Raw genomic sequence first — 41,019 nt, forward strand, 5'->3', positions numbered from 1 at the left:
CGACGACGCCGAAGCCCGCATGCGGGTCTTCCAGATCATCGGCTCCGACATCGACGCCCCCGCCGCCTACACCGGTGACTGGCACCAGGCCCTCAAGACCACCGCCGCCCGCTGGGCCGGAGACACTCCTGAGGCAGACAGCATCCGCATCTGCTGGTTCTGCGACGTCGAGACCGCCGCCAGCACCACCCGCTGCGAGTTCTGCGGCCACCACGCGGACGACGGCCCCGCCCCCGACGCCAGCGCGCAGTACTACCTCGCCGCCGGTGTCACCCGATCCGGGAAGGGTGCCGCCCTCCCGATCCTCACGGACGCCGCCTGATGCGCAGCCACCTCGGCGGATACAGCTTCGCCGCCCTCACCCTCCTCGCCCTCTACGCCGACATGGCCTGGCCCGCACTCGGATGCCTCGCCGCCACCGCCCTCACCTGGAAAGGACACCGAGCCCGATGACCACCACCCCGGACCCGGACACGGTCGCCTACGCACCCAGCCTCACCCAGGAGCAAGTTCTGCTCCTCCAGGCCCACCACGAAGCCGGCCACGCAGTCATCGCCATACACCACGGACTCGAAGTCACCTCCCTTGAGCTCCTGCCGCGCACAGAGGACCACGGCGGCTGGTCGATCGGCGGCATCACGTACGTGACGTACTTCCCGCACGAGGCCCACCAGTTCGCACTCCAAGGCGCAGCTGGCGAACTCGCCGCCCTGAAATGGCTGGACGAGCAGGGCCTCCACTCCGAGGAGACCATTGCCGCCGCTACCGCAGACCACGACCGGGACGACGTCATCCAGCTCCTCACCCGGGACGGCATCCAGATCTCCTGGCCCCAAGTTCGCGATCGTGCGCAGACCCAGGTCGATGCCCTGTGGTCGCAGATCAGCGCAGTTGCCCACGCTGCCGCAGAGAACGGCCGCCTGACCGGGGCCCAGATCAATCGGCTCCTTGCCCCCACCGCCTGACCACCAACGCACCACGACCCGAAAGGACACCGCCCATGCTCTCCACAGTGCAGACCGCGGCCGAGCAAGTGCCCGTGCAGGCATGGGCCGCCCTCCTCGCCCTCATCACCCTCGGCTTCGGCTACCGCATCGCCCAGAAGCGAGTCCGCACCAGCAGCCGGAAGCCTGACCCGAAGAAGCGCCGCAGCCTCATCGGCTTCCTTGGTATGGGCCTCGTCGTCATCGCCGGTCTCGCCCTCTCCACCAACACCTCCGCCCGATTCGCCGAGAAGCGCCTCCACATGGAAGCGCCCTGGCACATGACGATCGGCCTCGTTCTCGAAGCCATCGTCCTGGGCCTGTCCGTGTACGCCTGGGCATTCAACGACAAGGGCGCCACCCGGGCCGCGTACGTCCTCGTCCTCGCCCAGGCCGTCGGCGCCATCGAAGTCGTCCGCCAGGAGAACGAGGACATCGGCACCGCCCTCGTCCGCATCGTCGGCCCCGTCATGCTCGCCTACGGCCTCCACAAGCTCCTCGGGTTGGAAGCGAAGCTCGGCAAGGTCGAGATCAAGTCCGACGGCATCCTCGCCCGAGCCTGGCGCGACCGCCTCAAGCGTCTCGAATCCAAGCTCGGTATCGGGTCCCGCGGCGCCGACGCCGAAGCGATCTCCCGAAGCAACGCCGCCGACCGGTTCGTCGACCTGAACTCCGTCGGCAAGCCCCGGCGCATGACCGACCGCCAGTACCGGCGGGCCCTCGTCCGGGCCGGCCGAGCCGCATTGCACGGCCTGGAAGGCTTTGAGCGGCAGATGACCGAAGCGCACCTCGTCGACCGGATCGCCTTCGAGAAGGGCATGCAGCTCGGAGGAGAGCACTTCGAAACTGCGGTCATGCAGGGGGTGCGTTCGAACATCGGACCGCACAATCTGGACGCGGCCTCTCCGCTTAGCTCCGCCCCTCTGACCAGCGCGGCTTCCGGAGCCGCACCCTCCAGCCAAGCCGAAGACACGGACGAGCCGCACGACGACAAGCCGCAGCCGCGTTCGAACCCCGCAGCGACCGACGCCGAGCGCAAAGCCCGCGCCTTCCGCGTCTACGCCGACCTCGGACAGCCCTCCCAGCGAGCCTTCATCAAGCAGTGGCGCGAGCTCGGATACGGCGAGACCGACCAGACCCTCCGCGAGCTCTACAACGAGATGCACGCCGCCTTCGAGAAATCCCGCAACGGAAGTGACGACTGATGAACACAACCCTCACCCCGCCCGCGTTCACCAGCCCCGACATCCGGCCCAGCGGGGTCCCCGGGCTGCGTACCCCGCCCGTTGAGCTCGGGCCGCCGGATACGCCGACCTGGTCCCACCGGCTCCTCCCGCCCCTGGTCCGGCGGTTACTGGCCGACCTCGGCTGGTGGCAGGACCCGGCACCGCAGCCCCCGTCCACCCACCTCGACCAGACCCTCGCCGTGCTCCGCCAGTACGGGTGGTGCCAGTCCCTGGACACCACCCCGACCGGCCGGCTCTGCATCCGCGGCGCCCAGAACGTCCTCGTGAAGACCGGACACGTCACTCCGGAGGCCCGGGAGAAGGCCGTCGGCTACATGCAGCAGGCCCTCACCCAGGCCGGGATCAGCATGCAGTTCTTCGCCTGGAACGACCTCCCCGACCAGCAGTTTCCCGCCGTAGAAGCCCTGCTCCAGCAGGCCGCCAACCTCGCACGACAGAACGGAGAATGACCGTGCCCACCCCCAACGACGACAGGTTCGAGTCCATCGTCAGCCACCTGCAGCAGTCGGCCGAGACCATCGACCCGAACCCGTACGGACCGCCTGCCGCATCCGTTGCGGCAGCCAAGCCCGGCCTCACAAAGCGGGGCAAAGCCGCGATCGGAATCGGGGCCGCAGTCCTCGCCGGAACCACCCTCATCGGCTATCAGATCCACGCCTCCAACGCCGCCGAGCAGGAGGCGAAAGCGCAGGAAATCGCGCTGAAGGCCCAGGCCCTCAAGCTTGAGGAACTCCGGGAACTGAACAAGGCCAGTGACAAGGACCGCACCGCTGCCGCCGCCCAGGCAAAGACTCGCCAGGCATCCGTCGACACGTGCGTGAAGAACCACGACCACCTCGTCGGCAAGGGCTACGGATCCCCCTCGTACAGGGACATTGTCGAGGACTGCCAAACCCAGTACGACACCACCAGCACCACCGACATGCAGGCCGCCGCGTCCAAGAGCGACACCAGCACCAGCGGCGGCGGCGGTGAGGGAGGGGTCAATGACGGCGTCCTCATCGGCGTACTTGCCCTCGGCGCAGTCACCGTATTCGGAGTCAAGAAGGGCACTCGGAACGCCCCCGCGCAGTAGCTCCTCCTCACTTCCTCATCACCCCCGGAAAAGCCCCCACAGACGCCCCTCAGGCCGCCGCAGGGCCCCGAACAGGGCTTTTCCTGGGCGGGATGAAGTGATGAAGAGCCCATCGACCAAGGAGAATCGTGTCCGCCAGCACCGTCCCCGCAGCCGTTCCGGAGCCGAACAACAACGCCAGTACCACCAGCGGAACGCCCCCTCAGAACGCCCCCGGCCCGGGTCTGTTCGCGTCGATGGTCGCCCCTGTCGAACCCGCCCGCCCCACCTTCGACCTCGCCCCCGCAACCATCGGGCAGGCCGACACGGAGGGCGGCACGGGGCTGCCTGCAGAGGGCATCTCCAGCGCCTCTTTCAACGACGAAAAGGGCACCCTCAACGGCGCCGGCAGCGACACCAAAGACTCCAGCACCGGCAAGCAGCAGACCGGAATCTGGAGGGCCTGGCTCATCGCCGGGGCCACTCGCTGGGGAAGGGGCGGCGGGACCGCGAACAAGCGCCTCGACATGCACAAGGCGCGCGCCCAGGCGCAGCAGGTCAAGGAGACCCGAACAGTCACCCTCAACCGCACCCCCACCGGCCAATCCGGTGGCGGCCGCAGCGCGGGCGCGCCCGGCGGAAAGGGGCTGAACGGGAAGTCGAGTACCAGCGGCGGGCCACAGGGGTCGAAGAACGCTGGCCCGGCAGCGAAGAACGACAACCGGGGCCCCTCCAACCGGTCAGGGAACACGAACGCGGGAACGTCCGGACGCGGAACCAAGGGTGGCACCGGAGGCGCCGGGGCCGGCGCCGATCGAGGACCGTCCCGCGGTACAGCTACGAAGAACGGACCCACACCTAAGCAGCAGAAGCCAGCGAAGCCCGACAACACCCCCACTCCGAAGCCGACGAAGACCCGCACCGACACCGACCAGAGGGCTACCAAGCCCAGCCCCGGCAGCCCGGCAGGGGCGAAGGGTACAGCCGGTGCCGCCGGTGCCGCCGGTGCCGCTGGGAAGGACGGGGCAGCGCCGAAGATCCCCGCACCCGCTAAGGACACCCCTGCCTCGAAGCCCAAGGTCACCGGCACCGGCACGGCGAAAGGCGCCAAGGACGAGACGGACTCTCCGGGCCGTAAGACCACGGGCGGTGAAACGGCGAAGGACACCGACGGTGCACCGACCCCGACCGGCCGCAAGTGGTCCCTGGTCAAGGGTGACAAGACAGCCAAGACCATTCCTGACAAGCCAGCCGCCCCCAGAGATAAGAAGCCGGACACCGCCAACCACAAGCCCGACCCGAAGGCCGCTGACCCCAAGCCCGCACCTGCCGCCGGAACAAAGACCGACAAGCCGGCCGACCAGACACAAGACACCACTCCTGGCAAACGACTCCTGACCAAAGGGTCCCGCGAGACCGGATACCGCGACGGCACCCGCGCCGCGCAGGCCACCGCCCACGTCAAGGCCTACCGGGACGGAGTCAAAGACGGCTGGACCGACACCATGGCCACCGCCGACCGAGAGAAGACCTCCCTCGACCACGCCCACGCCGCCCGCCAGCAGGCCCGACAGGAGACGCCGGTGACCACCGCCACCAGCACCGACCGCCAGACCACCGACCCCATCCCGGTCCATAGCGTTTCCAAGACACACGTATTCCTCGGCGACGGCGACAACCGGGCATCCATGACCCGCGGCGAAGTCCGGTCCCTCAAGAGCTTTGAGCGGCGCCTCGAAGAGCGCGCCACCACCCTCACCAGCAGGGCCGAGCAAACCCGCAGCCTGAAAGCACACGCCGAGGAACAGGCCACGCAGGCAAACCGGCTCCTGGAAGCAGCCCGCAGCGCCAAAGCAGGCGCCAAGTACATCGGGACACTCACGCGGCTACAGGAAGCCGCCAAGGGCCAGGCCGCCAAAGCCGACGAGATCCACAAGCAGTCCCTCCGCGGCGCCGAGCTCTGCCGAACCACTCTCGCCAACGTTCAAGCCCGCTACGGCGGCATCTACCAAGCCGTCATCGACTCACCCGAAACCAGCCCTGCCGAACTCGACTTCTACGAGGGATGACCACCATGGCCGAGATCAAGAACAAGCAGCTTCAACAGGCCGTGACCGCCCTCGGGAAGGCCGTCACCCGAGACGCCGAAGCAATCCGCAGTGTCGCCCTCGCAATCCGCGAGGACGCCCAGGACACCATCCGCGTCGCCGAACAGATCGCCAGCCTCGGCGTCGACCCGCAATCAGTCGGAGAAACCCGCGACCTCGCCAACGCCATGAACGCCATCGGCCAGGCATCCGACGCCTACTCCTCCGCGTCCGACACCACCGCCCGCATGGCTCAGGCCGCCGTTGCCCAAGCCCGCGCCTCCCACGACGGCATCCACGAAGCCGTCAACCGGTCCCCGGTCGACGTGTCCAGCCTCAACCGCAGCTGGGTCACCCCCGAATAGTCCACCCCGACCCCAACAGCACAACCACCCGCCCAACACCCGTCCCAAAGGAGACCGCCATGCACACCCCCACCCCCGCCACGGCCAGCCCCCGCTCAGCGTCCACCGAACGCGGCATCGCCATCGCCACCACAGCCGCCCCCCTCGTCACCGGAATCCTCGCCCCCCTCCTCGACGGAGGCGCAGCGTTCGCGGTCACCCTCGCCTTCGGCGGCACCGCAAGCCTCGTGACGGCGAACTACATGAACCGCCTGCCACCCGGCCTCACCCAGCACCTGCCAGCCGCCGACGTACTCGAAGCCCACCGCACACCGCTGTTCATCAGCACCGTCACCGCCGGCACCGCCCTCGCTATGGGAACCCTCCTAGGCCCCGACGGATCCGACGCCCTCATGGCCGGCATCCTCAACCCCCTCTCCATCCCCGGCATCGTGTCCCTCGGCTGGTGGGCCGCCGTCTCCCTCGTCCCTCTCAAGCTCCGCAACGTCCTGCGCCGCCCCACCAAGACCACCACCCCGACCGCGGTCACGGCCTCCCTGCAGGTCCCCGCCGGGTCCGTCGGGGAAGCCATCGCGCGGCACTGGAAAAGGCACATCTCCCACCTCAAGACCGGCACCCACCGCGGCCAGGAACTCACCCTCACCACACTCACCCCCACCCGCTTCGCCGGCATCATCACCGCCCCCACCGGCGCATCCGTCACCGTCACCCCCAGCACCGTCTCCTCCGTCTACCGAATCGACGCCGCTCAGATCACCCTCAAACCCGGCGCCCACGACGGAGAACGCCTCATCACCGTCAACCTCGTCACCCCCGCCGAACTCGACCCCACCACCCTCGCCGGAGCGTGGACAAAGTACGTCTCCCCGGCCGTCATGAAGGGCTCCCACCTCGAAGAAGTCCAGACAGACCCTGCCACCGGCGGAGAAGTCGCCATCGTCGTCGCCAACGAAGACACCGCCCGCCTCACCACCCCCAGCCAGGAAGACCTCGCCGGCGCCCTACGCACCACCACCCTGCTCTGCTCCTACTCACCCACCCCAGGCAACCCGCGCCGCGGCACGATCCGCCTCATGACCCACAACCCCCTTGAAGAAGGGACCCCGTTCCCCGGCACCCACGTACTGAAAGCCTCCGAGGGCGGCTACGTAGAGATCGGGCGGCACGTCTCCGGCTTCCCCGCCCGCATCCAGTTCACCGACCCCATCCTCGGCGCCCGCCACGTCTTCGTCGCCGGCGTCACCGGCTCCGGCAAAGGCGGCCTCGTCCAGATCATCGCTCTCGCCGACCACGTAAACGGCCACGCCATCATCTACATCGACCCCAAGGGCTCCTCGAACCCCGACATTGAAACGATGGCCGCCTACTCCGGCCTCGGCGAAGAAGGCTCCATCCAAGGCCTTCGCGTCGCCTACGCCCTCATGCAGTGGCGTATCGCCGAGTCAGCACGCCTCAAGATGAAGAACTTCGTCGCCACCCCCGAACGCCCCTGGGTCCGCGTCATCCTCGACGAAGCCCACGTCCCCCTGTCCGAACTCGAAGAGCACAAGAAAGAAGCCCTGGTCATCCTCGAAGCCCTGGCAGCGAAGGCCCGCTCCCTCGGCATCATCCTGTGCATCGTCAACCAGGCCGTGAACGCCGAAAAGCTCGGCGGGTCCACCGCCCTGCGCACCAACGTCATCCAGGGCGGATCCCTCGTCATGCTCCGCACCGACTCCGGTCAGCAGCACCTCGCCACCACCGGTTTCGACGGAGTCGACCCCGGCCAGATTCCCGCCGCATGGGACGTCGATCGACCCCTCATCTACGACGAGACCGTCGCCCTCAAGGACCCCCGCTCCACCTTCGGCCTCGGATACACCCTGGGCCCGGGTGGTGCCGCAGAAATGATGCGCACCTTCACCCTCGAATCCTCCGCCCCTTACATCGACGAGGAGGCCGTGGTGCACCCCGCGGACTGGCCCGGATGGGACAACCGCAACGAGATCGCGAACACCCCCATCCTCGGCGACGACGAAGGCGGCAGCACTGGTAGCCCCACCGCGCTCTTCACCGACATCGCCGCCCCGAAGAAGCCAGCCAGCACCGACGAAAAGGTCCTCCGCGCCTTCGAAGAGTCCGCCGACCCCATTGGTGAAGAGATCCTCTACGTCCACAAGGACCAGATCGCTGCCGCCACCGGAACATCGGACGGCACCCTTGGAAACGCCCTGACCCGACTCTGCAAGGCCGGGAAGGTCCACCGGCAGATGGTCGACGGGAAGGAAGTCCGCGGGTACTACGGGATCGGCCCCGCCCTTCCTGAAGGGGCGAACTGAACCGGTGGCCGCTGGTCCAGGCCAGCGGCTGCGCCGAACGTAATTCCCCTGTGACCGCCGATGCGATGACGGAGAGAGCATGACCATCCCGACGAAGTCCACGTGCGTACTAGAGAAGTGTCACGTCCCTCCCTTCTCAAACGACTCGCCGCTCTGCTGGCAACATGCAGTCCAGGTCTACGCCGAAGTGTCGGACGTCCTCCAGCGGGCAGCCCTGACGGGAGCCATCGACCCCACAAGACCTGCGTCCCCACATGAGGCCGCTGTCGTTGACGACGCGGTATGGAACAAGTCATCCCATCCCGCAGTCGTGTACTTCATGGTCAACGGCGATCGAGTGAAGATCGGCATGTCCACCAACATTGCCGCCCGTACCGCCGCCCTGTCGCTTCGCAGAGGCAACGTAATCCTTCTCCTTGAAGGTGGCTACGAACTCGAAGCCGCGCTACATAGAGCCTTTGAGGCCGACCGTGTCGGCGTAACGGAGTGGTTCGTACTGTCCGTCCGCATCCGGGACTTCATCGCCCGAAAGGAAGGGGAGCGGCCAACGCGTCCGCAACAGCCCCACTCGACCGCAGCGCTGCCCCTGCCATCGCAGGCGGTCCCACCTGACCGACGTCACCCCCGCCGTGAAGAAATCACCCAGCGAGTGAGAGAGGCTGGCGATTCCGGGATGACAGTGAGTGATCTTCGGCGCTGGTTGGTCAGTAGGTACCCGGATGAGACCCCACCCTCCGACACGGCCATGCAGAACTGGTTTGCCACCCACCCCAACATCATGAAGCCCGGCCGCGGGATCTACGTCTGGTCTGATACCTCTGATGCCGCTGGGAAATATCGCGAGGCCACGGTTGGACGCCTTTAACGCAGGTCAGCGAACCAAGTCGGGAACCGGGGGAAGGGCAGCCCGGACAAACCCCGATCCGTACGCCACGCTGTAACTACACAGCCCGGTCGGGGAGCCCCGGTGTCCCCGCGCCCACTCCCCGACCAGGCCGTGCCACAGACCCGCCCGAGCAGGAACCCCCGGTCTGCTCGAGCACACCGCAGCCCCCACCAGAACCCGAGGCCTGGTAGGGGCTGCGGCACGTCTACGCCGCCCCAGGATGCTCCCGGAACCACGCCACCATCCGCTGCAACGGCTGCGACACCGCGAAGCTGTTCCCCTTCGCCCCCAGATTGTCCCGCCCGTAATGGTCGGCCTGCTGCTCCGCCAGGTTCACGAACCCGATCGGCTCCTCGAACCGGGCAGCGTCCTCCGCCTTCATCGCCGCCCGCACCCCGACCGCGGCGTCCAGCTTCGCCGTCACCAAGTCCTGGCACTCCGGAGCTGTCACGCACCCCGGTGCGGCCGCCGCCGTGTACGCATCCAGTGCCTCCCGCACCGACATCGCCGACGGAGAGGCGGAAGCCGACGCAGACGGCCCGCCGGCCTTGCCACCACTCCCGGTCCCGTCATCATCCGAGCCGCACCCGGACACCCCCAGCGCCAGCACCACGACCGCGACCGCTCCCACCCCACGCATAAGCCTCATGAGGCGCAGGATCCCACCCAGACACGGCAGGGGGAAGGAACTCCCACACATCAGGGATCATCGGTACCAGGCGCGGGGCCTGACACAACAACACAGCGGGAGCCCCCACCGCCATGCCAGCATCCAAAGCCGACCAGGCCATCATCGACCAGCGCCGCACCGAACTGGTCCGGCTGCGACGCCAACGCCCCAAGGTGCCGTTCGACTCCCCAGAGGTCCTCGCCCTCGGCTACAGCTCACCCAATGCAGCCAGCAAGGACTTCTACCGTGCCCTGGAGGCGCGCCGGAAGGACCTCGACATCGAGGTCACCGCGTTCCGTGAGGAACAGAACGAGATCATCGACAGCCTCCTCGAAACGCACATGCCCCCAGCCCTGGGCGGCGACATCAAGGCCAGCGAGCTGTGCCTCAAGCTCCTCGAGCGCCAGGCCAAGCTGAACGGCTGGGAGCACGCCCTCAAGGCCGAACTGTCCGGCCCGGGCGGGGGAGCCATGCAAGTTGGCCCCGTCGGTCTTGCCCAGCTCCGCGACCTGATCCGAACCGCCGGCGATCCCGACCCCGAAGAGGACCTGGACGACGCCGAAAGCGAGGACACCGGGGATGACGGCGACGACTCCTGAACTCGACGAGAACATCGGCGTCGCCGATGAAGCCACCGAACTGCTTGAGTTCGTCGCCGCTTACTGGCAACTTAACCGCGCCCAGCGGCGCAGCATCGCCATCCGTGCCACCCCCGAAGTACGGACCGTCCTCGCCGGCGTCGAACGCGACATGGCCCTCAAGCGCAGCCCAGGGTCTATGTCCGCGATCCTCACCGACGGCAAGGAGATGCAGGCCAAGCACCTCGACCTGATCGACCGCGTCTTCCGGGACATCGCCCGCGGTATCCCGCGCAAGGTCCTCATCACCATGCCTCCGCGCCATGGGAAATCGAGACGAGCCGCACGCTGGGCGCCCCTCTGGTACCTGTCCCGGCACCCCGACCACCGGGTGATGATCGCCTCCTACAGTGCCGACCTCGCCGACGACCACGGCCGGTGGATCCGCGACGCCATCAACGGCTACGGCGACCAGGTCGGCCTCTACCTCCACGCCGGTAGTAAGGCCGCGAACCGCTTCGACCTCGCCGACAAGGACGGCAACCGCCTCGACGGCGGCCTCGTCACCGCAGGCGTCGGCGGAGGCCTGACCGGCAAAGGCGCCCACCTGGCAGTCGTCGATGACCCGATCAAGGACGATGCCGACGCCCAGTCACCCACCATGCGCAAACGCCTGTGGGAATGGTGGACGTCCGTCCTCCTCACCCGCATCGAGCCCGGCGGCTCAGTGATCGTCATCCAGACCCGCTGGCACGAGGACGACCTCGCCGGCCGCATCCTCGCCGGGGAAGACGCCGACGACTGGACCATCCTCGACCTGCCCGCACTCGCCGACAGCCAAGACGACCCCCTCGAACGTCCCATCGGCGCCCCCCTCTGGCCCCGCCGCTACGGCCGCAAAGCCCTCGCGAAGATCCGGCGCAGCGTCGGGGAGCGCGTGTGGTGGTCCCTGTTCCAGCAAAAACCCCGCCCCATGTCCGGCGGCGTCTGGAAGCAGGAGTGGATCGACGACTACCGCATCAGTACCGCGGTCCTGCGCAGCATCGACCTGAACCGCATCGTCGTCGCCGTCGACCCCGCCGGCGGAGACTCGTCCGTGAACGACGAGGTCGGCATCACCGCCACAGCAGCCGCAATGGTCGAGACGCCAGGAGCCCACCACTCCTACCCGGAGGAGCGGGAGGAGTACTACCTCCTCGACGACAAGTCGGACTCCCTGGGCGCGGACGAGTGGGGAACCGTGGCGTGCCTCCTTGCGATCGACTGGCGGGCCGACGCGTTCGTCGTCGAGTCGAACTACGGCGGCGACATGTCCGAGCAGATCCTCATCCAGGCATGGCGGGACCTGGAACGCAAGGGCCTCACCAAGGGCATGCTGATGCCGAAAATCATCCCCGTGAACGCGAAGAAGGGGAAACGGCTCCGCGCCGAACCCATCGCCCAGCTCTACGCACAGGGCCGCGTCCACCACGTCGGACAGTTCACAAAGATCGAAGGCCAGATGGTCACGTGGATGCCCGGCATGGACTCCCCGGACCGCATGGACTCCGGTGTTCACGGCCTCACCGAACTCGCCGAACCCGAAGGATTCGAGACCATCATGGACACATACGACCGCGACGATCCGCCCGGCCGACGCTGACCGGGGGCAGCAACCTGGGCCCCGCGCCCTACCCTGATCACAAGGCGCGGGGCCTGATCACGTCCAGAAGGGGCGCCTGGTGGGCCTTGCCCGATTCATCGTCGACCGATGGAGCGCGCTGAACTACAAGCGCGCGTTCGCCGACCCGGCGTACAAGCAGCCCAACCGTGAGGTCTTCCCTCACGCCATGCGCACTTGGGTCCCGAAGGAAGACCACCGGCGCCTCGCCTCGTACACTCTGTTCGCCGCGTACGCGCACAACCAGGCGTGGGAAGTCGCGTCAATCCAGGACCACACCGACGCCTCCGCCCGGCGAGAGTTCGGCGACCCGGCCATGCTCGTTGCCGCGATCACCTCCCACATGCTGGGCCGCGAACAGACCATCACCGTCACCGGGGCCGAGAACGCCGAAACGTCCGACGACACCACCCCACCTCCGGAAGCCGTGCACGCCGCTGCAGTCCAGGAACGACTCCGCGCCTGGGCCAAGGCCGAACAGTTCTCACTGCGCCTCCAGCAAGCCGAACGCAAAGCGGTCCGCGAAGGCGACACCGTGTACCTCCTGGGCCTGGACGCCGCCAAGGGCCGGCCCCGCCTCTCCGTCATCGACGCCGGGTTCTACTTCCCCGACCTCCCCGACAACGCCGGCGACAGTGCGGACTACCCCGACCGGATCCACTTCGCGTGGGAAGTCGACTCCGACCCCACCGTGTCCGGCTCCAAGGCCAAGCTGCGCCGCCTCACGTTCGAGCTCGGCCCGATCGGTACCCGTACCATCCCGGACTCCGACGGCCCCCGCCCCGTGCGCGTCCCCGCATACGACACCGACGGGGCAACCCCATTGATGACGGGCGGCGACGTTTACAACCCGGAGGCCGGCACGATCAGCCGCCTCTACCCGTGGAATGACACCCCGTCGACCATCACCTGCTACCTCACCGACGCCGAGTGGGACCTCGACGACATCAAGGCCGACCAGGACGTCCACACCCTCGACTACCGCTACGCCACATTCCTCACCCGCGACGACGGCGAAGTCCTCGACCACCTCGACCTCCAGCTGGACTTCATCCCTGCCGTCCACGTCCCGAACTCAATCCCCGAGGACGGGCACTGGGGCGAGTCGTCCCTGGCCGTCCTCCTCCAGCTGTTCGACGAGCTGCAGGGAACCGACACGGACTCCTCCCGGGCCTCCGCTACCACCGGGGCGCCGATCCTCGGCATCGTGAACCCCGACGCGAAGGGCGGCCGCCGCGGCGAGACGAAGAAGATCCGGGTCCAGCCCGGCATGTGCGTGGAACTGTCGCAGGGCGGCAACCTCATCACCGTCGACACGTCCCCGCAGCTCGCCGAGCTCCGCAACAAAACCGCCGAACTCCAGGACCGACTGTCCCTCAACGCCCGGATGCCCGCCGTCGCCCTGGGCGCCATCGACCCGACGAAAGCCCCGTCCGGGTTCGCCATCGACCTCTCGTACGGGCCCATGGACCCGATGCTCGACTCCATGCACCTGCCACGCGACGACAAGTACAGCCTGCTGTTCAAGATGGTCCAGCGCCTGTTCAAGGCCGGACAACACCCCGACTGGTCCGGCCCCGTCGTTGACACCCGCCTCGTGTGGGGCACCTACAAGCCCACTGACAAGGCTGCCGTCCTTGAACAGGTCCGCAACGCGGTCAAGGACGGCGTGATGTCCCTGGAGACCGGCATCCGACTCCTGGACGAAGCCGGATTCCCGATCAATGACGTCAGCGAAGAGATCGAACGGATTCAGTCCCGCCAGTTCGAGCAGGCCCGCGCCCTCGCCGACGCCACCGGCTCCACCGATGCTGTCGGCGACTTCCTCGGCATCGACATCAACCCCGACCCACCTCCTCCCGCCCCTGTACTGCCGCCCACGACCAACCCCGCTGAACAGCCCGAACAGCCAGCCCAGGGGAGCAGGGGGAACGAATGACGCAACCCATGCTTTCCTTGGATCAAGGCGCGGGGCCTGGTAAGAGTCTGGGAGGACTTGCGCTTATGCGTCGCCCCACGCAGCACCACAACATCCCCGCCATCCACTCGGCGTGGGCACACCCCTACGCCGGTGTGACCGGTCTCGGGGTCTTCTACAACGACGGCGGAGACCCGCCGACCGGTGGCGCCCCCAGCCCGCAGGACTCCCCGAAGCCAGGCCCGCCCACAGCCCCCCGCACCTTCACCCAGGACGAACTCACCGCCCTGGCCGCGAAGGAGAAGGCCCAGGGCGAGCGCGCCGGCGCCAGGGCCGCGCTCGAGAAGTTCGCTACCGAACTCGGCTTCACGAACGTCGAAGACGCCAAGGCGTTCATCGAGGAAGGCCGCAAGGCCAAGGAAGCCCAGCTGAGCGAGCAGCAGAAGAAGGAACGCGAACTCGCCGACCGTGAGGCGAAGGCCGAAGCTCGCGAGAAGGCAGCCGAAGCCCGCGAGCGCACCGCGAACCGGCGAGCCGTCCTCGTCGGCCTCGGAGCCACCGGAGACGACCTTGACGACGCAGCCGCACTCCTGCGCGTTCCGGACGACGCCGACGACACAGACCTCCAGGAAGCGGCCGACGCGCTGAGGAAGCGCCGCCCGGAACTCTTCGGCGCCACCCGCCAGCCCGACCCCGCAGCCGTCCCCCCGGCCCCCACCGGACTGCCCGCCGCAGGCGTACCCCGCCCCGGCGCCAACCAGCCCAAGCCCGGCGAACGGGGCCTGGCCATGCTCAAGCGCCGCGGGAAGCTCCCCGCCGACGCCGCCTGACCGCACCACCGCAGACTCGGGACCACGCCCCTCTCCTCGTGGACGCGCCAACAACCCGGTGCCGCCTGACACACGCACACCACCCTGAGGAGAGGGCAGTGAACGACTTCCAGCCCATGCGCACGAGCGAGGAAGCCACCGCCGACCGGCCGTGGCTCGCCTCCCTCGTCGGCGTCCACGACGCCAATACCATCGCCCTGGACCTGACGAAGTTCGTCGCAAGCGTCCACTACGAGGCTGGTACCGCCTTCCAGCCCCGCAACGTCGTCAAGTCGGGCCTCCCGCTCGGAAAGGTCACCGCGACGGGCCTTTACGCCCCCTACGCGGGGCCGACGTCCGAGGTCCAGACCGTCACCGTCACCGGCACCCCCACCGGGGGCACCTATACCCTGACGTTCTCCGGCCAGACCACCGCCGCCATCCCGTACAACGCAACCGCAGCCCAGGTGAAGACTGCACTCGAGAACCTGTCGAACATCGAGGCTGGCGAGGTCACCGTCACCGGCGGCCCGCACCCGGGTACGGCCATGGCGGTCACGTTCAGCGGCCAGTTCATGGGCGACGACGTCGCCGCCATGACCGCTACCGCCAGCCTCACCGGCGGATCCACCCCCGGCGTCACCATCGGCACCTCCACCGCCGGCGGTGCAGCCACCGCAACCGACGGCACCCAGATCTTCGCCGGCCTCCTCGCCACCGAGTCGCTGTTCGCACCCGGATCCACCAAGACATCCGGGGCGCTCCTGTGGCACGGCGAGGTCTTCGCCGACAAGCTCCCCATCCCCTTCGACCCGACCGACGTTGCCAGCGTCGCCCCCGGCGTCAACATCCACTACCGGTAAGCAAGGAGACCAGACATGAGCACCCTCGACCGTCTCCTGCGGAACGTCACGCCGGAAGACATCAACGCGTACATCAACGGCCTGCCGATCCCGAACTCCTACGCGCTCACCCAGAGCGTCATCCCCGAGCGCAAGATCTACGGGCCGAAGTTCCGCATCGAGTCGAACAAGCGGCGCATCAACGCCGCGAAGTTCCGGGCCTTCGACACCCCGCACGCCCTCGCGAAGCGCCAGGCGGAGAGGGTCGTCAACGAGGGAATGCTGCCCCCGGTCGGCCAGACCCTGGAAATGGGCGAACTCTCCCTCATCCTGTTCAACGCCCGCCGCGGAGCGGACGACCAGGAGTTCATCGACCAGCTCTACGACGACCTCGAGCGCCACTTCACCTCCATCAAGATCGCCATGGAGATCGCGGCCGGTCAGCTCCTCTCCACCGGCGTCGTCAAGCTCCCCGGAATCGGCGGCAACGGCGACTGGCTCGACGTCGACTGGAACGTCCCCGACGAGAACAAGCCCGTCGCGGCAACCCCGTGGGACCAGGCAGGCGCCAAGCCGCTCACCGACGAGCAGGCGTGGATCCGCTACCTCAAGAGCGTTGGCGCCCCCAAGCCTGCCCGGGTTATCACCTCCGAGCGTGCGGCGTCCGTGCTGGCCTCCAACCTGGAGTACCGCACCGCATTCTGGAACTCCTCCAGCCCGGAGACGACCCCGTCGACAACCCTGTCGCCGCCGGACGTCAACGCGGTCCGCGCCAAGTGGAACCTGCCGCCGATCGAGATCTACGACGAGCAGGTCTGGTCCGACGACGAGTACGTCCGTACGACCCCGGAGTCGCTGTGGGCGATGGTCCCCCCGAACCCGGATCAGTGGGCGCAGACCCAGTACGGCGTTACCGCCGAGCAGGACAACCTCGACCCCGGCGAGAACCCGGGCCTCGAGGCTTCCCGCGAGCCGGGCATGTACGTCTCGTACGAGAAGAAGGAGAACCCCGTCCAGTTCTCCACCACGGCCAACGCGGTAGCCATGCCGGTCCTGTACGTCAACAACTTCCACATCAGCGCCACGGTGCTGTCGGAGGACTGACCCATGGCCAAGCTGGCGCGAAGCGTGTTCGTACGGGACCCGGACAAGCACCAGGACATCCTCCTGCGTGCGGGAGAGACACCGGCACCGCAGTACGCGGTCCTGGTGAAGAACCCCGCCTGCTGGGAGGGCGGCAAACTTCCCGCCGCCGTGAAGAAGCACCTCGCAGGCAACAGCGAGGACGACGGCAAGGGGAACGACGAAGGCGCAACTGGCCAGAACGACGCCTCTGGCGACGACCAGGCAGGCACCGCTGACACCCAGTCCGAAGACGAGACGCCCACGGGCGATGACTCCGACGACACCAAGCCGGCCGCCCGTAAGACGGCGGCCAAGAGGCCGGCCCGGGGCCGGACGGCCGCCGCTGAGGGCACCGGCGGCCAGTAAGCGGTGTGCGGGCCCGACCCCCTGGTGGGGCGCCAGGCCGGGCCCGCACCTGCACACCCTTCCCAGCCATCTCCGGAGACAACATGTCGAGCAACCCGCAGGCCCCCAGTAATCAGTCGCAGGACCTCTGTATCTGCGGCCACGAGAAGAGCAAGCACATCACCACCCCCCTGACCTGCTATGGCTGCCAGGGCGGCGAGGTAGAGATCGTGCACCGCTACACGCAGGCTCTCGCCGTCATTCGGAACTAGCCCGCCCGACACTTACCGGAGGACCTGGTGGACGCAGCCGTACAAGCCTGGCTGATCTCACAGCTCGGCCCCAAGACGGACCTGGTCGACCTCACCGCGCGCTACACGCGTCTCGGGACCGCCCGGGCAACCGCCCTGGAAGTCGTCCGCGAACGACTCGCTGCTCTCCGGGCGCAGCCGTCCACTGTCAACGTCAGCAGCGTCGTCTCCGTCTCATACACGGAGAACATCAAGGCGTACGAACGCCAGATCGCCCTGCTTGTGTCCGGGGAGCCGCCAGCACCCGACGACCCCGCAGACCAGGACGGCGATACCGGAGACGGGTTCGGGCTGGTGTACCTCGTCGAACGGCCCCGCCGATGAGTACCCCCGCACCTGTCCGGCAGGACCGCGAGTCCCAGACCGAACTCCTCGCCCTGATCGCCCTGTCCGCGCAGCGCCTCACCCGCGACTGGTCCCGCCTCGCCACCGCCCAGGACGTGCTGCTGCGCACCCTGGAACGCATCCGCCCTGGCGCTGGTGCCACCACCCGGGCCCGGACCGCGATCAACGAGTTCAACCGACAGGTTGCTGCGTTCGATCGGGATGCCCGCGCCTTCGCCGAACGGTGGGCAGCAACCGACCTGCCGGCCGTGTACCGAAACGGCGCCCTCCAAGCCCTCCGCCGCGCGAACGAGGCCATCACCCTGTTCCAGTGGTCCGTCGACCACCAGGCCGCCATCACCCCGCTCACCGCCACGTTCTGGGGCGACCTGATGCGACGCATCCAGGAAGCCGTCCGCCGCGCCCAGGCCTTCTCCCGTGCCGCACAGGACGCCACCCGGGACGTCGTCCTCGGCCGCAACCACGAAGGCATCGACAGTAAGCAGCTCGTGAACGACCACCCGCTGTCCACCGTCATCTACGCAGACCAGTCCCGGCACCCCGTTGCCGCATGGGCGCACGCCGCCTTGTCCTGGCAAGGGGTCGCCACGGCGAACATGGGGGCGGTCAACACCGCCCGGTGGGAGCTCGACGCCCAGTGGATGCAGTGCGTGGACGGGCCCGAATGCGGATTCGTCTCACATCCGGATACCGATCACGCGGACGGCACCATCCGGAGCATCGACGAAGCCGGCGCGTACCCCCTCGCCCACCACGGGTGCATCAGGTCCTGGATTCCCCGACCCGACCTGAACGGCCGCACCGACATCGAATCCGGAGACCCAGCATGAGCGCCCCGAGCATGGCCGACGAGCCCCGCCACGTGCGCATCACCGCCGACGGCGTCACGGGCAGTATCGCGATCGACGGCACCGACATCAGCCGCTCCGTCCAGGGCTACAGCCTCCAACACGAAGTCGGGGCAGCCCCAGTCCTGCTGCTCCACACCACACCCCACCGCGGCCTCGACTTCGAAGGCCTCGCCCACGTTGCTGTCGCGGCCCCCGAGCAGGACGACGGGCAGGTTATCGCCGCATTCCTCCAGAACATTGACCCGGCAGCCCTGGAACGGGCTGCACTGGAGCGGGACGACCTCGACGGCAGCCGCCACGAACTCGCCGTCGCCATGCTCCGGCAGCTCGCCGACTGGGCGCAGGGGAGGGGCTGATGACCGGACTGGACCTCTCCAGCGTCGTCGACTGGATCGCCGAGAACATCCTCGTCGACACGGTCCGCATCACCCTGCCCGCCACCGGTGAACCCGTCCTGAACGAGACCACCGGGCAACTTGAGTACCCCGACGGTGACGTGCTCTACGAAGGCGCCGGCGCGGTCCAAGGGTCGTCCGCCCAATCGGAGATCAGTGCCACCCCGAACGGCAACCTGCCGTGGGTGCAGGAGACGACGTCCCGGTACCGGATGCTGACCCCGCTGGGCGCACCCCTCGCCCCGAAAGACGCCCTCGTGTCCGTCGTCGCAGTCCACGACGTTGCGAACACGGCCCTGATCGGCCGGTCGTGGATCTGCACCGACCCCGGCCGCGCCGGAACCATCGAAGCCGTGCGCATCACCCCGCTCGACCAGAACCAGCAGGTGACGTCATGACCGGGCCCACCCTCACCCCAGAACAGCTCGCCACCCGCCTCGACCGGGCCGCCGTCCAAGTCGGGCCGGCCATCCACCGTGCGGTCAAGCACACCGGGGAGCTTGGGCGGGCCCGCATCCGAGGGAACGCCTCGGGACGTCCGGGGCCCAACGTCATCCGGCCCGACGGGGCGAACTATCGCTCGTCGTGGGAGGTGGCCCACCGCCGCCTTCCGTACGGGGCGCAGTGCACCATCGGCACCAACGCCCCCCAGGGCCGCCGCCTGGAGTTCGGGTTCTACGACATGACCGACTCCCTCGGGCGGCACTACTTCCAACCGCCGTTCCCGCACGTGGGGCCCGCCATCGACTACATCGGGGCGAAGCTGCGCACGGAGATGCGGCACGCTGTCGCGGAGGTGCTGTCGTGATCGACCGTCGCCCCTTCTCGAACGCCCTGGCCGCACTCCTGGCCTCGACCACCGGCTTTCCTGTGGGGCGTGGCCGGATGCCGGACAGCAAACCGCCGTACCTGCTGCTGTACTCCCTCGACGGAGCTGTCAGCGGGGCGCCCCTCGCCGACGAGAACGAGGACGCCTCGTTCGTCTACCAGGTGACGTGCGTGTCCGGCCCCGACCCGGCTCGGCCCGGATCGACTGGCACCGTCGAACAGGCGGAGCTGCTGGCGGACAAGGTGAAGCGCAGCATCCTGGCCCGCGACGCCAGCACCGGGCAGTGGGTGACACCCCTCACCGTCCCCGGGATCAAGGTCATGTGCCGGGAGGTCGACGTCGAACCGGGGGGAACGAATGATCCCGGCGATGCAATCATCAGTTATGTGATCCGGTTCAGGTTCAACCTGACCCCCGCCTGACCCGTTCAGGCCGTACAACCGCACCGCGGCGGGACCCCACGCGGACGCCACCACGCAGGTGGCCGCAACCCACACCACATGTGAGGACAAGGGGTCCACCACCATGAGCAGGTTCAGCCGCAAGGGCGTAACGAAGGTCCTCTTCGTCGAGACGATCGTCGACCCGGGATACACACCGACCGCTGCCGAGCTGGCAACGGCCATCGACTACAGCAAGGCACTCGCTGCTACCGACGGCTGGAGCATCGAGAACCAGGAGATCGAGACCCCGGATCTCAACTCCACGTTCGTCGCGAAGATCCCGGGCGACGACTCCGCCGCCGACTCGTCCCTGACGTTCTACGAGGACGACGTCGACGACGACATTGAGGAGAACCTCGCCAAGGGAACCACCGGGTTCGTCATCTGGTGCCGAAAGGGCAAGGCGGCTGGCAGCAAGGGAATGGACGTCTTCCCGATCCGCGTGGCCTCCAACTCTGCGCAGGTCAGCCTCGACAACGAGTCGGCGAAGCTGATGGTCAAGTTCAGCATCACGGACCGCCCGCTTCAGAACGCGACGGTCCCCACCGGCCCCTGACCCGACCTCCCCACTGCTCCCGGTCGGGCCCGACGCGTGTTCGGGAAGGGGCGCCCGTCGGCGCCCGACCGGGTCCCCTTCCCCTCTGATGGAGGACCACCCGCATGACCGCCACCGCCAAGACCACAGCCCCCAAGGCCGCCCCGCCCGCTGCCGCCGTTGCCGCTGACGCGCACTGGGCCGCCACCCAGGAACGTCTCCGCGCACGCACCCGGCCCACGGCGAAGCTTGTCATCTGTGACGACGTCGAAGCCCGCAAGGACCTCGAGGTCGCCCGGTACGCACTGCGCCGCGTTGAGAGCGAAGCGGCGGACCGGCCTGACGACCAGGCCGTCAAGGACGCCGTCACCGCTGCCAAGACTGACGTCGAGCAGGCCCAGGCCACGTTCGACGAGGCGTCGATCGTCCTCCGGTTTCAGGCGCTGCCCCGACTCGAGTTCGAGGCGCTGAAGAAGGAACACCCGGCCACGGAGCAGCAGGCCGAGGACGACCTGGAGTACAACGTCGAGACGCTCGGCCCGGAGCTGATCTCCCGCTCCTCCCTGGACGGCATGCCCGTTGAGGCGGCCCGCGAGTACCTCGACACGTGGTCCGAGGCCGAGGCCGCCGAGCTGTTCAACACGGCGTGGGGTGTCCAGCAGGAGACCCGCATGGACCTGGGAAAAGGCTGAGCCGGGATGAACGTCTCCGTGGCGAACTCGAACTCTGTGACCGGTGGGGCATCCCCCACTCCCTGTTCCGTGGCATTGGTGACGGGACATGGACGGCCCGCGACCGGGCCAAAGCCCTCGCGTTCCGGGACTACCAGCGGACCGTGTGCCCGCAGTGCGGAACCAGGTACGACGACTGGGACCACGGCCACCCCGGCGAAGAAGACGCCTACGCCGTCACCGTCCAGCGATGTGTCGGCTGCCAGGTCATCGCGGACAAGCAGACCGAGCTCGCCAGCGACAAGGACACAGACAACCACGGGGTGAAAGTCGCCCTGATCCCGGCGGCCACCGCGGCCGCGATCGAGGCGCAGAAGGAACTCGCCACCACCAGGCGGCGGCACGGCACCACTGACGACGACTGAGCAGCACTGAGAGGGAGGGCGGAACTGGTGGCGAACTGGAATCTCTCGGTTGACCTGCGCGGCCACGGCAACGACCTGGCCCAGTCCCTCAAGAGTGCCGCCAAGCACGCCCGCACTCTCGGCACCGCGGCCCGCACCGCGAAGACCGAGGTCCGGGAACTCGGCCAGGCGTCCCAGACCGCGTCCCGGCACATCCGCACCCTCGGCACCGTCTCCCGCGCCACCGCCCGACGCCTCAACACCCTCGGCAACGACGCGCAACGAGCCACACGTCAGCTCACCCGGTACGGAGACGCCGCCCGCACCGCGAACCGGCACCTCAACACCCTGGGCGACAACTCCCGCACCACCGGCCGGCAGCTCGCCCGCATGTCCGAGCAGATCGACACCGCAGTCCGCGACCTGCTGCGCCTCGCCGACGCCGCCCGCCGCGCCTCCACCCACATGCGCGGCATCAACGACGGCGGCAGCCTCCGACGCATGGCGTCCGACACCGGCCGGCTCCGCTCCCAGCTCATGGGCGCGGCCGCCCTCCTGTCCGGCGGCGCCCTCGTGATGGGCATCGGCGAGCTCATCAAGCACGGCAACGAGTACCAGCAGAGCATGAACACGTTCGGGGCGGTGACCGGGGCGACCGCGATGCAGATGCAGCGCGCCGCCGCGACGGCCGGTCAGCTCGGCAACGACCTGTCCCTGCCCGGGGCGACCGCTGCTGAGGCCGCTGAGTCCATGGTCGAGCTCGCGAAGGCCGGTTTCCGAACCGACCAGGCGATCTCCTCGACCAGGGCCTCCCTCACTCTGGCCTCAGCAGCGCAGGTCAACGCCGCCGACTCCGCGAAATACCTCGGCGACATGATGGACCAGTTCGGTATGGGCGCCGACCAGGCCGGGGTTGCCGCCGACACCCTTGCCGCGACAGCGAACGCCGCGTCTGGCGACATCACCGACATCTACTACGCCATGAAGTACGCCGGGCCCGTCGCCCACGGGTTGGGCGTCAACATGCAGGAAGCCGCGTCCGCGGTCGGCATGCTCGGCAAGGCCGGCATCCTCGGCCAGACCGCCGGCACCACGCTGCGCGGCATGATGGCGAACCTCGCCTCCCCGACCAAGCAGATGACCGACGGCCTTGAGGCGATGGGCATTCAGGCCTGGGACGCGCAGGGCAATTTCAAGGGCCTTCGTTACGTCATCGAGGGCCTGTCGAAGGCCCAGCACCATATGACGCAGCAGGACTTCGCGGCCGCGGTGAAGAAGTCGATGGGCAAGCCGGCCATGTCTGGCGCTATCGCGCTCGCACACCAGGGCGTCGACTCCTTCGATGCACTCATGGAGGCGGTGTCTTCGACCGGGGCCGCCGCACAGATCGCCGCAGCGAAAGGCAAGGGCCTCGCTGGCGCCATGCTCCAGCTGAAAACCCAGTCCCGCCAGACCGGCCTCGCCATCTACGACGGCATGGCCCCCGGTCTGGAGTTCCTGACCCGCGGCGTCACTAACGCCCTGTCCAAGGCCACCCCGAAGATCACCGCGTTCTTCAACTACTTCAACGACGTCGCGACCCTGTTCGGACCGGGTCTTGCCGCTGCGGCGCGCCGGCAGTTCGACGGGATCGGCGACGCAGCATCCGGCATGGGGAAGGCGTTTAAGGAGTTCGGGGCTGACGCAGCCGCGTCAGCCCTCCACCTTTTGATCAACGTGGCCAAGACAGGTGCGGATATCTTCCACAACCTCGTCGCGGGCGTTGAACCAGTTACGTCCGCACTGAGCGATGTCGCTTCGGGAGGTGGTGGCGCCGCAACAGCCTTGGATACCCTCGTGTTCACCCTTGACCTGGCCATGGACGCCCTGTCCGCTGTGTCCGGGGTGCTCGGCCCGATCGGCCACATGGTCGGCGGCCTGGTCCACATGTTCGGTGCCCTGCCCGCCCCCGTTCAAGCCGCCGTGTTCGCAATGCTGCTGATGCGCCGCGTCGGCCCGATTGCCCAAGGCCTCGCCACTACCGTGGGCAATCGACTCACGCGCGCCTACGGGTCCCTGAATACACAGATGGCTGTACAGCGGTCCCTGGCCGCTTCTGCCGGGGTGACCCTTGGCCGCTACGGTGCCGCCTTCGCTGTCCTGCAGACCCGGGTCCCCGTCCTCGGCGCGATGAGTGCGTCCTTCCGTGGCGCAACGGCCGGCGCCACCGGCTTCGGAAGCGCACTGCGCGGCGCCGCCGCCGCAGCAGGAACCGGACTGCGGTCCGCGATGGGTGGCCTCATGGGTGTCATGGGCGGCCCGTGGGGGCTGGTCCTGACCGGGGTGACCGTCGGCCTCGGGATGCTTGCCTCATCGCAGCAGAAGGCCGCGGCGGAGGCCGCCGAGCACAAGGCGACCATCGACGGCCTGACATCAGCCCTGCGGCAGTCCAACGGCGTCATCGACGAATCGGTGCGCCAGCAGGCAGCCCAGTCCATCCAGGCAACGAAGCTGAAGGGCACCAGCACTGACCTGGTGTCCGTGATGGGCAAGGTCGGCTACACCCTGTCCGACCTCACCGACTCCTACCTCGGCCAGGGCGACAGCATCAGCGGCCTCGCCGACAAGATGAAGGACCTCGCCAAGGAGAAGACGGCTGCCTGGGAGGGCATGGGGCGCGGTGACGAGGGCCGCGACGCCGTCATGCAGCAGGCGGCCGCCTACGCCGCCGCGAGCATGGCCCTCAACGACATGTCCGGCGACGCGAAGACCGCCGCGAAGAACGCCAAGGAGCTCAACGCCGCGACGAAAGGCACGAGTGACGGCGCGACCGCGTACGACCGGCTGAAGAACGCCGTCAGTGCCCTCGCAGACAAGACTGCTGACGCCGACTCCCGCACCCGCGCCCTGCGTGACGCCCTCGACCTGCTGTCCGGTGGGTCCGTGTCGCTGCAGGCGGCCCAGGCCCGGGTCAACGAGGCCATCACGAACGCCAACGACGCCCTGGCCGACGGTGTCGACAAGGCGAACGGCTGGGGCAAGGCCCTCGTCGGGATGAACGGGGCAGTCGACACCACCACGAAGAACGGGCAGGCCCTGTTCTCGACCCTCGACACCATCGCCGACAGCTCTGCGTCGGCGTCGGTGGCCGCGTACGACTTCGCCCGGTCGCAGGAGAAGACCGTTCCCCAGTCGGTTGCGGCAGCGACCAAGGAGATGAAGAACGCCCGCGCGTCGGCAATCAAACTGATTGAGAGCTACGACATCGGTTCGGTGGAGGCGGGCAAGATGGCCGACGCCATGGGCCTGATCCCGGGCCGGGTCAGCATCCTCCTTCAGACCGAAGGAGTCGACACCGCCCTGGCCGAGCTTCTTGGGGTCCAGGCCGAGTTCGAGCGGTTCCCGACGAAGAAGACCATCAAGGTCGACGCTCTCGGCTCGGAGGCGAAGAAGGAACTCGAGGACATCGGCTACAAGATCGAGCTGATTCCCGGAACCCGCGAGTACAAAATCACTGCCCCGACGAAGGCGGCCCGCGCCGACCTCGACCTCCTCATCAACAAGCTTGGCGAGACCAACGGCAAGACGCTCACCATCGCGGTCCCCACCGGCAAGGCCAAGGCTGAGCTCCAGTCGATCCAGGACAAGGTCCGCAACACCAAGGGCAAGACGCTCTCCGTCAAGGTGCCGACCGCTGAGGCGAGGAAGAGCCTCGAGTCCCTCGGGTTCAAAATCAAGAACACCAAGGGCAAAACCGTCACCATCACCGTCCCCACCGGTGACGCCACATACAACGCCCGCATCATCCAGAACGCGATCGACAACATCCACGGCAAGACCGTCGGCGTGTACCTCTCCTACAAGGCCTCCAGCGCCGACAAGGACGCCAACGGGGTCCCCGACCACGTCCAAGCCCCCCAGGCCAGAGGCAGCGTCCTCGACTTCTACGCCAACGGCGGCACGAACCGGCGCGGAATCCGGGAGAACCACACCGCGCAGATCGCCCCAGCCGGCGCCTGGCGGGTATGGGCCGAGGATGAAACCGGCGGCGAGGCGTACATCCCGCTCGCCCAGTCGAAACGCGGCAGGTCCCGCGCCATCACCGAGGAGACGATCCGCCGCCTCGGAGGCGACCCCAAGTCCGTGCAGTGGCACGCCAACGGAGGCGTCGTCGCCTTCGACACCGGCGGGTTCTCCTACACGCCGACAGGGATGCGCCGCGACACGTCCGCCGTGCAGTCCGCGTACTCCGACTCGCACCAGCCGATCGACAAGGACACGTACAACAAGAAGATCCGCGCCCGGGCGAACGCCATCGGAACTCTCCGGTCTGCCGAGGCTGCGCTGGTCGCGCTGCGCCGCAAGAAGCACACCCACGCGCAGACCGTCGCAGCGGAGAACCGGGTCGCGAAGGCCCGCCGCGGTGTAGCCACGGCTACCGAGGCGGCCACCAAGGCAGAGGCCCTCTACAAGAAGAAGTTCAGCCTCTCCGACTGGCAGAAGACCCTCAAGTCGGCAGTGTCAGCGAACACGTCGTACGAGGCGAACCTGTCGAAGATTGCATCCCGTGGCGGGGCCGGTGTCATCGACCAGCTGCGCGACCTGGGCGAAGAGGGTGCCTCCGTGGTGTCCGCCCTCGCGAAGGCCAGCAAGAAGCAGTTCGACGCCATCGTCGCGAACCTCAAGAAGCTGGGCCCACTCGCCAAAGCTTCCCTGGCCGACTACACCAAGCAGCTCACCGCGTCCGCGAAGACTGACACAGCGTTCCAGGCGAACCTGACGAAGCTCGCAGGGATGGGGTACGGCGACCTTGCTACGCAGCTGGCCGGGCAGGGCGACGAAGCCGCGCAGAAGCTCGCCGCGGAAGCGGTCAAGTCGAAGCCGAAGGCGAAGTCGGCAGACGCCGCCGCGAAGAGGTCCGCCGCCCAGCTGTCCGGCGACGAACTAGGCCAGCTCATCCAGATCATCGCCGCAGTCAAAACGTCCAGGACCGGCCTCCATGACGTCGCGTCCGCCACCGGCCTGGGCGAGGACGAGGTCATCACGACCGCGACGAAGGGCACCACGCAGATCAAGCAGGCGCTCGGTGACCGGGCCTCGAAATTCCTCTACGACCTCCGTCGGGCCGGGCAGGGTCTCTCGTACGCGAACGGCGGGATCCGGGAAGGCATCTACTCCACGACTGCCGGCGCCGTCACGTTTGCCGAACCGTCCACGGGCGGGGAGGCCTACATCCCTCTCGGGGCGAACAAGCGCCGGGCGGCCACGAACGTCCTCCACGACGTTGCTGGCCGGTTCGGGGTCGGCCTCACGGACATGTCCGCTACCCGCCCCGTCGTCATCGTTCAGGGCGGCGGCGATACCCACGTGGCTGTCACTGCCGTACGCACCGGGGCGTCCGCCTCCGACATCGGATCGCAGGTCGGACGGTCTGTCCGGCGCGCACGCAGGGGAGGGGTGAATGCCCGTGCCACCGCTTGAGCTGTCGGACTGGCAGTACGAACTGGGCGGCGTCCTCATGGGCGCCGGAACCAACGTCCAGGTCCGCGAGACGACCGGGCTGGGACGGGCACCGGTCCGCGACAACGACGCCGACCAGCCGTCGATGGACGGGTCCTTCGCCGGCCCCGACTACTACGCGGCCCGGCAGGTTCAGCTCGACGCCGCGATCCGTATCCCCGGCAACCCGGCCGCCTGCCACGACATGGTCGCAGCCCTCCAGGCTGCAGCAGACGACCCGGCGGTGCGCCTGACCGGCGGGGCCACGATGCCGCTGCGCATGAAGCGCCCCGGCCGGCCCGTGAAGCGCCTCGACGGGCGTCTGCGGAAGGTCGACCCCGAATACGCGCAGGTCATCCATGGCTACGTGCCACTCGACCTCGAGTTCAACGCCACCGACCCGACGTTCTACGGGGACGAGGAGACCACCACCGAGATCCCGCTCGGGTGGCTGACCGGTGGGGGGTTCGCCGCCCCTGTGGTCGCCCCGATCTATGTGCAGTCCGGGACGACGGCCGCAGACCGGCCCGGGTGGGCCACGAACGCCGGCACCGGGGACGCGTGGCCGGTCCTCCGCATCACCGGCCCCGTCGCCACGGTCACCATCACCCACGTCGAGTCCGGCCGACAGCTGTCCTTCCCGACGCTGAACCTGTCCACCAGCCAGTGGATCGAGATCGATACCCGGCCCGGCTACCGCACCGTCACCCGGGAGAACGGCGGCAACGCCTCCACCCTCCTGTCCCCAGCGTCCCGAATCGACCTGTTCTCCCTGCCCCCAGGCCAGTCGGAGATGCGCTGGACCGGATTCGACTCCACCAACACCGCCCGCATGCGCCTGACCTGGCGCGACGCCTACACAGCCCTCTGAGGAGCGCACTGACATGTCTCTGTACCGAGTGCCGATCCTCGTGAACGGTGCCACCCACAGTGCCGAGCAGTTCCGGGCCATGGTCCAGGACCTGGCCCGCGGCGCCGAAGGCATCACCCAGGGCGGCGATCTGAAGGTCACGCAGCTGTCCACGCCCGGGACCAGCGTTCAGGTCGGCGACGGGTCCGGTGTGGTGCGCGGCCGCGTCAGCCCCTTTCAGGGCACGTACTCCGTACGGAACCAGGGCGCGGCCACCGTTCCGATCGCTGCGACGGGCGGGTCCGGGCGGTCCGACATGGTGATTCTGCGCATCGAGGATCCCGAGTACGAGGGAAGCCTCGACCCTGCCGTCGCCCAAATCAACTACTTCCAGGTCATCTCCGGGGTCAGCTCCTCCGCCACCACGATCCCTGACGGGCGCACCGGCATCCCTCTGGCCCGGATCGACATCCCCGCATCCACGTCCACGATCACCAACGCGATGATCGTGGACATTCGCAAGGTCGCGAATCCGCGCCAGCAGCGCACCTTCCTGACCCAGTCACCGACGGCCCTGTCCACCGACATCGGCGGCACCTCCGGCACGTTCACGAACTTCTCCACCGCCGCCGGATGGTCCATTGCCATTCCTGACTGGGCAACAACCGCCGTCCTGGCCCTGAGCGTGGGCCAGATCCGCTACAACACCGACTCGTACTTCGGGAAGCTCCGCGCGACTTTCGGGGCGTCCCTGACCGTCCAGCCGGTCAACCTCGACGACAACCAGACCGGGGTCCGCCGCAGCACCGTCGTCCTCGGCGACACCCTCACCATCCCGTCCGCCTACCGGGGCACCAGCCAGACACTCCGCTTCCAGGCCTCCGGCGTCAGCCCCAACCCAGGCAAAGTCGGAGTCGACGGAAGCACCACGTTCATCGCCGACGTCACCTTCTATGAGGCGCCGCGATGACCGCCCCCGTCCCGGACCGGATCCTCACCCAGCACGCCCTCACCGGGGAGTGGCTGTCGACTGCACTGCCAGTCACCGACGTGGAGTACGGCGACGAACTCAACGGGCCCGGCACCCTCACCGGAAGACTGGCACCGCGCCTCCTCTCCGAGAACCCGACACTCCTCGACCCGGGCACCACCCTCATCTACGTGGAGTCCGCCGGCCAACTACGGTGGGGCGGCCTGGTGTGGGATGTCCGCTCCCAGGACAACGCCCTCACGATCGAAGCGGCCGGCTGGTCGTCGTACCTGCAGAAGCGCCACGACATCGACGGAAACTACGGCGGCCGCGGCCCGTACACGTACGCGGACCGGTGCAACGTCATCCGGGACATCTGGGCGTACGCCCAGTCCGTCACCGACGGGAACCTGGGTGTCGTCGTCGACTCGACCACGTCGACCAGCACCGTCGGCACCCCCACCGACCCCCTGAAATCCTTGTGGTGGGAGCTCCCCGTGCTCGGGGACGCAGTCGACGACCTGGTGTCCGGGGACGCCACCCCCGACTACACGTGCGCCACCGCCTGGAACAGCGCCATGACCGCCCCAGTGAAACGTATCCGGCTCGGCTGGCCGCGCCTCGGCACCCGCCGCACCGACATTTCCTTCGCGTCGGGGGAGAACATCATCGAACCCCCCGAGATTGAGCTCGCCGCCGACGAGTACGCCCAGGTCGTCATCGCGAACGGATCCGGTGACGGGTCCGCGAAGCGCCGGGCGATCAGCGCCGTACGCAATGGACGCCTACGCCTCGAGGCGGCCCTGGACCTCCCCGACACCAAGGGCACTGACGTACTCGGCACGCGCGCGGCCGCCGAACGGGCATGGCGGCAAACCCTCGGCTCCGTCGCCGAGATCACCATCCGGAACACGCCGGCCGCTCCGTTCGGGTCCTGGCAGACCGGAGACGACGTGTACACCCGCGTCCACAACGCCTGGACTTCGTACACGGGCTGGTGCCGCATCACCGGCTGGACCGTGAAACCCCAAGCCGCCGGCGGCCCCCAGGCCGTCATCGGCCTCAAGCCCGCGTCGTCCTACCAGTACGGAGGTGTCTCGTGACGGACATCGGCGTCACCCTCGCGCAGCTCCAGAAGCGCATCGACCGTCTCGAGCGGGCCTCCCGCCTGTCGTACGCGGCCCTGGACGACACCGCTCTCGAGGTCCGGGACGGTGCCGGGTCCTTGCGCGGCATCGTCGGGCAGCAGGGTGACGGCACGACCGCAGTCAACGTCGTCAACGGACCCCCACCCCCGCAACCATCAGCCCCAATCGTCGTGTCCGTCCTGGGCGGTGTCACCGTCTCCTGGGACGGGCTGTTCGCCGACGGCGCGGTCATGCCCCTGGACTGGTCCCGAGTAGAGGTCCACGCCTCCACCCTCGCCGTCTACACCCCCACAGCCGCCTCGCTGAAGGCCACGGTCGAGACAGCGCAGGGTTGCACCGTCGTCATCGCGACGACCGCCGCCGTGTACGTACAGCTGGTGGCGCGCAGCACCTCCGGGACCGCGTCGCCCCCGTCCGCCACAGTCGGCCCGGTCGGGCCCACTGCGGTGGTGGCCTCCGACATCCTCGACGGGATCGTCACCACGGTGAAACTCGCCGACGACGCCGTCACCCAGGCGAAGGTCGCGGTCGGGGCGATCGGGGCGACGGAGATCAGCGACAACGCCATCACCACCCCGAAAATCGTGGCGGGCGCCGTACAGACCGCACAGCTCGACGCGCTCGCCGTGAACGCCTCGAAGATCGCGGCAGGGGCGGTCACCACCGCGAAACTCGCAGCTCTCGCCGTCACCGCGAACGAGCTCGCCGCGAACACCATCACCGCCGGGAAACTCGCCGCCGGCTCGGTCGACGCCACCGCTCTCAAGGCCGACGCCATCACCGGCAAGACCATCACGGGCGGCAGCATTGTCGGTGCGACAGTGACCGGTGCGATCGTCCGAACGGGAACTACGGGGCCTCGCCTCCTGATGGGGCCGGACGCCGGGGGGACTGGCGTTCCGGGGCTCGCCCTGTACTCGGGTGCGTCCGCTGAGACGTCGCCCGGACTGCTGTGGTCAACCGTCCTCACGGGAACGCCCACGCAGCCCATGACTGTCGTGCAGGCCCCCTACGTCGACTCCGGGAGCGCCCGCCTGGACCTGACATCACCTGCCTCCGGGAGCGGCGGCCAGTTCAAGATCGCGACATCGACCACGAACGACTACGCCTATTTCAAGGGCAAGGACGGCTCGACCGCAGGTGCGTCGCTGCTGGAGCTCTGGGCACAGAACGGGACCTCGGGCGGCAGCTCCGTCCTACAGGTCAAGGGCACCGAAATCTACATGCGGTCCGACGCCATCACCGCCAACGGGATCTTCGCCGCAGGCAACATTGCGTGGGGAACGATCAACGTCACCACCACCGCTGCGAACACCGTGGGCTCCGCCACCATCACCGGCCTCAACGTGGCAGGCAGCACCTTCCGCATCTTCGTCACCGGCTCCTCCGGGGCCCCCGGCACGCAGCTGCTCGGCGTGTCTGGGAACAACGTCACCTCAGGCGGCGCGACCGTCTACGTCACCCGCACCAACGCGACCACGACCGGCGTGTACTGGCTCATCGTCGGCATCTGACAACCACCAAAGGACTCACCATGGCAGCGACCAGCCCCGTCGAACCCGGCATCGTCTTCGCCCCCTCCACCTACTACTCCATCACCGCGACGGACAAGAACCCCGAGTGCGTGAACTTCGGCAAGACCTTCGAGGTGTCGCAGTTCTACTCCAACGACGGCCACAACCTCGTCGTCGGCTGCGGACTCTGCGGAGAACTCATGACGATCACATCAGCAACCCTCCTCGACCCCCAGCCCGAGATCGTCTGACCAGGGGGAGTACCCGGCCCGCACGACCGTACGCTGACCTGTAGGGCGACCCTCCGCCCCGCACCACCCCCGAGGGACTGCCACCGGCCCCCGGCCGGAGCAGCACACGCCATATTCGCTCTGGGCGCGGGGAGTTTCGGAGCACGGGCCTTGCCCGACAACCTCACGGTGCGCACCTACGACGCCCCCACGCACCTCGGGCGTCACCTCGTGCTCGACCCCCGCAGCCTCGCCTACCGCCGCCCCTACGACGGGCAGCCGCTACGCGCGACGAACTGGGAACCGCGCATCCCCGTCCTCAACCAGCAGCAGCTGGTCGCGCAGGGCATCTACACCTCCCGCGACTACGGGCTCGACGACGACGTGGACGCACTGTCGTCCTGCACCGGAAACGCCGGCACCGCCCTCCTGTCGATCCTCCTCAGCAAAGAGCAGGCGGGCGCGGCCGGGCTGAACACCGACCATGCGGCCGCCGCTGAGCACTTCGCGATCGGCCTGTACGCCGACGCCACCTCCCGCGACGAATGGCGCGACGCCACCTGGCCCACCCAGGACGTCGGCTCGTCCGGCCTCGGCATCGCCAAAGTCCTGCGCGACCGCGGCCTCGTCGACCAGTACGGGCACGCCACCACCGCCAAGGAACTCTGCACCCTCCTGCAGACCGGACCAGTCCTCATGGGCATGCCCTGGTACGCCGCGTTCTCGAGCCCGGGCGTAGCCGGGTTCATCGACAGCGACCCCGACTGGGCGGACTCCCCACTCGAAGGCGGCCACGAGGTATGTGTCACCGCCCTTGAGGACGTCGCCCTGGTCGACGGCGCGCTCGACCCCACCCGCACCGTTCTGCGCTTTCGCCAGTCATGGGGCTCCGCATGGGGAGACCACGGCGACGGCCGCCTCTACCTCTCCACGTACCTCGCACTCCGCGAGCAGATCGACATCGTGCAGCCCCGCCGAGACGGAGACACCTCGTGAGCACCTTCCACGCCGCGGTTGACCACGTCGACCCGGACACCCTCGCCATCACGTCCACATACTGCGGAACTGTCGACCAGGCCCACGTCGACCAGGTCCGTGCCATCGCCGCCCTGCCGGACACGGAACGCTTCGTCAAGGAACACCCGCGGCTCGAGGGCGCGTTCTGCGTTCTGCGCGACGACGGCGACCTCGACGTGTACGTCCCGACCGACGCAACCGAGTACCGGGTGTACGAGCCCGACCCGGAGCCGAAGGGCGGCTTCGCCTCTGGCGGCATCATCGGCAAGCCCATCACCCGTGACGGCGTCACCGTTGGCACGATCTTGGGAGCGGCCGTCGACGAGGGCACTGGCGGCACAGTGGACCTGCCGCGCGGCGCCTCCGGCCCGGCGTACATCGACGGCGTGGTCCGGTTCGGCGACCAGTCCATCGGCGGCGCCATGGACACCCCCGGCAACCCCCCGCGGGCAACCTGGCACACCACCGAGTCCCCGGCCGGCGGAAGCTACTTCACCAGCGTGGCCGCGTACCTGATCCGGGTCGGCGCCGAGCCGCAGGTGATCTACGACCCCGCGACCGACAAGCTGGGCCAGTTCGGGCCCCTGACCTCGAGCGGCCGGGCGCTGCAGAACGACGGCAGCCGCCGCACCAATCGCGAGGGCAAGGTGAACATTCAGGTCGAGGTCCTCGGCCGGGCGGCCTCTCCGTGGACGAAGGGCTTCGATCCGGCAAAGAAGCCGAACTACCGCAAGCTGATCGCCGCGATGCGCGCGCACGGCATTCCTGACGTCTGGCCGGCCGGGAAGCCCGCGGCCACAGCTGCGGCTGTGGCCAGCGGATCGCGCTCCCGAAGCACTTGGCAGTCTCGCGGAGGGCACTTCGGTCACTGTCACGTGCCGGGCAACTCCCACTGGGATCCGGGCGCCATCGACACGGACATCGTCCCGGGCAAGGCAACCAGCACGCCGACCCCGAGCACCGGAGGCGGGACCAGCTCGAGCGGCACTTACGTGGTGAAGAAGGGCGACACGCTCTCCTCTATCGCCAGCGCCCACAAGACGACCGTCGCCGCCCTGGTGAAGCTGAACAGCCTCAAGGACGCCAACAAGCTGTCCGTCGGCCAGAAGCTGAAGCTCTCGAGCGCCGCTGCTCCCAAGCCGTCTGCCCAGCCGCTGGAGCCGTTTCCGGGTGCCGGCTTCTTCCACGGCGGCCGCCACAGCCCGATCGTCACCGCGATGGGCCGCCGCCTCGTCGCGGAGGGCTGCGGACGTTACGCCACCGGGCCCGGCCCGAACTGGACGAACAGCGACAAGAGCTCCTACGCCGCGTGGCAGCGGAAGCTCGGCTACACCGGCGCGGCCGCCGACGGCATCCCGGGCGCCAAGTCCTGGGCCGCCCTCAAGGTCCCGAAGTCCTGACCACCCCCCAACCCATCCCATCTGCAAGGAGAACCCCGTGAAGATCTTCGGTCGCGAACCGGCTGTACTCCTCAGCCTCATCGCCGTCATCGTCAAGCTCGTCGCCGCGTTCGGTGTGGACGTGTCCGGCGAGCAGCAGGCCGTCATCAACGCTGTCGCCGCCGCGGCAGTCGGTGTCACCCTCGCCGTCATGGCATCCGACGGTGTCGGCGCCGCCCTCCTGGGCTTCGTGCAGGCCGCCATCGCCCTCGCTGTCGGCTTCGGCCTCGACTGGTCGGCGGAGAAGCAGGCAGTTGTCCTGTCCGTGGCCGCGGCCGTAGTCGCGATGTGGGACCGGACGCAGGTCACCGCGCCTGTCCCGGCCAAGGCGTCGGTGACGCACCTGGTGGTGGGTGACTGATGGCCCCGGCGGCCCCCTTGCGAACCGTTCGTCGCGTGTACCGGAAGCTCGGTAAGCGTGCGGGCCGCCGCGGCACGTTCCTGCTCATCATCGGTGTGGGCAAAACGTGCTGGGGGATCAGTTTCCTGGTCAATCCCCCCAGCGAACAGGGTCTGCAACTCCTCACGCACTGGTGCTCGCTGCGTCACTGGTCGCTGTTGTGGATCACGGTAGGGCTGATCACAGCCGGCTCTGCATTTCTGCGTGTCGGCCGTGACTGGGCCGGATACGCGGCGGCACTCGTACCCCCCACTGTGTGGGCTGTCGCCTATCTCGCCGCTGCCGTCAGCGGCGAGTACTCCCGGGGCGCGTTCGTCGCGCTCTGGTACCTCACCTCGCACGTCGGGGTCATCATGTGGGCGGCCACGGTTCCCGAGTATTCGGTCCCCCCAGTGCCCCGCCGCCCTGGGAAAGGCGCAGCAGCATGAACATCCTGTCGGGATTGGTAGCCGCGCTTGGCGCGGTAGGCGTGGTGGTCGCGGGAGTCTTTACGTCCCGTGCCACGACGCGGGCTGCTCAGGCGACTGCCGCAGCGAATCAGGCCGCCGCCGCAGCGGCAGCCGCCCCCGCTCTACGAACGGCGGACCTCGCGGTGCTGCAGGCGACCGTTGACCGGGTCGACAAGGAGAACGGGCAGCTCCGGTCGGAGAACCAGCAGATCCGGAACAAGCAGTCCCGCCTCGAAAGGTTCCTACAGGCGTTCTCCTGGTCGATGGACGACCTGTACCGGTGGGCCCGTAACCCAGTCGGGCCGCCGCCGGACCCGCACCCGCTGGTCGACGAGTACAACCGAACTGGAGTCTGAGATGGCGACCGTCACGGGCAAGTTGATCGGCGGGACTCCGGCCCGCACGGAGGTGACGTGCACCCTGGTCGACGTCACCGGTGCCCGGGCAGTCGGGTACGTCGCCGACGCCCAGGCGGAGATCGTGCGCCCCGTGACGGTGACACCGCAGACCGACGGCACCTGGTCCGTCGAGCTCACCCCGAACACCCTCATTGCGGCCGCGGCCGCGGCCGGCGACACGGTGTGGGCGGTGATGGAGGGGCGAGCCCTCGACGGCACCCCGGTCATCACTCACGTCCTGGTCCCGGAAACGGCAGGCCCGCACTGGATGGGCGACCTGCGCGTTGACCTGGGTGACGCGCCGACCGGCGGCAGCACCATCGTGTACGTCCCCGGCCCGGCCGGCGAGGACGGGCAGGACGGAACCGACGGCTCGGCGGGCGCCTCGGCGTACGAACTGTGGCTGGGGGAGGGGAACACCGGCACCGAGGCCGACTTCCTCGCCTCCCTCGTCGGCCCGGCCGGTACAGCGGACGCACAGGAGTACACCGACACCGCCCTGGCCGCCGAAGTGGAACGCTCCGATGGGGCGTACGACCCTGCCGGCGCCGCCGACACGGCCCGGGCTGCAGCCATCAGTGCCGCCTCGACGGACGCCGCGAGCAAGGCCGCGGCCGCGCAGAACACCGCCATCACCACGGCGGCCGCCGACGCCACGACGAAGGCGGACTCCGCCCGTGGCACGGCAATCAGCACCGCAGCGACGGACGCGTCCACGAAGGCGTCCTCAGCACAGACAGCGGCCATCAGCGCCGCGGCGGCCGACGCCACAACGAAGGCCGCCGGCGCACAGTCAGCTGCGACGGCCGCAGCGGCCACGGACGCGGCCACCAAGGCGAGCAGCGCCCAGGCCGCGGCCATCGCCGCAGCCGCTACTGACGCCACCAGCAAGGCTGATGCCGCCCAGGCGGCCGCAATCAGTACGGCATCCTCCGACGCCTCCACCAAGGCCTCGGCAGCGCAGTCAGCCGCCACCGCCGCGGCGGCCGCCGACGCGACGGCGAAGGCCACCAACGCTGTCACCGCCGCCGCCAGCAGCGCCGCCACCCTGTACCTACCGAACGCCATTCAGACCGTCGACGCCTACTTCGCCGGTGCCACGCCGTCCAACCCGCGCGTCTTCGCACACCGAGGCCGCGGCATGGTCAGCCCCGAACACACCCTGATCGGCTACCGGGCCAGCGCTGCGCAGGGCTTCCCGCTTGAGGTGTCCGTCAACGTCGATGCCAGCGGTGAGCTGTGGTGCATCCACGACACCACGATGGACCGCACCACCTACCGCACTGGAAACGTCAACAGCTACACGACCGAGGAGATCGGGCAGACCGTCCTCACCAACGGACGCGTCATGCTCGGCCCGGGCTGGACCGATCAGCCGATGGTGCCGCTCCGCCAGGTCCTCGATGAGTTCCTCGGCAAGGTCGTCATCCTGTTGGAGGCCAAGGGCAACGACGCGGTGGTGCCGCTCGAGAACATGCTCAGCACGTACTACCCGCACGCCCCCCGAAGCGTGGTGTGGAAGGCCCACATCGGCACCGCGTCTCTGCCGTGGGCGAAGGGGGCCGGCTACCGGACGTGGGTGTACCTCGACTCCGGGACGACCGACGCCACGATGGACGGCAAGGACTCCTTGGTCGACTACTGGGGTGTCCAGACGAACTTCACCGACCTGCGGATCCAGCAGGTCGTGGCCCGCGGCAAGCCGGTCTTCTCCTGGCCGGTCTACCGCCGTTCCCAGGTCACGCGCCTGACCGGGCTTGGGGTGGTCGGCATCATGGCCTCCGACCCCCGCTACGTGTCCACCAGCCTCCCGCAGCGCACCGCGTCCCGCTGGGACCTTCAGGTCAAGGAGAGCGGGGGCACACCGACGCTGGACTACGACAGCGCCTACGCCCTCCAGTTCGCCCCGGCGCCGGACGTGGGCTGGGTCAGCATCAACGCCCTGCCGAACCAGTCCTACGGCCTTGGCACCTACGCACCGATTCAGGCCGGGGCCGGCGGGTACCGGATCGCGTTCGACATGAAGCACAAGGTGTTGCCCGGCGACCTGACCCTTCACGGGGGGTTCTACTTCGGCAAGGTCTCGGACGACGCCTACCGCTTCAGCACGGCCAACGCCACCGGCGGCTACCACGTGGTGATGCGGGCCAACGGGCAGCTGCAGCTCAACCGACACTCTCCCGGAGTTACCTCGGGGACGACGTTGGCGACCGCCCCACCCACAACAGCCGTCGTCGCTGACAACCCGATGAGCTTCCAGATCGACGTCACGCCGACGACGGTGGAACTGCGCCGTACGGACGGGACGGGGTGGACGACGGGGCCGGTCGCGGACACCACGTACCGGGGTGGGTACCTGGGGCTCAGCAATGGGAGCATCACGGATCTGGCGACGCGCCCGTTCTGGCGGAGCCTCGTGATCACACAGCTCTGACCTGGGGATCTGTCCTATAGAAATTCACACGAAGTAACATGATCATGCTCCGCCAAGGTGCTCCGCTCCACCCTGGTCTTCCCGTTCAGGTGAACAACCCGCTGACCGGGAACCGGGCCCACGTTCCGCGCCTTGGTACGGGTATGAGGTCTTTCGATGCGGTGCATGTGCCCGAGCCGGGCTCCCCGATGTGGAACTGCCGTATCCCCTGAAGCCCCAGCTCCGCGACCGCGGCCAGGGCCGTCGCTTCGTCGCCGGCCGCGACTTCCACCACGACCAGGCAACTTTCATCCGCTCCGACATCCTCGGCAAGGGCATCATCGACTGAGCGCTGTGCGCGGAGGATCGTTCCCTGAGAGACGCATAACGTGTGTTAAGAGTGATCACGGATAGACTCAGATCATGAGTGACTCTGCGCTCCAACTGCCCACCTTGACGGACATCGAAGCCTTGGGCGCTTTCATCAAGGCCCGCATCACCCCGCTCCACGAGAAGGCCGCCTACAGGTCCAATGAGCTCAGAGCGTTCCAAGCGCTACTGGACACCGTGGTGGTCGTGACCGGCTCTGCGGAAACCGCCGTGAAGCAAGGCGAGTACCTCGGTATGCAACGTCTCTCCTTGGCTGTCATCGCCCGCCAGTGGAAGGACCACCCAGACTTCCAAGCCGCGTGGAACCGATGACCGACCGCACTGTCAGCGCCCGGCCCCACGCCGAACTGGCGCGGCCGGGCTCCTCTGAGGAGGCCCTGTACTGGCTGCGGGACACCCTCGGTACCGTCGCCCCCCGCGACCCCCGGACCCGGCGTCTCGGCGAACGCCGCTACCGGCTCGAACTCCTCGCCGAACTCTGCGACCGTGACACCTTCCTGCTCATCACCTCGTGGCTCGGCTCCGAAGCCGTCCCCGCCGTGACGTCGAAGCAGGCCTACGCTGATGACATTCGCCTCTGGGCCGGTGTGGCACGGGAGTTGGCCGGGCACGACCGGTTCTTCGTCGGCGCGATTACCCCCGGCATCATCGAGACGTGGACGAAGACGCAGAAGGCGCAGAAGAAGGCACCGCGCACCATCAACCGGCGGTTGTCCGTCCTCACCGCGCTCGCCGACTACGCCAAGTGGAAGATAAAGGACCAGAGCATCGTCTCCCCGGTCACCAAGCACGACCGACCCCGCGTCGACCCGCGCGACGAGACGACCGCCACCCCCATCCTTGAAGTACCCGAGTTCCAGGCCGTCATCAACGCCGCCGAAACCCCGCAGCAGGCGCTGGTGCCCGTCCTCATCTACACGCTGGCCGGCCGCGTCACGGAGTGCTGTACCGCTGAGCTCCACCACTTGAAGACGCTGAACGGAGAACGCATCCTCGACCTGCGACGCAAGGGTGGCAAGGGTCGGGCCTTCCCGCTCCCCAAGCGCCTTGGTGACCTAATCGACGCCGCCGTCGGCGACCGAACCGATGGCGCGCTGCTCCTGAACGACCAGGGAAACCCGATGGACCGGCACGCCGTTGACCGGCTCCTCACCCGCCTTGGGCAGGCCGCTGGAGTGCTCGGCGACCGTGACCTCACTCCACACGTTCTGCGGGCCTCGAAGCTCACCCACATGCACGACGGCGAAACACCGGTCGAGGAGATCCAGGAGTACGCCGACCACGCCGCGATCGAGACGACCCTTCGCTACATTCGACGTCGTGACGGTAGCGCCCGAAAGGCCAAGCACGCCGCGGCTGCTGTCGCCGTGTACGACCACCTGGTCGACCGGTTCACGACATCGAAGGGCACCCCGTGAAGCAGTACAGCGCCTCGTCGGTCCGGCAACTGTCCGCAGTGGTCGACTCGATGGCGGGGACGGTGTCGGCGGGCCGGTTGCGGCAGCTCCAGATGGTGGTCGGCATGTTCGACCGGGCGGTGGGCCGGGATGAGATGCCGGCCAGATCGTCCCGGACCGCGCAGCAGTTGTTCACGTGGGCTGCGCTGCGCCCGTTCTGGGAGTTGGCTGTGGACGGGCAGTTGCGGCACTGGGAGAAGGACGTCGGGAAGCCGTTGCCGGAGTGGTCGCAGCGGATCGTGCGGGACTGTCTGAAGATCCTGGCCCGGGAGGTGTTGCCGGCGGGGAAGACGGTGAAGCTCCCGTCGATCGCGAACCCGGAGCCGAAGCCCACGGTGGGCGGCAGGTCGCTGGATGCGCTGTACCGGGGGATGGTGGATCTGGCTGGTCGGGGGCCGTTGGAGCGGGACGGCACGGCGCTGTCGTACGAGGACCGGGCCCGGACGTTGGCGATCGTCGCGGTGATGCTGGACGCGGCGCCGCGGTCCGGGGAACTGGCCGCGCAGACTCTGGCGGATCTGGCGCCGGGTGAGACGGCGGTGGCGGTGCGCCGGCAGCAGCAGAAGGCGGCACCGAACCGGGTCGAGGAGATTGCCGCGCTGGCGGAGGTGGGCCCGGAGACGGTGCGGGCCGTGCTGGGCGGTTGGGTGGAGCGAATGTCGGAGGAGTCCCGGCAGCGGGTGCTGGCTGCGGTTGCCGAGCTGGCACCGTTGCCGGAGGTGGAGTGGTACCCGCTGCGGGAGGGTTCTCAGGTCACGGTCCGGCGGTGGCTGGAGGTGCGGCGGGGCCTGGTCGAGTCGCTGCCGTTGGAGGGCGCTAAGACGGCGCTGTGGGTGTCGCTGGTGCCGTCGAAGGCCGGACCGCCGGGGGTGCCGCTCAGTGCGCAGGGACTTCGGCAGGGGTACGCGCGCGGCATCGTGGCGCTGAACTGGGTGATGGCTGGCTCACATGGGTGGGAACCGCTGCCGACGACGATGGAGCAGATCCGGCGGTCCGTGACCGCGGTGCCGCTGGAGAACCCCCCGTATGAAGGATGAGAGCCCCGGGGCTGTGGGCGCCCGGGGCTCTTTCACATCACAGGGATGATGCGAAGGCGTCGACTAAGGGCTGTCCCGTAATCCCTGGCGGGCGCGCGACGACAGCTACGGCGCCTCGCCGCGTTGTCGGAACGTCCGAATACATCCAGTATGCGGAC

42 protein-coding genes and 1 pseudogene (1 of these 43 running past the window's edge) are annotated in these 41,019 nt (G+C 68.4%); 42 read left to right on the forward strand and 1 reads right to left on the reverse strand.

The window, feature by feature from the left end:
* The 10 genes from ABT025_RS18795 to ABT025_RS18840 all read left to right on the forward strand — a co-directional run.
* Positions 1-322: the 3' portion of a hypothetical protein gene (locus ABT025_RS18795; protein WP_350995340.1), read on the forward strand. The gene continues 38 nt to the left of window position 1, outside the view; the window shows 322 of its 360 coding nt (coding positions 39-360); its start codon lies beyond the left edge, outside the window; it ends in the stop codon at positions 320-322.
* A complete protein-coding gene (locus tag ABT025_RS18800) occupies positions 322-453 on the forward strand; it encodes a hypothetical protein (RefSeq protein ID WP_350995342.1) in 132 nt (43 codons plus the stop codon). The genes ABT025_RS18795 and ABT025_RS18800 overlap by 1 nt, the downstream gene beginning before the upstream one ends.
* Complete coding sequence (locus ABT025_RS18805; RefSeq protein ID WP_350995344.1) at positions 450-965, forward strand: zinc metalloprotease; 516 nt, start codon at positions 450-452, stop codon at positions 963-965. The genes ABT025_RS18800 and ABT025_RS18805 overlap by 4 nt, the downstream gene beginning before the upstream one ends.
* A 35-nt stretch (positions 966-1,000) precedes the next feature.
* Complete coding sequence (locus ABT025_RS18810) at positions 1,001-2,188, forward strand: hypothetical protein (protein ID WP_350995346.1); 1,188 nt, start codon at positions 1,001-1,003, stop codon at positions 2,186-2,188.
* Complete coding sequence (locus ABT025_RS18815) at positions 2,188-2,679, forward strand: DUF6197 family protein (protein ID WP_350995348.1); 492 nt, start codon at positions 2,188-2,190, stop codon at positions 2,677-2,679. Before ABT025_RS18810 ends, ABT025_RS18815 begins: the two co-directional genes overlap by 1 nt.
* A 2-nt stretch (positions 2,680-2,681) precedes the next feature.
* On the forward strand, positions 2,682-3,305 hold the full coding sequence (locus tag ABT025_RS18820) for a hypothetical protein (protein ID WP_350995350.1): 624 nt from the start codon (positions 2,682-2,684) through the stop codon (positions 3,303-3,305).
* 128 nt (positions 3,306-3,433) lie between these two features.
* Entirely contained in the window at positions 3,434-5,353 is a 1,920-nt protein-coding gene (locus tag ABT025_RS18825) for a hypothetical protein (RefSeq protein ID WP_350995353.1), read from the forward strand.
* 5 nt (positions 5,354-5,358) lie between these two features.
* On the forward strand, positions 5,359-5,736 hold the full coding sequence (locus ABT025_RS18830) for a hypothetical protein (RefSeq protein ID WP_350995356.1): 378 nt from the start codon (positions 5,359-5,361) through the stop codon (positions 5,734-5,736).
* Between the two features lie 59 nt (positions 5,737-5,795).
* The gene (locus ABT025_RS18835; protein ID WP_350995358.1) at positions 5,796-8,054 is read left to right on the forward strand and encodes an ATP-binding protein; all 2,259 of its coding nucleotides are present in this window, start codon (positions 5,796-5,798) and stop codon (positions 8,052-8,054) included.
* A 79-nt stretch (positions 8,055-8,133) separates the two neighbouring features.
* Positions 8,134-8,919, forward strand: coding sequence for a GIY-YIG nuclease family protein (locus ABT025_RS18840; RefSeq protein ID WP_350995360.1), 786 nt, complete (start codon positions 8,134-8,136; stop codon positions 8,917-8,919).
* A gap of 226 nt (positions 8,920-9,145) precedes the next feature.
* On the opposite strand, the gene ABT025_RS18845 is transcribed toward ABT025_RS18840, so the two are convergent.
* Positions 9,146-9,589: a hypothetical protein gene (locus ABT025_RS18845; protein WP_350995361.1), complete on the reverse strand. Its 444-nt coding sequence runs from the start codon at positions 9,587-9,589 to the stop codon at positions 9,146-9,148.
* Positions 9,590-9,702: 113 nt separating this feature from the next.
* On the opposite strand from ABT025_RS18845, the gene ABT025_RS18850 reads away from it, so the two are divergent.
* The 32 genes and pseudogenes from ABT025_RS18850 to ABT025_RS19005 all read left to right on the forward strand — a co-directional run bounded on the left by ABT025_RS18850 (position 9,703) and on the right by ABT025_RS19005 (position 40,861).
* Positions 9,703-10,209: a hypothetical protein gene (locus tag ABT025_RS18850; protein WP_350995363.1), complete on the forward strand. Its 507-nt coding sequence runs from the start codon at positions 9,703-9,705 to the stop codon at positions 10,207-10,209.
* Positions 10,190-11,830 carry a terminase large subunit domain-containing protein gene (locus ABT025_RS18855; RefSeq protein WP_350995365.1) on the forward strand — a complete coding sequence of 547 codons (1,641 nt, stop codon included), beginning with the start codon at positions 10,190-10,192 and terminating at the stop codon, positions 11,828-11,830. The genes ABT025_RS18850 and ABT025_RS18855 overlap by 20 nt, the downstream gene beginning before the upstream one ends.
* Positions 11,831-11,909: 79 nt before the next feature.
* Entirely contained in the window at positions 11,910-13,787 is a 1,878-nt protein-coding gene (locus ABT025_RS18860) for a hypothetical protein (protein WP_350995367.1), read from the forward strand.
* Between the two features lie 65 nt (positions 13,788-13,852).
* Positions 13,853-14,596, forward strand: a complete 744-nt coding sequence (locus ABT025_RS18865; protein WP_350995369.1) for a hypothetical protein — start codon at positions 13,853-13,855, stop codon at positions 14,594-14,596.
* A 98-nt stretch (positions 14,597-14,694) separates the two neighbouring features.
* Positions 14,695-15,438 carry a hypothetical protein gene (locus ABT025_RS18870; RefSeq protein WP_350995371.1) on the forward strand — a complete coding sequence of 248 codons (744 nt, stop codon included), beginning with the start codon at positions 14,695-14,697 and terminating at the stop codon, positions 15,436-15,438.
* 15 nt (positions 15,439-15,453) lie between these two features.
* Positions 15,454-16,521 carry a major capsid protein gene (locus ABT025_RS18875; protein ID WP_350995372.1) on the forward strand — a complete coding sequence of 356 codons (1,068 nt, stop codon included), beginning with the start codon at positions 15,454-15,456 and terminating at the stop codon, positions 16,519-16,521.
* A 3-nt stretch (positions 16,522-16,524) separates the two neighbouring features.
* The gene (locus tag ABT025_RS18880) at positions 16,525-16,908 is read left to right on the forward strand and encodes a hypothetical protein (protein ID WP_350995373.1); all 384 of its coding nucleotides are present in this window, start codon (positions 16,525-16,527) and stop codon (positions 16,906-16,908) included.
* 278 nt (positions 16,909-17,186) lie between these two features.
* The gene (locus ABT025_RS18885; RefSeq protein ID WP_350995374.1) at positions 17,187-17,522 is read left to right on the forward strand and encodes a hypothetical protein; all 336 of its coding nucleotides are present in this window, start codon (positions 17,187-17,189) and stop codon (positions 17,520-17,522) included.
* On the forward strand, positions 17,519-18,373 hold the full coding sequence (locus tag ABT025_RS18890; protein ID WP_350995376.1) for a hypothetical protein: 855 nt from the start codon (positions 17,519-17,521) through the stop codon (positions 18,371-18,373). Before ABT025_RS18885 ends, ABT025_RS18890 begins: the two co-directional genes overlap by 4 nt.
* Complete coding sequence (locus tag ABT025_RS18895) at positions 18,370-18,750, forward strand: hypothetical protein (protein WP_350995378.1); 381 nt, start codon at positions 18,370-18,372, stop codon at positions 18,748-18,750. Before ABT025_RS18890 ends, ABT025_RS18895 begins: the two co-directional genes overlap by 4 nt.
* A complete protein-coding gene (locus ABT025_RS18900; RefSeq protein WP_350995380.1) occupies positions 18,750-19,187 on the forward strand; it encodes a DUF6093 family protein in 438 nt (145 codons plus the stop codon). The genes ABT025_RS18895 and ABT025_RS18900 overlap by 1 nt, the downstream gene beginning before the upstream one ends.
* Complete coding sequence (locus ABT025_RS18905; RefSeq protein WP_350995382.1) at positions 19,184-19,597, forward strand: hypothetical protein; 414 nt, start codon at positions 19,184-19,186, stop codon at positions 19,595-19,597. The genes ABT025_RS18900 and ABT025_RS18905 overlap by 4 nt, the downstream gene beginning before the upstream one ends.
* Positions 19,594-20,040 carry a hypothetical protein gene (locus tag ABT025_RS18910; protein WP_350995384.1) on the forward strand — a complete coding sequence of 149 codons (447 nt, stop codon included), beginning with the start codon at positions 19,594-19,596 and terminating at the stop codon, positions 20,038-20,040. The genes ABT025_RS18905 and ABT025_RS18910 overlap by 4 nt, the downstream gene beginning before the upstream one ends.
* A 103-nt stretch (positions 20,041-20,143) precedes the next feature.
* Complete coding sequence (locus ABT025_RS18915) at positions 20,144-20,617, forward strand: phage tail tube protein (protein ID WP_350995386.1); 474 nt, start codon at positions 20,144-20,146, stop codon at positions 20,615-20,617.
* A 104-nt stretch (positions 20,618-20,721) separates the two neighbouring features.
* Positions 20,722-21,288, forward strand: a complete 567-nt coding sequence (locus tag ABT025_RS18920) for a hypothetical protein (protein WP_350995387.1) — start codon at positions 20,722-20,724, stop codon at positions 21,286-21,288.
* A 143-nt stretch (positions 21,289-21,431) separates the two neighbouring features.
* The gene (locus ABT025_RS18925; RefSeq protein WP_350995389.1) at positions 21,432-21,692 is read left to right on the forward strand and encodes a hypothetical protein; all 261 of its coding nucleotides are present in this window, start codon (positions 21,432-21,434) and stop codon (positions 21,690-21,692) included.
* Positions 21,693-21,719: 27 nt separating this feature from the next.
* Positions 21,720-27,131: a phage tail tape measure protein gene (locus ABT025_RS18930; RefSeq protein WP_350995391.1), complete on the forward strand. Its 5,412-nt coding sequence runs from the start codon at positions 21,720-21,722 to the stop codon at positions 27,129-27,131.
* Entirely contained in the window at positions 27,112-28,020 is a 909-nt protein-coding gene (locus tag ABT025_RS18935; RefSeq protein WP_350995393.1) for a phage tail family protein, read from the forward strand. The genes ABT025_RS18930 and ABT025_RS18935 overlap by 20 nt, the downstream gene beginning before the upstream one ends.
* Positions 28,021-28,033: 13 nt before the next feature.
* Complete coding sequence (locus ABT025_RS18940; protein ID WP_350995395.1) at positions 28,034-28,969, forward strand: hypothetical protein; 936 nt, start codon at positions 28,034-28,036, stop codon at positions 28,967-28,969.
* Positions 28,966-30,072: a hypothetical protein gene (locus ABT025_RS18945; protein ID WP_350995397.1), complete on the forward strand. Its 1,107-nt coding sequence runs from the start codon at positions 28,966-28,968 to the stop codon at positions 30,070-30,072. The genes ABT025_RS18940 and ABT025_RS18945 overlap by 4 nt, the downstream gene beginning before the upstream one ends.
* Complete coding sequence (locus ABT025_RS18950; RefSeq protein WP_350995399.1) at positions 30,069-31,631, forward strand: hypothetical protein; 1,563 nt, start codon at positions 30,069-30,071, stop codon at positions 31,629-31,631. Before ABT025_RS18945 ends, ABT025_RS18950 begins: the two co-directional genes overlap by 4 nt.
* A gap of 20 nt (positions 31,632-31,651) precedes the next feature.
* The gene (locus ABT025_RS18955) at positions 31,652-31,882 is read left to right on the forward strand and encodes a hypothetical protein (RefSeq protein WP_350995401.1); all 231 of its coding nucleotides are present in this window, start codon (positions 31,652-31,654) and stop codon (positions 31,880-31,882) included.
* Between the two features lie 150 nt (positions 31,883-32,032).
* Entirely contained in the window at positions 32,033-32,857 is an 825-nt protein-coding gene (locus ABT025_RS18960) for a hypothetical protein (RefSeq protein WP_350995403.1), read from the forward strand.
* A 1,175-nt stretch (positions 32,858-34,032) separates the two neighbouring features.
* Positions 34,033-34,278, forward strand: a pseudogene (locus ABT025_RS39530) (peptidoglycan-binding protein); the annotation flags it as partial.
* A 37-nt stretch (positions 34,279-34,315) separates the two neighbouring features.
* A complete protein-coding gene (locus ABT025_RS18970) occupies positions 34,316-34,678 on the forward strand; it encodes a hypothetical protein (RefSeq protein ID WP_350995404.1) in 363 nt (120 codons plus the stop codon).
* Between the two features lie 35 nt (positions 34,679-34,713).
* Entirely contained in the window at positions 34,714-35,145 is a 432-nt protein-coding gene (locus tag ABT025_RS18975) for a hypothetical protein (protein ID WP_350995405.1), read from the forward strand.
* Positions 35,142-35,522 (forward strand): hypothetical protein, encoded by a 381-nt coding sequence (locus ABT025_RS18980; protein ID WP_350995407.1) that lies wholly within the window; start codon positions 35,142-35,144, stop codon positions 35,520-35,522. The genes ABT025_RS18975 and ABT025_RS18980 overlap by 4 nt, the downstream gene beginning before the upstream one ends.
* A gap of 1 nt (position 35,523) precedes the next feature.
* Positions 35,524-37,998: a glycerophosphodiester phosphodiesterase gene (locus tag ABT025_RS18985; protein ID WP_350995409.1), complete on the forward strand. Its 2,475-nt coding sequence runs from the start codon at positions 35,524-35,526 to the stop codon at positions 37,996-37,998.
* Between the two features lie 190 nt (positions 37,999-38,188).
* Complete coding sequence (locus ABT025_RS18990) at positions 38,189-38,326, forward strand: hypothetical protein (RefSeq protein WP_350995411.1); 138 nt, start codon at positions 38,189-38,191, stop codon at positions 38,324-38,326.
* 74 nt (positions 38,327-38,400) lie between these two features.
* The gene (locus tag ABT025_RS18995; protein WP_350995413.1) at positions 38,401-38,679 is read left to right on the forward strand and encodes a hypothetical protein; all 279 of its coding nucleotides are present in this window, start codon (positions 38,401-38,403) and stop codon (positions 38,677-38,679) included.
* Complete coding sequence (locus ABT025_RS19000; protein WP_350995415.1) at positions 38,676-39,785, forward strand: tyrosine-type recombinase/integrase; 1,110 nt, start codon at positions 38,676-38,678, stop codon at positions 39,783-39,785. The genes ABT025_RS18995 and ABT025_RS19000 overlap by 4 nt, the downstream gene beginning before the upstream one ends.
* Entirely contained in the window at positions 39,782-40,861 is a 1,080-nt protein-coding gene (locus tag ABT025_RS19005) for a helix-turn-helix domain-containing protein (RefSeq protein ID WP_350995417.1), read from the forward strand. The genes ABT025_RS19000 and ABT025_RS19005 overlap by 4 nt, the downstream gene beginning before the upstream one ends.
* Positions 40,862-41,019 lie beyond the last annotated feature (158 nt).

This window comes from Streptomyces sp. NPDC002809 (assembly GCF_040295435.1).
Lineage (GTDB): Bacteria > Actinomycetota > Actinomycetes > Streptomycetales > Streptomycetaceae > Streptomyces.

Coding starts and splice junctions, on each gene's coding strand:
- ABT025_RS18800 (WP_350995342.1), top strand. CDS start 322: ATGCGCAGCCACCTCGGCGGATACAGCTTCGCCGCCCTCACCCTCCTC.
- ABT025_RS18805 (WP_350995344.1), top strand. CDS start 450: ATGACCACCACCCCGGACCCGGACACGGTCGCCTACGCACCCAGCCTC.
- ABT025_RS18810 (WP_350995346.1), top strand. CDS start 1,001: ATGCTCTCCACAGTGCAGACCGCGGCCGAGCAAGTGCCCGTGCAGGCA.
- ABT025_RS18815 (WP_350995348.1), top strand. CDS start 2,188: ATGAACACAACCCTCACCCCGCCCGCGTTCACCAGCCCCGACATCCGG.
- ABT025_RS18830 (WP_350995356.1), top strand. CDS start 5,359: ATGGCCGAGATCAAGAACAAGCAGCTTCAACAGGCCGTGACCGCCCTC.
- ABT025_RS18835 (WP_350995358.1), top strand. CDS start 5,796: ATGCACACCCCCACCCCCGCCACGGCCAGCCCCCGCTCAGCGTCCACC.
- ABT025_RS18840 (WP_350995360.1), top strand. CDS start 8,134: ATGACCATCCCGACGAAGTCCACGTGCGTACTAGAGAAGTGTCACGTC.
- ABT025_RS18845 (WP_350995361.1), bottom strand. CDS start 9,589: ATGAGGCTTATGCGTGGGGTGGGAGCGGTCGCGGTCGTGGTGCTGGCG.
- ABT025_RS18850 (WP_350995363.1), top strand. CDS start 9,703: ATGCCAGCATCCAAAGCCGACCAGGCCATCATCGACCAGCGCCGCACC.
- ABT025_RS18855 (WP_350995365.1), top strand. CDS start 10,190: ATGACGGCGACGACTCCTGAACTCGACGAGAACATCGGCGTCGCCGAT.
- ABT025_RS18865 (WP_350995369.1), top strand. CDS start 13,853: ATGCGTCGCCCCACGCAGCACCACAACATCCCCGCCATCCACTCGGCG.
- ABT025_RS18875 (WP_350995372.1), top strand. CDS start 15,454: ATGAGCACCCTCGACCGTCTCCTGCGGAACGTCACGCCGGAAGACATC.
- ABT025_RS18880 (WP_350995373.1), top strand. CDS start 16,525: ATGGCCAAGCTGGCGCGAAGCGTGTTCGTACGGGACCCGGACAAGCAC.
- ABT025_RS18890 (WP_350995376.1), top strand. CDS start 17,519: ATGAGTACCCCCGCACCTGTCCGGCAGGACCGCGAGTCCCAGACCGAA.
- ABT025_RS18895 (WP_350995378.1), top strand. CDS start 18,370: ATGAGCGCCCCGAGCATGGCCGACGAGCCCCGCCACGTGCGCATCACC.
- ABT025_RS18900 (WP_350995380.1), top strand. CDS start 18,750: ATGACCGGACTGGACCTCTCCAGCGTCGTCGACTGGATCGCCGAGAAC.
- ABT025_RS18905 (WP_350995382.1), top strand. CDS start 19,184: ATGACCGGGCCCACCCTCACCCCAGAACAGCTCGCCACCCGCCTCGAC.
- ABT025_RS18915 (WP_350995386.1), top strand. CDS start 20,144: ATGAGCAGGTTCAGCCGCAAGGGCGTAACGAAGGTCCTCTTCGTCGAG.
- ABT025_RS18920 (WP_350995387.1), top strand. CDS start 20,722: ATGACCGCCACCGCCAAGACCACAGCCCCCAAGGCCGCCCCGCCCGCT.
- ABT025_RS18935 (WP_350995393.1), top strand. CDS start 27,112: ATGCCCGTGCCACCGCTTGAGCTGTCGGACTGGCAGTACGAACTGGGC.
- ABT025_RS18940 (WP_350995395.1), top strand. CDS start 28,034: ATGTCTCTGTACCGAGTGCCGATCCTCGTGAACGGTGCCACCCACAGT.
- ABT025_RS18945 (WP_350995397.1), top strand. CDS start 28,966: ATGACCGCCCCCGTCCCGGACCGGATCCTCACCCAGCACGCCCTCACC.
- ABT025_RS18955 (WP_350995401.1), top strand. CDS start 31,652: ATGGCAGCGACCAGCCCCGTCGAACCCGGCATCGTCTTCGCCCCCTCC.
- ABT025_RS18980 (WP_350995407.1), top strand. CDS start 35,142: ATGAACATCCTGTCGGGATTGGTAGCCGCGCTTGGCGCGGTAGGCGTG.
- ABT025_RS18985 (WP_350995409.1), top strand. CDS start 35,524: ATGGCGACCGTCACGGGCAAGTTGATCGGCGGGACTCCGGCCCGCACG.
- ABT025_RS18995 (WP_350995413.1), top strand. CDS start 38,401: ATGAGTGACTCTGCGCTCCAACTGCCCACCTTGACGGACATCGAAGCC.
- ABT025_RS19000 (WP_350995415.1), top strand. CDS start 38,676: ATGACCGACCGCACTGTCAGCGCCCGGCCCCACGCCGAACTGGCGCGG.